This window comes from Castellaniella sp., from assembly GCF_034674885.1.
Classification (GTDB): domain Bacteria; phylum Pseudomonadota; class Gammaproteobacteria; order Burkholderiales; family Burkholderiaceae_B; genus Castellaniella.
Genome location: NZ_JAUCDS010000003.1, coordinates 112,248 through 166,739, shown reverse-complemented (window position 1 = coordinate 166,739; position 54,492 = coordinate 112,248). Strand labels below are relative to the sequence as shown.

The following is a 54,492-nucleotide window of genomic DNA, read 5'->3' as shown; positions in this document are numbered from 1 at the left end:
ATCCTGGGTGACGGCGTCAGCGTCGGCCCCTACAGCATCATCGGCGAACATGTCAGCATCGGCGCCGGCACGCGGGTCGGGCCGCATTGCGTGATCGACGGACACACCACCATCGGGCCGGACAACCATTTCTATCGCTTCTGCTCGATAGGCGGCATTCCACAGGACAAGAAGTACCAGGGTGAACCCACGACGCTGGAAATCGGCGCCGGGAACACGTTCCGCGAATACGTGACGGTCAATATCGGCACTGCGCAGGACGTGGGCGTCACCCGCCTGGGCAACGACAACTGGATCATGGCCTATGTGCACATCGCCCATGATTGCCAGTTGGGCAGCCACATCGTCATGGCCAACAGCGTGCAGTTGGCCGGGCACATCCATATCGACGACTGGGCGATCGTGGGCGGCCTGTCGGCCGTGCACCAGTTCGTGCGCATCGGGGCGCATGCCATGATCGGCGGCACCAGTTCCGTGCGCCAGGACGTGCCCCCCTACATGATCGGCGCGGGGGATTCCTTTCGTCCGATCGGAATCAATTCCGAGGGCCTCAGCCGCCGAGGCTTCACGCCCGCCGATGTGCAGGTGCTCAAGGAAGCCTACAAAGTCCTGTACCGCCGCAAACTCGATATCGAGCAAGCCGTCCAGGCCCTGGGGGACCTGCAAGCCGACCACCCTGCAGAAGCCCCTGCCGTGCAGGCTCTGATCGACTTTCTGCAGGCGTCCAGTCGGGGCATTGCGCGCCCATGAACGCGCCCAGCCAGCCCGGGCCTGCGGGCACGCGGGCGTGGGGCCACCGAGGCTGGTCATGACGACCAGCGGGATTCGCGCCACGATCGTCGCAGGCGAGCCATCCGGGGACCTGCTGGCTGCCCGCATGATCCAAGGGCTGCAAGCCCGTGATCCCGCCGCTGTGGCGGCTGGTATCGGCGGGCCGGCGATGGCCCGCGCGGGCTTTCAGGCATGGCATCCCATGGACGCATTGTCAGTTTTCGGCTATGTCGATGCGCTGCGCCAGGCCCCGCGCCTGATTCGCACCTGGCGCGATACGCGTCGCCGCATCCTGGACCAGCGCCCTGACGTGTTCGTCGGAGTCGACGCGCCCGATTTCAATCTGCGGCTGGAAGAAAAACTGCGTGCGGCCGGCATTCCCACCGTGCATTTCGTCGGACCCTCGATCTGGGCCTGGCGTTTCGAACGCATCCATCAGATCCGCCGCGCCGTGTCGCATATGCTGGTGCTGTTTCCCTTCGAAGTCGATCTCTATCGCGAACAGGGCGTGCCGGTTACCTATGTGGGGCATCCCCTGGCGGAATTGATTCCCAAATCACCTGACCGAGCAGCCGCCCGGACCGCGCTGAACCTGGCTCCGAACCGGCGCGTCCTGGCGCTGATGCCGGGCAGCCGGGAATCCGAACTGCGCCTGCTGGCGCCACGTTTTCTGCAGGCTGCGCAGATATTGCGCCGCGAGGACCCGGATCTTCAGATCATCGTGCCTGTGGTCAACGCGCAGCGGCGGGCCCAGTTCGAGGGCATTCTGGCGCAGTATCCGGTGCCGGGGTGCCAGGTGCTGGGGGCTTTGCCGTCGGCGCCCGGCGTTGTACCGCGCGCCGACGGGCTGGATTCAGCCGAATGGCCGATCGCCTGGCATGCGATGGAGGCCGCCGACGCCGTGCTGGTGGCCAGCGGCACCGCGACGCTGGAGGCCGCACTGTTCAAGCGGCCACTGGTCATTTCCTATGTCATCAGCCCCTGGATGCGGCGCATCATGGCCTGGAAGTCCGGCCAGGACGCGCCCACCCTGCCCTGGGTAGGACTGCCCAACATCCTGGAACGGGAATTCGTCGTGCCCGAATTGTTGCAGGAGGCCGCCACGCCGCACGCCCTGGCGGAGCAGACCTGGATCGCCCTGAGCGATCAGGATCACGGCCGGCGGGTGGCGCAGCGCTTTGCCGTCTTGCACGACACCCTGGACCGCGACACCCCGGGACTGGCCGCCAATGCCATTTTGCAGGTCTGCCATGGCCGCGCAGCCTGATCTGTTCGGTTCGGCACAGGCCTCCTCGGACTGGATCGCCGGCGTGGACGAGGCGGGCAGGGGGCCATTGGCCGGCCCGGTGTTCGCCGCTGCCGTCATCCTGGACCCCTTGCACCCCATCGAGGGGCTGGCGGATTCGAAGAAGCTCAGCGCCCGTCGCCGCGAAGTCCTGGCCGCGCAGATCCGCGAACGGGCCCTGGCCTGGGCCGTCACCCAGGCCGACGTCGATACCATCGACCACCTGAACATTCTGCAGGCCACGCTGCAGGCCATGCGCCAGGCCTGCGAGGCGTTGTCGCGCCCACCGCAGCTGATCCTGGTGGACGGCAACCGCCTGCCGCGCGGCCTGCCATGTCCTGCGCGCGCCGTGGTCGGCGGCGATGCGCTGGAACCCGCCATTTCAGCTGCCTCGATCCTGGCCAAGACAGCCCGCGATGCCTGCTGCCTGGATCTGCATGCCCAGTATCCGCACTACGCCTTCGATCAGCACAAGGGCTATGGCACGGCCCTGCATCTGGAACGCTTGGCACAATTCGGCCCCTGTCCGGCGCACCGGCGCAGCTTCGCCCCCGTTCGTCGTCTTCTGCAGGATGTCCAGACATGAGCCACACAGCGCCCGTGAGGCACATCGCCTCGCGCGATAATCCGGATTACCGGCTCTGGCTGCGCCTGGCCCAGGGCCGACCGGGCCATCGAGAGAGCCGGGTGATCCTGGAAGGAGAGCACCTGTGCCGCGCCTGGCTGGAACACAACGGCGCGCCGCAGGCCCTGATTGTCAGCGAGGCCATTCAGGCGCAGTCCCCGGGCTGGATCAAGCCACTGTGGCAGGATTGCGAATCCACGCGCCGCATCGTGCTTGAAGATCACCTCGCGCGCATGCTGTCCCAGGTGGAAAATGGCCCCGCAGTGTTCTTCCTGGTCGAACCGCCCGGGGCCGCTCTGCCGAACCAGATCACCGAGGGGTGCCTGTGGCTGGATCGGGTCCAGGACCCTGGCAATCTGGGCACCTTGCTGCGCACGGCGGCGGCGGCCGGCCTGGAGGCCGCCTTCCTGTCTGCGGGCTGCGCAGCCGCCTGGTCGCCCAAGGTCCTGCGCAGCGGGCAGGGCGCCCATTTCGCCCTGCGCGTGCACGAACACGTGGATTTGCAGGCCTTGCGCGCGCGCCTGCAGATTCCCCTGGCCGCCACGACCCTGGAACGGGCTGGTTCCTTGTATCAACAGGATTTGCGCCAACCCTGCGCCTGGTTGTTCGGCAACGAGGGGCGCGGCGTGGCAGCGGATCTGCTGGCAGTAGCCGATTGGCGCGTGCATATCCCGCAGTCGACGGGGGTCGAATCCCTGAATGTCGCAGCCGCAGCGGCCATCTGTCTGTTCGAACAGCGACGGCAGCAGGCTGGCTGACGCCGCCTTTTCTGCACGCCAGCATGGTTGTGGCCCCCGCCGGACCGATCGGATCAGTAGGTGGTGCGGTCCAGCCCGACCTCGTCGAGGATCTTGGTCGAGATCTCTTCGATGGAACGTGTTGTGGTGGACAGCCACGGAATGTTTTCCATGCGCATCAGGCGTTCGGCGTCCGCGATTTCCTGGCGGCACTGCTTCAGGGATGCATAGGTGCTGTTGGGCCGGCGTTCGTTGCGCACTTCGGCCAGGCGCTCGGGCTGGATCGACAGGCCGAACAGTTTGCGCCGGAAAGGCAGCAGCGTGGCAGGCAGGGCGCCCCGGTCGAAGTCTTCCGGAATCAGGGGGTAGTTGGCCGCCTTGACCGCGTACTGCATGGCCAGGTACAGGCTGGTGGGCGTCTTGCCGCAGCGCGACACCCCCACCAGGATGACGTCGGCCTGTTCCAGCCCCTGGATGTATTGGCCGTCGTCATGGGCCAGACTGAAATTGATGGCCTCGATGCGGTTGTTGTATTGTTTGGACAGCCCGTTGGTGTGTGATCGACCCACCGAGCGGCTGGACTTTACCCCCAGCACGCCTTCGAGGTGCTGCACGAAAGCGCCGAACAGGTCCAGGAAGATGCAGGGGGATTCGCGGATGCGATCCGCGATTTCCGGGTCGACCAGGGTGCTGAATACCAGGGGCGCAGGCCCGCCCTGTTCCGCCTTCTGGGTGATGCGCCGCACGGCGGCGTCGGCCTTTTCGACCGAGTCGATGAAAGGCAGGCGCACCGCCTGGAAGGCGATTTCCTCGAATTGCGACAGGACCGCATGGCTGAAGGTCTCAGCGGTAATCCCGGTGCTGTCCGAGACGATGAACACGGGGCGTTCGATGACGGGATCAATCATGGATTTTGAACCACCAAGCCTGAGAAACGGTACAATCCGCGAAGGTTACCAGTCACCCGATGCTCAGGCAAGGCTGGTTTGCCGGACGCATGCCGACCGCAGACGGCGCGGCGCCCCTTTCGGGCCGCTGCCGCGCGGTTCAATGGCCTGGGGCATCCCCCCGGGCGGCGTGCGTCCCGCAAACACGCTTTTTCTATCTCAAAGGTGACATCATGTCGTACGTTGTATCGTTCGAGCAGCTCCGCATGTCGGACGTGGACTCGGTAGGGGGTAAGAACGCTTCTCTCGGTGAAATGATCAGTCAGCTGGCCAGCGCCGGGGTCCGGGTGCCGGGCGGCTTTGCCACCACCGCAGACGCCTTTCGCGACTTCCTGAAATCCACCGGGCTGGACGCCCGCATCAAGGCCCGCCTGGACACCCTGAATGCCGACGACGTGCGCGAATTGGCCGCCGCCGGGGCGGAGATCCGCCAATGGGTGATCGACACGCCGTTTCCGGCCGATTTTGAACAGGCCATTCGCGGCGCCTTCGCCCAGCTGGATGCCGATGGCAAGGGTTCGTTTGCCGTACGTTCGTCCGCTACCGCCGAAGACCTGCCCGACGCATCCTTCGCCGGCCAGCAGGAAACCTACCTGAACGTCGTCGGCATCGACGACGTGCTGGAAAAGATCCGTCACGTGTTCGCGTCGCTGTACAACGACCGCGCGATCTCCTATCGCGTGCACAAAGGCTATGCGCACGCCGAAGTTGCCCTGTCGGCCGGCATCCAGCGCATGGTTCGCTCGGACAAGGGCAGCGCTGGCGTGATGTTCACGCTGGACACCGAATCCGGCTTCAAGGACGTCGTCTTCATCACCTCGTCCTACGGCCTGGGTGAAACCGTGGTCCAGGGCGCCGTCAACCCGGACGAGTTCTACGTCTTCAAGCCCACGCTGGAAGCCGGCCACTACCCGGTCATCAGCCGGCGCATCGGCTCCAAGCTCATCAAGATGGAATTCGACGAGCAGCGCGTTTCGGGTCATGCCGTGCGCACCGTGGAAGTTCCGGCCTCCGAACGCAACCGCTATTCCCTGACCGACGACGAGATCATCGAACTGGCGCGCTACGCGACCATCATCGAAAAGCATTACCAGCGTCCCATGGACATCGAATGGGGCCGCGACGGCATCGATGGCAAGCTCTACATCCTGCAGGCCCGCCCGGAAACCGTGAAGTCCCAGCAAGGCCATCACGACGTGCAGGAACGCTACCGCCTGAAGGCCACGGGCGAGGTGCTGGTGCGCGGCCGAGCCATCGGCCAGAAGATCGGTTCGGGCACTGTGCGGGTGGTCGCCGACGCCTCCGAAATGGACAAGGTCCGGGCCGGCGATATCCTGGTCACGGACATGACCGACCCGAACTGGGAACCGGTCATGAAACTGGCCTCGGCCATCGTCACCAACCGGGGCGGGCGCACCTGCCACGCCGCCATCATCGCGCGTGAACTGGGCATCCCGGCCGTCGTCGGCTGCGCCGACGCCACCGACGTGCTGGCCAATGGCCGCGAGGTCACGGTGTCCTGCGCCGAAGGCGACGAGGGCCATATCTACGACGGTTTGATCGAGACCGAAATCGAGGAAGTCCGCTGGGGAGAAATGCCCGACATCGGCCTGAAGGTCATGATGAACGTCGGCAATCCGCAACTGGCCTTCGATTTCTCGCAGATCCCCAACGGCGGCGTGGGGCTGGCCCGGCTGGAATTCATCATCAACAACAACATCAACGTTCACCCCAAGGCCATCCTGGACTACCCCAACGTCGACGGCGACCTGAAAAAGGCCGTGGAATCGGCCGCCCGGGGCTACGCCAGCCCGCGCGCCTTCTTCGTGGAGAAGCTCTCCGAAGGCATTGCCACCATCGGCGCGGCCTTCTATCCGAAACCCGTCATCGTGCGCCTGTCGGACTTCAAGTCCAATGAATATCGCAAGCTGGTGGGCGGTTCGCGCTACGAACCCGAGGAAGAGAACCCCATGCTGGGCTTCCGTGGGGCCTCGCGCTATATCTCGGAAGACTTCGCCGAGTGCTTCCGCATGGAATGCGAGGCTCTGAAGAAGGTTCGCGACGAGATGGGCCTGACCAACGTCGAAATCATGGTGCCCTTCGTGCGCACGCTCAGCCAGGCGCAGCGCGTGATCGACCTGCTGGCCTTGCACGGCCTGAAGCGCGGCGACAACGGTCTGCGTTTGATCATGATGTGCGAGGTCCCCACCAATGCCATCCTGGCCGACGAATTCCTGCAGTTCTTCGACGGCTTCTCGATCGGTTCCAACGACATGACCCAGCTGACCCTGGGCCTGGATCGCGATTCGGGCATGGAACTGCTGGCGGCGGATTTCGACGAACGCGATCCGGCCGTGCAGTTCATGCTGCGCCGCGCCATCCAGGCCTGCCTGAAGGCCGGCAAGTACGTCGGCATCTGCGGTCAGGGCCCCAGCGATCACCCCGACCTGGCCCAGTGGCTGCGTGACGAGGGTATCCTGTCCATGTCCCTGAACCCGGATACGGTGGTCGACACCTGGCAGCGGCTGGCCGACACGAAAGTCGCCGCCTGATCGTCTGATCGGCATGGGCGCCCCGGTGGTCTTCGGGGCGCCGGCCCGGAACCTCGGCCCTCATCGGTCGAGGTTTTTTCGTTTAGATTGTGGAGATCCATGCCATGTCGTTTCACGCACTGCTTTCTTCCCCGCTGGGCGAAATCCTGCTGACGGCGGATGCGCTGGGCCTGACAGGGCTGTATTTCACCGATCAGCGGGATTGCCCGCACCTGCCGGGCCTGGCGCCGGCGTCCGAGATCGTCTCTCAGCCCTCGGCGGGTATCGTGCGGGGCAGGGCGGCGCGCACGCTGAAAGCCGTCCGGGCGGGCGATGCGGCTGCTGGCGAACTGTTCCCTCTGGAGACGCCTGGTGTCGGGGGCGTGGATCACATGCAGCCGGCAGCGATGCGGCTGCTGCAGGACGACACGCCTGCCGGTGTTCTGAGCGTGCTGGAGCAGACCCGCAGGGAACTGGATGAATACTGGTGCGGCGAGCGCCAGGTGTTCGACGTGCCATTGGATCCTCAGGGCACGATTTTCCAGAAACGGGTCTGGCAGGCGTTGCTGGACGTGCCCTGCGGGGCGACTTTGTCATATGGCGAACTGGGCGAGCGCGCCGGGCTGGGGGCGGGCCACGGCCGCGCCGTCGGCACAGCCGTGGGCAGCAACCCCATCAGCATCATCATCCCCTGCCACCGCATCCTGGCGCGCAATGGCACCCTGAACGGCTATGGCGGCGGGCTCGGGCGCAAGGCGCGGTTGCTGGAGATCGAGGGATTCACGATCTGCGCCTGAACGTCCGTTCAGGCCAGCAATGGCACGTCCGCTTTGTTCATGCGCCGCAATTCGACTGCATCGGTTTCGGCATGTGTCTTGTCATTCGATGACAGCCGGAAGATGCGGACATTGTCGAGTGACGCCCGGGAGTTGGATTCCATTTTCCTGGCGAGTTGCGCCAGCCCTTCAGCCATCAGGGCATTGCTTTTCGTGATCTGATCCAGTTCTCGCAAAGCGATGCTGGCTTCCTGGATACCGGTGGCCTGCTCCTCGGTGGCCAGGTTGATGTCCTTCAGGATGCGGCCCTGGCGTTCCACGGATTGTGCGACTTCGCCCATGCGTGCCCGGGTCTGTTCCATTCCCTGGTTGCCTTGCCGGACCCGATCATGAGATTGTTCGATCAGATGCCGGATCTGTCGGGCCGCATCAGCCGTGCGTTGAGACAGGGTGCGGACTTCCGAAGCCACCACGGCAAAGCCCCGCCCGTGCTCCCCAGCCCGGGCGGCTTCAACAGCGGCGTTGAGCGCCAGGATGTTGGTCTGGAAGGCCACCGACTCGATCACTTGGACGAAGTCGCTGACGCTGCGCGAGGACTCGTCGATCTGTCGCATCGTCTCCGATAGGGTCTCGACCGCATCCTGGCTGCGTCGCACGGCGCCCGCGGTTTCATCCGCAAGACGAGTCCCGTCCTTTGTCATGTCGGAGGTCTGGCTGATCGTGCTGTCGATCTGTTCGATGGCGGCTGCTGATTTGGACAAGCCTTCGGCCTGCTGTTCGGCGCGCTGCAGCATTTCCTGGCTATGGTCGGCGACGACGTGGGCATCGTTCGACAGGAACTGCCTGACATCCCAGATGACCGTGCGTATCATCAGCGCCAATTGGTTGACCGGCAACATCAGGTCGCGTGCATCGCGAAAGCGATTCACGGCGATGAATTCCGAGAGATCCCCGCTGGCCAGATGGCGCGCAACTTCCGCTACGTGATCGACGGGCGCGGCAAAGAATCTCAGGATGCCTCGCCAGGCCAATGCCGTCGTCAGGACGCCGGCTGCCAGGATTCCCCACATGGGGAATCCAAGGGCTGCCGCCGCGCTGGGGCCGGCGGCAGCCAGCAGTCCCAGCAACAGGGCCTTTCCCTGGCGGCCGGGGTGCAGGCATCTGGATGGCGCATGAAGCAGACCGGAACGAACGGGGAGCCCGTCGCGCAGGCGCCAGGAGAGGCGGCCGCGTTCGGACTCTTTGCGCATGATCGAGAACAACCGTTGTGCCGCGTCGATCTCGTCGGCTGACGGCAACGTCCGCACGGACAGGTAGCCTACGATCCTGTCGCCATTGCGCATGGGCGTTGCGTTGGCACGCACCCAGTATGCATCGCCGTTCTTGCGGCGGTTCTTGATCACGGCACTCCAGAGTTTTCCCGCCTGGATGGTGGCCCAGAAATCCCTGAAGGCTTCTTCGGGCATATCCGGATGGCGCAGGATGTTGTGCGCCTGGCCCAAGAGTTCTTCTTTCGGATAACCGCTGACACTGACGAAGTCGTCGTTGCAGTACGTGATCCTGCCTTTGAGGTCCGTGATGGAGATCAGGGTCAGTTGAGGAGGGTAATCATGGATTTTCTGTGTGACCGGCAGGTTCTTGCGCATATGTCCTCCCCCAGAGTGGCGATCGTTTTCGGTTTCCCTGAAAGCAGGGGCCATGGCCCATTGCTTTTTGAATGCAAATTTTTGTTTCAAAATTATGCTGTTTACGCTTCAAGTGGAATGCCGACAGTCATTGCCCAATGAGGGGGCAGTTCGCCGTATTGGCCGTATCTGCTTGGGGAAAAATGAAACGGCCCCGGATCAAGCATCGATCCGGGGCCGTATTTCTGCCGGGCGCCTATGACAGGCTACTCCTTGCGTGTATCGTGCTTCATCAGGCGTTCTTTTTCGCGCGCCCAGTCCTTGTCGCGCTGGGTGTCGCGTTTGTCGTGCAGCTTTTTACCGCGTCCCAGGCCGAAGTCCAGCTTGATGCGCCCGCCCTTGTAATGCAGGTTCAGCGGTACCAGGGCGTAGCCGCGCTGTTCGACCTTGCCGATCAGCTTGCTGATCTCCTGTGCATGCAGCAGCAATTTGCGCGTGCGGGTAGCGTTGGGGTGGATGTGGGTGGATGCGGTCGGCAGGGGGCTGACATGCATGCCCAGGATCCACAGGGCGCCATCGCGCACGATGACGTAGGCCTCTTTCAGCTGGACGTGGCCGGCGCGGATCGCCTTGACCTCCCAGCCTTCCAGGACCAGGCCGGCCTCGAAGCGCTCCTCGATGAAGTAATCATGGGTGGCTTTGCGGTTTTCTACAATACTCATGGATAAGGCATGCGCTGATAAAATCCTCCAATTCTATCCTAACCACCTTGTTTTGCTGATGCCCTCGATTCAACGCTCTGTCCTCGTCCCTTTCAGCTGCGCCCAGATGTTCGATCTGGTGGCCGATGTCGCGCGTTACCCGGAATTCATGCCGTGGTGTGGCGGGGCCACCGTGCAGTGGCAGAACGAACAGGGCATGCAGGCCACGGTGCAGATCCATTTCGCCGGCATCCGCCAGAGCTTCACCACGCGTAATGACCACCATTACCCCAGCAAGATCGTCTTTCACCTGGTGGATGGGCCATTTTCCAATCTGACCGGACACTGGGCTTTCCAGCCCCTGGGCGAGGACGGCTGCAAGGTGCTCTACACCATGGAATACACATTTTCCAGTCGCGCGCTGTCGGCGGTGGTCGGGCCGGTGTTCAATCGCATCGCCACCAGCTTCATCGATTCCTTCACCCAGCGTGCACACGCGGTCTACGGAGCCTGAGATGCGCGTGTCCGTTGCCTTTGCCGCAGCCACACGCCTGTGGCGCCAGGCACTGGATGTCCCGGAAGGCACCACGGTGGCGCAGGTCGTCGCCCTCAGTGGCTTTGCGAGAGAATTCCCGGAATTCACCGATTCGCCCTTGATCATGGCCGTCTACGGCGAACGCTGCGACCCGCAGCGTGTGCTGCGCGGGGGTGATCGCGTGGAACTCTGCCGGCCCCTGGTGTTCGATCCCCTGGAGTCCCGCCGCCGCAGGGCTGCCCATCGGCGAAGCGGGGGAAAGCGGCCCGAGTAGGTCGGGGGAGGCTTGGCCTGCGCAAACCCGTCAGGGCGCGCCGCACATTTCTTCGACTGGACTCTGGCCCGGGATCAGCGGCTTGCCGTACAGGCCGGTGTGTGCGTCTCCCCAGGCCTTCAGCGCCAGCAGGATCGGTTCCATGCTGCGTCCCAAGGACGACAGACGATAGTCCACCCTGGGCGGCACCTGAGCATAGACCGTCCGCTCGATCAGGCCGTCTTCCTCCAGTTCTCGCAGTTGCCGCGTCAGCATGCGGGGCGAGACATTGACGATCTGGCGGCGGAGTTCGCTGAAACGCAACGTCCCGCCCAGCAGGTGAAACAGCACGACGGATTTCCATTTGCCTTCGATGAGGCCGACGGCGGCTTCGACCGAGCATCCGGGGCTGCAGTCAAAGCGTGAATGTTTGGATTTGGCCACCGTAGTATCCTTTTTGTCACTATAGGCTGAATTTGTGCGTAGAGACAGAATTGCGAATGACGCTATTCTGCGAGCACATTCATTTTCAGACAAGCAGGAGTCTTCATGAAAGCCATCGGATACCGCCGGACCGGCCCCATCGACCAGCCGGACGCGCTCGTGGATATCGAGCTGGACCGCCCCGGCAGCCCCACAGGCCATGACCTGTTGGTGGAGATCGCGGCTGTGTCCGTCAACCCGGTGGACACCAAGATCCGCCAGCGCGTGGAGCCCGAGGGCGCCGACTGGAAGGTTCTGGGCTGGGACGCCTCCGGTCGCGTGCTGGCGGTCGGTCCCGAGGTCAGTCGCTTCAAGCCTGGGGACGAGGTGTTTTACGCGGGCGCCCTGACACGGCCGGGGACCAACAGCGAATTCCACCTGGTGGACGAGCGGATCGTCGGACACAAGCCGGCGACGCTGGACCATGCCCAGGCCGCCGCTTTGCCTCTGACGGCGCTGACGGCATGGGAAATGCTGTTCGACCGTCTGGACGTGCATCGGCCCGTGCCCGGAGCCGCGAATGCGGTGCTGATCATCGGCGGCGCGGGAGGCGTGGGGTCCATGGCCATCCAACTGCTCAAGACGCTGACCGACCTGACGGTCATCGCCACGACATCCCGTCCCGAAACGCGGGACTGGGTGCAGTCCCTGGGGGCCGACCATGTCGTGAACCACCGCCAGCCCCTGGCGGCGCAACTGAGCGCGCTGGGCCTGGACAATCCGGCTTTCGTCTTCTCGACGACTGCTACCGACCAGCATCTGGACGATGTGGTCGAACTCATCGCCCCGCAGGGGCGCTTCGGCCTGATCGATGATCCGGAGGTCCTGGACATTCGAGGATTCAAGCGCAAGTCCGTCTCGGTGCACTGGGAGTTCATGTTCACCCGTTCTCTATTCGGCACGACGGATATGGGCGAACAGGGCCGCGTCCTGGATGAGGTCGCCCGCCTGACGGATGCCGGTCGCATCCGCAGCACGCTCACGCGGCGCATGAGTCCCATCGACGCCGGCAATCTGAAGCAGGCGCATACTCTGCAGGAAAGTGGACGGGCGTGTGGAAAAACTGTCCTGGAAGGTTTCTGAGGACGCGCGTCCGGACGCCGGACCCGGAACCCGGTCCGGTGGATTGTCGCCCGATTGACAGCCGCCTCGGCCCGGCTGATTTAAGGTGGGCCTGTCCAAACAGATGCTGGCGCCAAGTGCTACAGTAAGTCTGCGACGCAGCGGTCGGCCTTGACCAGGCCGGGCCGCGCCGGATGGCGCCACCCGCGCTCTACGGCGGCGACCACCCTAGATCCGGAGACATGCACCATGGATTTTCGCCTCACCGAAGAACAACAGGCTTTTGCACAGGCCGCCCGTGAATTCGCCCAGGGGGAATTAGCCCCGCATGCGGCCCAGTGGGACGAAGAATGCATATTTCCGCGCGAAGCCTTCGCCAAAGCCGGCGAACTTGGGTTTTGCGCCATGTATGCGCCGGAATCCATCGGCGGGCTGGGGCTGCCCCGGCTGGACGCCACCCTGGTGTTCGAGGAAATGGCGGCGGTGGACCCTTCCACCACGGCCTTCATCACCATTCACAACATGGCGACCTGGATGGTCGGCAGTTGGGCGCAGCCCGCCGTGCGCGATCACTGGGGGCCGCTGCTGGCCAGCGGCCAGATGCTCGCATCCTATTGTCTGACCGAGCCTGGCGCGGGTTCCGATGCCGCTTCGCTGGTCACCAGCGCCCGGCGCGACGGCGATCATTACGTGTTGAACGGCGCCAAGGCCTTCATTTCCGGGGCAGGCGACACCGACGTCCTGGTTGTCATGGCCCGCACGGGCGGTGAAGGCGCGCGTGGCATCTCTGCCCTGGTGGTGCCGGCCGATACCGCCGGCATCACGTACGGGCGCAAGGAAAACAAGATGGGCTGGAACAGCCAGTCTACCCGGCCCATCACTTTCGAAGACGTCCGTGTGCCGGTAGAAAACCGCCTGGGCGAGGAAGGCGAGGGCTTTCGTTTCGCCATGAAGGGCCTGGATGGCGGCCGCATCAACATTGCCAGCTGCTCGGTGGGCGCCGCACAGGGGGCCTACGAGGCAGCCCGGCGCTACATGGGGGAACGGCGGCAGTTCGGCAAGGCCCTGGCCGACTTCCAGGCGCTGCAGTTCAAACTCGCCGATCTGCTGGCCAATGTAGTGGCTTCGCGCCAGATGGTGCGGCTGGCCGCCAGCAAGCTGGACGAAGGCGATCCGCAGGCCAGCGCCTACTGCGCCATGGCCAAGCGTTTCGCCACGGACCTGTGCTTCCAGTCCTGCCTGGACGCGCAGCAGATCCATGGCGGCTACGGTTACTTGAAGGATTACCCCCTGGAACGGTTGGTGCGCGACACCCGCGTGCACCAGATCCTGGAGGGCACCAATGAAATCATGCGCGTCATCGTGGCGCGCCATATCCTGACCCAAGAGGCCGACCTGCGATGAGCGCTCCCGATTCCGCTGCGGCGGTTCCCGAATCCCAGCCCGACCCCGTTCTTTTCCAGGAAGTGGCTGGCCGCAATGGCCGGCGCATCGGCCTGGCGACCCTGAACAGCCCGCAGACACTCAATGGCCTGTCACTGGCCATGAGCCGTCTGCTCGACGACCGCCTGCAGGATTGGGCCGAAGACGACCGGATCGCTGCTGTGGTATTGCGCGGCGCGGGGGACAAGGCCTTTTGCGCGGGCGGCGATCTGCATGCGCTGTACCAGAGCATGCTGGACAGCCCGCCGTCCGACGCCTGGGCCAATGTCCATGCCCGCAGCTTCTTTGAAACCGAATACCGGCTGGACTACCAGATTCACCGCTACGCAAAACCGGTTCTGTGCTGGGGCAGCGGTATCGTCATGGGTGGTGGCGTGGGGCTGATGCTGGGGGCCAGTCACCGTCTGGTCACGGAAACCACGCGTTTTGCCATGCCGGAGATCACCATCGGTCTGTACCCCGATGTGGCGGGTACCTGGATGCTCAGCCGCCTGCCGCGCGGCATCGGTGAATTCCTGGCGCTGACCGGCGCACAGCTGGGGGCGTCGGACTGCCTGCATTACGGCCTGGCCGATCGCGCCGTCGCGGCTGATGGCTTTGACACCCTGGTCGATGCGCTGGCTGCAGTGGACTGGTCCGGTACGACAGCCCAGCATGCGGCACAGATCGATGGGGTGCTCGACGCCATGACGCTGGATGTGCCTGAACCCGGCCCCCTGCAGCGCCATTCGGATGCAATCCGCCAGGCATGCAATCGCAGCGATCTGCAGCAGATCGCTGCTGCCATCGCAGCCTGGAAGCGCCATGCCGACCCCTGGCTGGTGCGTGCGGCCACGAATTTCCTGGCGGGTTCGCCGGGTTCGGCGCGGCTTAGCCACACCTTGCTGGGTCGCGCGCGCCATCAATCCCTGGCGGATACCTTCCGCATGGAATACATCGCCTCACTGCACTGCTGCTCCGAACCGGATTTCCGCGAAGGCATCCGCGCCCTGTTGATCGACAAGGACAAGGCCCCGCGCTGGCGCCCCGCCTCCCTGGAACAGGCGACGGCGGACTGGGTGAGACGCTTTCTGGCGCAGCCCTGGCCGGCGGGGCAGGCGCATCCGCTGGCCGATCTCAGAGGCTGAGGTTTTCATCAAACACCCACAATAATTTCAAGGAGACACGCAATGAGCAGCACGATTGGTTTCATCGGCCTGGGCCATATGGGCGGCCCCATGGCGCAGAACTTGCTGAAGGCCGGCCACAGCCTGAAGGTCTTCGACCTGGTGCCTGCCGCGCTGCAGGCCGCCACCCAGGCGGGGGCTACAGCGGTTGCGACGGCGGCCGAGGCAGTGACCGGCGTCGACCTGGTGGTTACCATGCTGCCGGCCAGCCGCCATGTCGAAGGCCTGTACCTGGGAGACAACGGTCTGTTGAAGTCGATTGCCAAGGGCACCCTGGTGCTGGAATGCAGCACGATCGCTCCGGAATCCGCTCGCAAGGTCTCGGCGGCGGCGGCCGAACGCGGCATCCGCATGCTGGATGCGCCGGTATCGGGCGGCACCGGCGGGGCCGTGGCGGGGACTCTGACCTTCATCGTCGGCGGCACCAACGCCGACCTGGACTCGGCCATGCCTTACCTGCAGGCCATGGGCAAGAACATTTTCCACGCCGGTGATGCAGGAGCAGGGCAGGTGGCCAAGATCTGCAACAACATGCTGCTGGGCATCCAGATGGCCGGTACGGCCGAGGCCCTGGCCCTGGGAGTGGCCAATGGCCTGGATCCCAGGACCCTGTCGGATATCATCGCAAAAAGCTCGGGGCGCAACTGGGCGACGGAACTCTACAACCCCTGGCCTGGCGTCATGGATCACGCGCCGGCTTCGCATGACTATGCTGGCGGCTTCGGCGTCGACCTGATGCTCAAGGACCTGGGGCTGGCCGCCGAGGCGTCCATGCAGTCGCGCGCCACGACGCCCCTGGGCGAACTGGCTCGCAACCTGTATGCCTTGCACAGCACGCAGGGCCACGGGAAACTGGACTTTTCCAGCATCCTGAAGCTCTACCACCAGCCGCGCTGAACACCGCCCCGTCCGGGGCTCGATCAGGCGGTCTCGGACGGCACCCGCATGGTCAGCACGGCGCCTTCGGGTGTGCCCACGGCATAGCGCATGGCTGGCCAGTCCGACAGGGTGATTTCCGCCGCCAGGTGCAACTGGCCCTGGTGCAGGGCCGATTCGATCACGCGCCCCACCGGCCGGCTTCCCGCCTGTGCCGCAGGATATAGATCGGTTGCCGGCGGCGGGGGCGGGACATCCGCCGCCCAGGCCGCGATCCCGTGCGCCAGGCGGCGCTTGACTGTTCCCCGGTAGTGGCTGCGGGCTACGACTTCCTGGCCCGGGTAGCAGCCCTTGGCGAAGTCGATGGTGCCGTTCAGGTCCATGTCCAGGGACGCTGGCAGGAACAGATCCTGGGATGCCGTTTGGATCCAGGGCCAGCCGCCCGCCAGCCGCAGGGCTGCCCAGGCGCCGGCCTGGCTGGCGTCGGCGGCATCCGTCTCGCCCAGGCGCCAGGCGGCGGGCCGGTCTGCCCGGGACATCGGGGCCACCACCCAGTCTATGCCTTCGATCACGGCCCGAGACCAGGCCGGCGCCTCGTGCAGGGCGGCCGGCACGACGCCGGCCCCCCAGGCGCCGCAGAGCTGTGCGGTTTCGTCCAGGCTGATCGTGACTCGGGCGCGCAGCACGAACATGCGCAAACGCCGGATCAGGCTGTCGGCCAGGTCGCGCGCCACCATCCAGACGACGCAGTCGTCCTGCGTGCGCCAGAGTACGCCGTTGGCCAGCAGGCGGCCCTGGGCCGTGCAATAGGCGGCCGGCGCGGCCCGATCCTGGCCCAGGCCTGTGACGGCATGCGTCAGTTGCCCGTGCAGGAATGACAGGGCATCGGGTCCTTCGACACGTACCAGGACGCAGTCGGGCAGGGGCACAAGCCCGTCTACAGCAAAATTTTCCATGATGAATCCTACAGTCTCCAGATCGGGCGAACCTGCGTCCATGATAGCGCGGGCATGTCATCCCCCCAGGGTCCGGGCCAGCAACAGGATGCCGATGGCGATCAGGCCCAGATGGACCCAACGCAAAAAGGCGGGGCCCTTCATGCGACGGTTGACGACGCGCCCCAGGACACAGGCCAGGATGGCGGGTGGTACAGCCCAGAGATAATAGTGCGTGACGGTGTTGTTCCACAGGCCGGTCAGGGCGTATCCGGCCAGGGTCAGGATGCTGGCCGGTAGAAAATAGCCTTGCAACGTGGCCCGGAAATGCTGGGGCGACCAGCGGCGCAGAGCGCCGTAGATCACCAGAGGCGGCCCGCTCATGCCGTAGGCGCCCCCCAGGGCGCCCGCCAGGAAGCCGAAACCCCAGGCGTACCGATCATCTTTCAATTCGGCCTGGACGCCGCGCGACAGGCAATAGCCGGAAAACAGAATGATGACGCCCGCCAGCAGTGTCGTGACGATCGCGCTGTCCACCGCCGTCAGCATCCACAGCCCCAGCGGCGTGCCGAGCACGGTGGCCGCGAACAGTTTGCCCGCGCTGGCGAGATGAACCTGGCGCCAGTCCTGCGCGATGATGAGCGCTGCGATCGTGATGGACATCAGCACGACTACCGGCGCGGCTTCTTCGATGGGGATGATGAAAGCCAGCAGCGGCACAGCGATCAGCGCTTCGCCGAAACCGAAGGCAGAGCGGATGAAAGTCGCGACAAACAGGATTGCCATGACTGTGAGCAGGTGCGGGTCCATATCCACTCGATGTGATTGAAACGTCAGTTGCTGGACAGGATGAGGCCCAGTTCGTCCGCCGCCTGGCGCATGAAGTGCGTCTTTTCCATCAGGTCCTTCAGGGATGCCTGGGCGGTCGGCGCATGGCAGGCCAGGGCGGCGATCATCTTGTTGTCCGGGTCCCGGATCGGGACGGCGACCGCCACCATGCCGACGATGAATTCCTCGTCGTCGATGCCGACGGCCTGATCCCGGATCGACCCGAGCGCCGATGCCAGCGCCTCGGGTCGGGTGAGAGTCTTGGGCGTCATGGGGCTCAGTTCCAGCCTGCCCAGCAGTGCCTTCTGTTCGGCCGGCCGCATGAAGGCCAGGAACAGCTTGCCGCTGGCGGTGCAGTGCAAGGGGACGTGGGAGCCGATGTCCATGTGCAATTGCAAGCGCAGATGCCCCGGGCTTTCGACGCGAGCCAGGTATTGAACGGTATCGCCCGACAGCATGTTCATGTTGCAGGTTTCGCCGGTGATCTGAACCAGCCGGGTGAGCACCGCGCGGCAGGTTCGCAGCAACTGGGGGGTGCGCAGGATGGACAGGCCCAGTTCGTGGGCCTTGGGGCCGGTGACGTAGCCTGAGCGGCCAGGCAGGCGGATCACGTAGGAGGCGTGTTCCATGGCGTTGAGCGTGCGCATCAGGCTGGATTTGGGCAAACCCGTGCGCTGCGCCAGTTGCGTCAGGCTTTGCGGATGGGTGGCAGCAGCCAGTTTTTCCAGGATCCGCAGAGTGCGCAGGGACCGGTCGACAAACTCGTTCATGGCGAAAGGGCTCGGTGAGTCAGCGGCAACTGAAACCATAATGGCACATTCTGTGCCACCCGTGGAATTCATAGTATTAACCCCGTAGTGGTGTGCGGGCGGGTCCGGTCACACTGGGCCGAAATCGGACAGGATCGCCGCCAGGTACACGCGAAGGAGTCATCGTTCTATGAACCAGGCCGTAGATTACATCATCGTGGGCGCCGGCTCCGCTGGGTGCGTCCTGGCCAATCGGCTGAGTGACGGCGGGCGCTACAGCGTATGCCTGCTGGAGGCCGGCCCGCCGGACACCAATCTCTGGATTCACATCCCCATCGGCTACGGCAGGACGATGTTCAACAAGGACGTGAACTGGGGTTTCTACACAGATCCCGAGCCCAACATGCTGGGGCGCAGGATCTACTGGCCACGCGGCAAGACGCTGGGCGGCAGCAGCTCGATCAACGGCCTGATCTACATCCGGGGCCAGAAGCAGGACTACGATCACTGGGTCGAACAGGGCAATCCAGGCTGGAGCTGGGACGAGTGCCTGCCGTACTTTCGCAAACTCGAGAACAACGATCTGGGGCCGAGCCCCACGCATGGCACGGCAGGTCCACTGTATGCGTCCTCCATCCGGGCCAGGCATGAACTGGTCGAGGCGTTCATCCGCTCGGCCGAGGTCAATGGCGTCCCCAGGGTGCAGGATTTCAATACCGGGATGCAGGAAGGCGTCGGCTATTACCAGCTCACCACGCACGGCGGATGGCGCTGTTCTTCGGCCGTCGCCTACCTGAAGCCCGCGCGCCGCCGGTCCAACCTGAGGATCATCACGCGCGCGCAGGCGACCCGGATCGTTTTCCAGGACCGGCGCGCCACGGCCGTCGAATACCGCGTCGGCGGCCAGCAGCAGACCTTGACGGCCAACAAAGAGATCATCGTCTGCGCCGGCGCCTTGCTCTCGCCTCAATTGTTGCAGCTCTCGGGCATCGGCCCGGCTGGCCTGCTGCAAGACCATGGCATCCCGGTGGTCCGGGATCTGCCCGGTGTCGGCGAGAACCTGCAGGATCACCTGCAGCTGCGCCTGATCTACGAAGTCACGAAGCCCATCACCAATAACGATCAATTGCGCAGCATCTGGGGGCGGGCCAGGATGGGGCTGCAGTGGCTGCTGTTTCGCAGCGGCCCCTTGGCCATCGGCATCAACCAGGGGGCCTTGTTCTGCCGGGCATTGCCTGAATCGGACCGTCCCGACGTTCAATTCCACCTGGGCACGCTGTCGGCCGATCTGGCCGGAGCGCAGGTCCATGATTTTTCCGGCTGCACCTATTCCGTCTGCCAGCTGCGCCCCGAATCGCGCGGCCGGGTACGAATCCAGTCGCCCGATCCGTTCCAGCCACCGTCCATGCAGCCCAACTACCTGGATGCCGAGCTCGACCGGCGCACGGCGATTGCTGCGGTACGGCTGGCGCGCCGCATTGCCGACACGCAGCCCATGAAAGATCTGATGAAGCGCGAGTACCGGCCAGGCCTGGAAGCCCACAGCGACGATGAAATCCTGCACTTCTGCCGCGAACACGGCGCCACGATCTTCCACCCGACCGGAACCGCCAGAATGGGCGTTCGCGGCGACTCGATGGCCGTCGTCGACCACCACATGAAGGTTCATGGCGTCGATGGCCTGCGCGTGGTGGACGGCTCCGTCATGCCGACCCTGGTATCGGGCAACACGAACGTCCCCATCATCATGATGGCCGAACGCGCCTCGGAATTCATCCTGGCCGATGCGGCCCGGCCTCCCGTTTTGCAAGAAGTTCAGCTTTGAACCCAAGGAGCTCCCTATGGACAAGGATAGAGAACCGTCTCCCGGACTGCGCAGGCTGCTGGCTGTGCTGGAGTATCCGTCGCTGCTGGTCGGCAAGCTGGCCGCCTGGCTGATCCTGCCGCTGACCGGTGCGCTGGTCTACGAAGTGACGTCGCGCTACATCTTCAACAAGCCGACCATCTGGGCCTATGACATGACCTATATGCTCTCCAGCGCGGTGTTCATGCTGGGGGCGGCATATGCGCTGCAAAAGGGCAGTCATGTCCGGGCGGATTTCCTGCTTGCCCTGCTCAAGCCGCGCTGGCAGGCCATGATGGATGCGCTGATGTACGTCGTGCTGTATTTCCCGGCCATGGCCCTGTTCTTCATGGTCAGCCTGCAGTTCGCCAGCCGGTCCTGGGCGCAGCACGAGCTCTACCCGCAAAGTCCGTGGATGCCGCCGATCTATCCGCTCAAGGCCGTGATTCCGATCACGGTCTTTCTGCTGCTGCTGCAAGGCGTGGCTGAACTGATCAAGGCCTGCTGGGTCATTCGGCACAACACCCCCTTCCGGAACAAGGAATCCCAATCATGAGCGATCCCGTCCTCGGCCTCGTATCCCTGCTGGTCGCCGTAGTGGGTGTGCTCACCGGCTTCCCGATGGCGTTCGTGTTCATCTTCGTGGCCTTGCTGTTCGGCTTCATGGCCATCGGTCAGCAGGTCTTCAACCTGCTGACCTACCAGTTCTTTTCCCTGATGACCAGCGTCGAGCTGGCCGCCATCCCGCTGTTTCTGTTCATGGGCTACATCCTGGACCAGTCCGGCCTGATGGATCGCATGTTTCGCGCCTTGCAGATCATGCTGGGAAAATACAAGGGCTCGCTCTACGTCATTGTCCTGGCGACCGCCACGCTGTTTGCGGCGGCCACCGGCATCGTCGGCGCGTCAGTGACGGTTCTGGGCGTCATGGCCGCCCCCATGCTGATCCGCAGCAATTACGACACCCGCCTGTCCGCTGGGGTGATTGCCGCAGGGGGGACCCTGGGGATCCTGATTCCCCCGAGCGTCATGCTGATCGTCATGGGGCCTTTGGTCGGGATTCCCGTATCCACCCTGTTTGCCGCCGCCGTGATTCCTGGCCTGATGCTCTCGGGCACGTACCTCATCTATACCATCATCCGCTGCCAGCTCAATCCCAAGCTGGGCCCGCCGATTCCCTACGAGGGCCCGCCGCTGACGTTCCTCGACAAGATGCGCGAGCTGTTCGTCGGCGTCATTCCCATCACGGTCGTCATTCTTTCCACGCTGGGGCTCATCGTCGGCGGGGTGACCACGCCGACCGACGCGGCGGCCACGGGCGCGTTCGCCTCGCTGGCGCTGACCCTCGTCTATCGGCGCATGAGCTGGCGAGCCCTGGGCATCTCCGTCATCAGGACGATGGAAGTCAGCGCCTTCATCATGTTCCTGATCGGTGCGGCCAATTTCTTCGGCGCGGTCTTTGCGCGCCTGGGCAGCGGACAGCTGATCACCGAAATTCTGACGTCCTTGCCGGTCTCGCCGCTGATCATGCTGCTGCTGATGCTGTTCCTGATCTTTCTGCTGGGCGGCCCGCTGGAATGGATCCCGATCGTCCTGGTGGTCGTGCCCATCCTGTTGCCCGTCGCTCACAGCCTGGACTTCGACATCCTCTGGTTCAGCATCCTGGTCGCCGTGACCCTGCAGACTTCCTGGCTGACGCCGCCGCTGGCCTTGTCCTCATATTTCCTCAAGGGCGTCGTCCCGCAGTGGAGCATGAAGGACATCTACCTGGGCATGATCCAGTTCGTCGGCCTGCAGGTGCTGGTCGTCCTGGTGCTCATCAAATTCCCGATTCTGGTGCATTGGTTGCCGCAGGTCACGGGACTCGCGGATTGATAGACCCATTCTTACGGAGGGGGGCCATGGCGTGATCGAGCTTGTCAAATCTGTTTGACTCAAGGAGACCATCATGATTCGTGTTTTTAAAGCCAAACTCGCTGGCATACTATGCATTTCGGCCGGTTTGCTGATGAGCGCGCCCGCCGTGACTCAGGCGGCCGATCAACAAATCTACAAATTTTCCATCCAGACGGCAGTTCCGAACGCCAGCCTGTACTTCAAGCTGCTGGAACAGTTCTCCAAGCAGGTGGACCTGATGTCTGGCGGCCGGCTGAAGGTCGAGGTGCTGGCAGCCGGCGCCGTCGTGGGACCGTTCGAGATCCTGGATGCAGTCAGCAATGACGTGGTCAAGGCGGGCTATGTCTGGCCCAATTATTTCTCCGGCAAGAATTCCGCGTTCGTGCTGTTTTCGAATGCGCCGGCCAGCACGGGCCTGGACCAGGCCAGCATGGTCGCCTGGTACTACAAGGGGGGCGGCGAGCAGCTTTACAAGGAACTCCTGGAAGACGTGATGCACTACAACGTCAAGGCGTTCCTGATGCAACCCATGGGTCCCGACCCCCTGGGATGGTTCAAGAAGCCGATCAAGGACGTCAATGAATTCAAGAGCTTCAAATACCGCTCTCCTCCGGGCATCCCCGGGGAAACGTATCAGGCCATGGGCATCGCGGCCGTGGGTGTGCCGGGCGGGGACATCGTGCCCTCGGCGCAACGCGGCGTGATCGATGCGGCTGAATGGATCGGGCCGGCCGACGACCGCAATCTGGGCCTGCAGAAAATCTGGAAATACTATTATCTGCAGGGGCTGCACCAGCAGACCGACATCGGACAGATCTTCATCAACGGCGATTACTGGAAATCGCTGCCTGACGACCTGAAGGAAATCATCCGGATCGCGGCCAAGGCGAACATCGCCGACACCCTGGATGCCAACATCTACGACAACTCCGTTGCCCTGCACGAGTTCATGGACAAGGAAGGCGTGAAGGTGCTGGATACGCCTGCCGATTACTACACGCGCTTCATCGAAGAAGAACGCAAGGTCACTGCGAAATATGCGGCGGCCAACCCGTTCTTCAAGAAAGTCCTGGATTCCCAGAGCAATTTCGCCCAGATGGTTTTCCCCTACCGGTCGCGCATCCTCACGCTGTACGACAGCATGGTGAAGACCGCCAACGAGCAGCGGAAGTAGCCTGCAGGGCGTCAGGCCAGTACGAAGGGGCGGCCGGTGACTGGCGTGGTGGCAACCGCCATGTCCTGTTCGGCCATGATGCCGGCTTCCCAGGCCAGCCGCCCCGCCTCGATCGCCCACTTGAAGGCCTGCGCCATGCGCACCGGGTCCAGTGCGCGTGAGACGGCCGAATTCAGCAGCACGGCATCGAAGCCCAGTTCCATGGCCTGGACGGCATCCATGGGTGAACCGATGCCGGCGTCGACGATCAAGGGCGTGTCGGGCAGGCGTTCACGCAGGGTACGCAGGGCCGACAGGTGAATCAGGCCCTGGCCGGAGCCGATGGGCGCCGCCCAGGGCATCAGGACCGGACAGCCTGCATCCAGCAGGCGCTGGCAGACGATCAAATCGTCCGTGCAATAGGGAAAGACCTGGAAGCCGTCGCGTGTCAGGGTATCGGCGGCAGCGACCAGTTCGAAGACGTCGGGCTGCAGCGTGTGTTCGTCCCCGATGACTTCCAGTTTGATCCAGGACGTCTCGAAGACTTCCCGCGCCATGTGCGCCAGGGACACGGCCTCGGCCGCCGTGCGGCAGCCGGCGGTGTTGGGCAGCAGATGGCAGCCCAGTTCCCGGATCATGGAAAAGAAAGTGCGCCCGCTGTCGGCTCCGGTTGCCGCCTGGCGCTTGAGGCTGACCGTGATGACCTGGGTGCCGGAGGCGCGCACGGCGTCTTCCATGGCCTGGGGGGACGGGTAGGCGGCCGTCCCGAGGAAAAAACGACTCTCGAGCGTAGCGCCCGCAATGGTCCAGTTCATGGATTCAGCCTCCTACGATGGGTGCGAACGTGGTGATGTGATCCCCGGCGGACAGCGGTGTGCTTTCCCTCTGGGCACGGGCGATGTGCCTGCCGTTCAGGGCGGTGGCGATCGATGTGGGCGGCGCGTCGCCGGGATCCGGGGCCAGCAGCGCCACGGCCTGCTGCAGGTTGCTGCCTTCGGGCACACAGCGCGGCTCGTCATTGAAGTGAATGGGGATCGTGTTCATGCTGCAGGGGCTCCTGGGGGAGAAAAGGGGATGTCGGCCTGACGCAGGGCGCGTGCGACCATGGCGGGGGCGATCATCCAGCCGTGACGGAACAGCCCGTTGATGCGGGTCAGCCCCGCAGCCTGTTCGATCCGGGGCAGATTGTCGCGCAGTGCCGGTCGAAGATTGGTGTCGGCCATGACCAGGCGCGCTTCGGCCAGGCCGGGCAGCACGCTGTGCGCGGCCGCCAGCAGCTCGACCGTGCTGCGCAGCGACACCGGAGACCGGTCCTCGCTTTCGATTTCGCTGGCGCCGATGATGAAATGATGATCGTGTCGCGGCACGATGTAGACGCGGTGGCGCGGATGCAGCAGGCGCACCGGCCGGCTCAGTCGCACATCCGGCGCGCGCATCAGGAAGATTTCGCCACGCACGCCGCGCACGTCCGCACAGCCGGCGGCTGGGCCGCTGGCAGGCCGCTGGCCCAGACCACGCACGTCGAACACATGATCGAATGTGTGGCGTTTGCCGCCAGCCGCAAGGAAACCCTCGCCGATATCGTCCACCGGCTGGCCCCAATGCCAGTCCACCCCCTGGGCGCCTGCGTGCAGGGCCGGCATGAGCTGCAAAGGATTGATGGCGCCCTCGTGCGGCAGGAACCAGGCCAGAGAAGGACCGTGGATGTCCGGTTCCAGCCGGCTCAGATCATGTGCGGACAGCTGTTGCGGGCGGTGCTCTTCGGGCGCCTTGCGCTCGATCAGATCCACCAGGCGATGCGCGGCACCTCCGTCGCCCCGATGGGCCAGCAGCAGGCTGCCCTGGCAGTCGAAGTCCGGGGCGTCGGGTAGCGCCGCCACGATCTCGGCCCACAGGGAGATCGAGTCCAGGCCATCCTGGAAAACTCCCAGGTCGGCGCATTCCAGTTCCGCCGACGGCGAGAGCATGCCTGCCGCCGTCCATCCGGCGGCCCCTCTGGCCAGCGGGCCGTCGGCCGGGTCATAGACGGCCACACGATGGCCGGCGCGACTCAGTTGCCAGGCCAGCAGCCGGCCAAGCACGCCTGCGCCTGCGATTCCGATATGCATCATTGATCTAGCCAAAAATATTAAAATCGGTACAATAAGTTCCTGTTATTGAAATATAAAGCGTGAAATCCCATGAGTCCAGTTGAACTTGCCCCGATGCCCAGCAAACTGGACGGCGATACGCCGGCCATCCGTTTGTTTGCTCTCCTGGAAGTGATTGCAGAAAAGGACCAGTATTTCTCGCTGCAAAGCCTGGTCGAAGAACTGGGGCTTCCCAAGCCTACGCTGCACCGCATGCTGCAGCAGCTCGATAGCGCCGGCATGATCCAGCGCGATGGAGACGGGCGTCATTACAGCACTGCTGCGCGCCTGCGGCGGATCGCGGAAAACCTGCTGTTGAACAACACCATGCATGGCGCCCGGCGCAACGTGCTGCGCACGCTGGTGGCCGAAGTAGGCGAGAGCTGCAACATCACCAGCTGCGCCGGCAGCGAGGTCTTGTATCTGGACCGGGTGGAAACGCCGGCGCCACTGCGCTTCTATCTGCATCCGGGGTCGCGGGTGCCGGTGCATTGCTCGGCCAGCGGGAAGCTGTTTCTGGCGCAGATGACACCTTCCCAGCGCAGACGCCTGCTGGTGCCCGGCACTCTGGAAAAATACACGGACATGACGATTACCGACCCGCAGGCCCTGGAAGCCGAACTGCAGCGGGCGGTGGCCGACGGCTATGCCATGGACAACGAGGAATTCCTGCCCGGCCTGACTTGCATCGCCGTGCGGGTGCCGGTGCTGTCCGGGAAATCCAATCTGGCCGTCGCCATCCAGGCGCCGACGCTCAGGTTCCAGGGCAAGCGCATCAGCGACAGCCTGCCGGCCTTGCGCCGCGCGGCGGATGCGCTGGCGGACATCGAGGCGCGCAGCTATCCCGAACGCGCCGAGCCTGCTGCGCGCCAAGAGAAGGTGTCATGAAACGCCTGGTGGACACGGACCTGGCCACCCGACAGGTGCCGGTGCGCGAGTGTTTCGGCCTGGACAGCGACCTGGAGGTCATGGGGTTCGCCGAGCCCAGCGATCACGTGCCCGAAGTCGACCCGAACTATCGCTTCGACCCGGATACGACGCTGGCCATCCTGGCGGGGTTTTCCTGCAACCGCCGGGTGCTGATCCAGGGCATGCACGGCACGGGCAAGTCCACCCATATCGAACAAGTGGCTGCCCGCTTGAACTGGCCCTGCATCCGGGTCAATCTGGACGGCCACGTCAGTCGCCTGGACCTGGTCGGGCGCGATGCCATCGTGCTGCGCGATGGCCAGCAGATCACCGAATTCAAGGAAGGCATCCTGCCATGGGCGCTGCAGCGGCCCATGGCGCTGGTGCTGGATGAATACGATGCGGGCCGGCCCGAGGTCATGTTCGTGCTGCAGCGCATCCTCGAACGCGACGGACATTTCACGCTGCTGGACCAGAACCGGGTCATCGCACCGCATTCGGGCTTTCGCCTGTTCGCCACCGCCAACAGTGTGGGGCTGGGGGACACCAGCGGCCTGTACTACGGCGTCCAGCGTCTGAATCATGCGCAACTGGACCGGTGGAACATCGTCGCGGCCCTGAACTACCTGAGCCCGGAGGCCGAGGCCGGGATCGTGGCTGCGCAGGTGCCGACGCTGGACACCCCCGAAGGACGCCGCCTGATCGCCGCCATGGTCGAGGTCGCCGCCCTGACACGGGCAGGTTTCCAAAGTGGAGACCTGTCCACGCTGATGTCGCCACGCACCCTGATTTCCTGGGCCGAGAATCTGCAGATTTTTCGTTCAACCGCCAGGGCCTTCCGCTATGCCTTCCTGAACAAGTGCGATGCCTCGGAGCAGGCCATCGTGGCGGAATACTATCAGCGCTGTTTCGACGAGGAACTGGCGGCCACGCCTGGCACACCAGCCCCGCATGGCGGCGCCTGATTCACGCGACTGGGTTCGTCGCCACGCGCTGGAAGCCCGCGCTGCCGCTGCGGTCCGGGCCTTGGCCCGCGAGCCCAGGGTGCATTTCGAGGGCGGCCGGCCCTGGAATGGCGATCGGCCCCTGCCCGACGGGGCGCCTCATCTGCAAACACAGCCGGGGCTGGACGATCCGCCGGCCTATCGGGCGCTGGCCGATGCGCTGGCCCAGCGCCTGCTGTGCTCCGACGCGAAGCTGCACAGGGAACACAGCCCGGATCAGGACCCGGTCGCCGGGCTGATCTTCGAATGGCTGGAACAATGGCGCGTCGAGGCATTGGCCCCAGAATGCTGGCCGGGCATGCGGACCAATTTGCGCCAGCGTTTTGAGCGCTGGCTGTTTCTGTTCGAGGGCGCGGGCCTGCTCGAAACCCGCACCGGCCAGCATCTGCTCTGCCTGGCGCTGGTGGCCAGAAGCCGCTTGTTCGACGAGCCCATCCCAGAGCGCCTGGAAGACCTGACCGAATCCGCCCGCTATCGCATGGGGCCCCTGCTGGCCAGTCCCCTGGCCCGACTGCGCCGACTGCACGCGGATCAGGCTGCCTATGCGCCCGTGGCGGCGAACCTGGCAATGGCGCTGGCGCGATGGTTCCAGGATCTGATCGGGCGGGACAAGCAGCGACCTGCAAAGCGACACCTGGATTTCTCTGTGGCGTTGTTGCCATCGGATGGGGACGAGGACGAGACGGGCGGCCAGGCCTCGGGGGATCTGACGGCTGCGCTGACGGTCGACACCGGGTACGCCGTCTGGACCCGGCGCCATGATCGTGTCCTGCATGCCGCCGGACTGGTGCGTCCGGCCCTGCTGCAGGAATACCGCCATCGCCTGGACCAGGAACTGGCCCGTCTGCCCTGGTCCTTGTCCCGGTTGGCGCAGACCCTGCAACGCGCCCTGTTCAGGCCGCAGCCCGAGGGTCGCCTGTTCGCCCAGGAGGACGGCCTGATCGACGGCAGCCGCCTGGCGCAGTTGATCAGTTCGCCCGGGGACCAACGGGTCTTCTTTCGCGATCGGGACGTGCCCGTGGCGCAGGCCAGGATTTCCCTGCTTCTGGATTGCTCTGGATCCATGCGGCATCATGGCCTGCAGCTGGCCTTGCTGATGGACCTGTTGGGGCGGGTTTTCGAGCGCGCCGGCGTGCCTTTCGAGCTGCTGGGCTTTACTACAGGCGCCTGGAACGGTGGTCGCCCGGCCCGAGAATGGCAGGCGGCCGGCCGGCGGCCTGTGCCGCCCGGGCGCCTGAACGAAGTGCAGCACCTGATCTTCTGGTCGCGCGACATGGCGCGCCAGCAGGGGCGCCTGGGCCTGACGGCCGTCATGAAACCTGATCTGTTTCGTGAGGGTATCGATGGCGAAGCCGTGCAGTGGGCCTGTGACCGTCTGCTGGAACAGCCGGACAGCCGCCGCAAGATCCTGTGGGTGGTGTCTGACGGTGGCCCGATGGATAGCGCCAGCATTCTGGCCAACCCGCCTGGATTCCTGGACGCCCATCTGCGCCGGATCGTGCGTCACTACACGCTCGAGCGCGGCATCGAGATCCTGGCCATCGGTGTGAACCAGGACCTGAGCAGCTATTACCCGCATTCCATCGGCCTCGATCTGGAAGCCGGGGTGAACATGCAGACGCTGCTGTCCCTGATCCGCACCCTGGCGCGGGGCAGGGCAGGCACTGCTGGACCATCTGGTGCCACAGAAACGTAGTCACTGGCCCTAGACCAGATTCGGGCGTTCTCCTACTGTATGAGCATCAACGATGCGGCAGCGTCCAGCGGGCCGGCACGAATCAGACAGGAGACTATCCCCATGACCCAGGACCAATTGCTATCCACCCTCGAGGCTTTCGGTGAAGCCTGGAACCGTCACGACATCGATGCGCTGATGTCCGCCATGCACGCGGATTGCGTCTTCGAAGGCGTGGCGGGTCCCGAGGTCTGTGGCGCGCGGCACGAGGGCCCGGTCGCGGTGCGCAAGGCGTTCGAATCGGCCTGGCAGACCATCCCCGATGCAGCCTGGCGCAATGCGCGCTGCTGGGTGTCGGGTGATCGCGGCGTCATGGAGTCCACGTTTACCGGGACGGCGGCCGACGGTTCCAGGATCGAAGCCAATATGGTGGACCTGCTGATCTTCAAGGACGGCAAGATCCTGCTCAAGAACGCGTTTCGTAAACAGCGCCCCAATCTGCCTGCACAAGCCTGAACCGCTCGCGCTGGGCCTTTATTGTCCGGAGACATCATGGCTACTTTGACTTCTGCTTCATCGGATGGCGCGCTCGAGCGATCGTCAGCCGCCGCACCGCGCGCCACCAGTTCCTACGATCCGCGCTACGATCCCCTGGTGTCGCCCTCAGGGCGCAACCAACAGTACGCCCCCACGTACTGGGTGGGCACAGCAGGAGACCCGCCGCCCGATGACGGCCCGATCACCCAGGACATCGATGCGGATGTCGTCATCATCGGTTCGGGCTTCACCGGCCTGGTGACGGCCCTGAACCTGGCCGAAGAGCACGGCGTCATCCCGATCATCCTGGAAGCCAATCGCGAATCCTGGGGCTGCACCAGCCGCAACGGCGGCCAGGGGCAGAACGCGTCCGGTCGCCTGTATCGCACTCAATGGATCGAACGCTGGGGGCTGGATACGGCCAAGCGCCTGGATCGTGAAATCCACGAGGGCTTCGAGTACTGGAAAAGCCTGGTAGAGCGCTTCCCATGCGACGCCCAGCCCGGCGGTCACCTGTATACGGCGCATCGCCCGAAGAAACTGGCGTTCCTGGAAAATCTGTGCCGCGTCATGCGCGAGCAGTTCGGCTATGACACCCGGATGCTGAGTCGCGAAGAACTGTGGGAACGCTATGCCATGGACCGCGAGGCTGCCGGCGCGCTGCACGAACCCGATGGCGTCGGCATCCATCCGCTGAAGCTGGCCTTCGGCTACCTGCGCCGCCTGCGGGAACTGGGGGTGAAGATCTATACCGGCAGCCCGGTCCACGGCTGGGAAACCGTCAATGGCGTGCATCATCTGCGTACGCCGGGCGGCGTCGTGCGGGCGCGCCGGGTGGCGGTGGCGACCGGTGGCTACACGCCTCAGGGTCTGCACCCGCTGCTCAGCAACAAAATCATGCCGATCCTGTCGAATTCGATGGTGACGCGCCCGCTGACACAGCAGGAACGGGATGCGGCCGGGCTGAAAAGCACGACCTTCATCACGGATACGCGCACCTTGCGCTTCTACTATCGCCTGCTGCCCGATGGTTCGATGCAGATCGGCAGCCGCAGCGCGCTGAAGGGCGCCGATGCGGAGAACCCGAAGCACCTGGACCTGCTCAAGCAGGGCCTGGCGCGCAAGTTTCCAGCGCTGAAGGACGTGCCGATCGCGTATTCCTGGTGGGGCTGGGTGGACGTGAGTCATGACATGATGCCGCGCATCACCCAGCCCGATCCTGCCCAGCAGATCTACTATGCCATCGGCTACGGCGGCAACGGCGTGTCGTTCTCGGCCCAGGCCGGTCGGCGACTGGCCGAGCGCGTCGTCGGCAAGAACGGCCCGCAGTGGGATCTCCCGATCTATAACTCGCCCTTGCAGGGCCACCCCTTCGCGCCCTTCCGCCGATTGGGGCAGGCAATGCTCTACAGGTATTACTACCTGCGAGACGAGGTCCTCTGACCGGCCAGCGAAAGGCGCTCGAACGCGCCTTGGCGCGAAAGAAAAAGGACTGCCCGAGGCAGTCCTTTTTCTTTGCAGCGACCCATGCCGCGCGCTATCGACCTGGCTCCTACGATAGCTGGTCGGTGGCCCTACGCGACGTGCCTGGAATCCAATAGACTAGTTCATAAATTTCGATTATTGAAATAAAAACAATAAAAAAATGATGCTTTAGGAGACAATCATGTCGGGAACGACAGCGGGTCGAGTCACCCTTGAAAAAACCTTCAAACCTCACTGGGTCTGGGCCATCGCCTTTGGCTCGGCCATCGGCTGGGGCAGTTTTGTGCTGCCGGTGGAATGGATGAATACCGCAGGCCCCATGGGGGTCATCATCGGGCTGTGGATCGGCGCCTTGATACTCAGCCTGGTCGGCCTGAGCACCGGCTTTCTGGTGAAGGCCTATCCGATCACCGGGGGTGCGTTCACCTACGCCTACCTGGCGTTCGGGCGCAAGCATGCCTTTCTATGCGGCTGGTTTCTGATCCTGGGCTATGCCGCCATTGTGGCGCTCAATGCCTCGGCCTTCGCCCTGATGATCAAATTCCTGGTGCCGGACATCGTCAGGACGGGCCTGCTCTACAACATCGCTGGCTGGGATGTGTATCTCGTGGAAGTGCTGATCGCCAGCGCCGTGCTGGTCCTGTTCGCCTGGCTCAATGTCCGGGGCGCGGATGCCACGGCGCAGACGCAGTTCTATTTCTGTGTGCTGCTGATCGTCGCCGCGACCGGTGTCACGGCTGCGATGTCGGCCTCTCCGGCAACGTCTTTCGGCAATCTGATGCCGCTCTACAAGCCGGGCTTGCCGTCCTGGTCTGCAATTGCCGCCATTGTCGCCATTTCACCCTGGGCCTACGTCGGCTTCGACACGGTGCCCCAGGCAGCCGAGGAGTTCAATTTCTCACCTGCGAAAGCGACCTGCCTGATCCTGGCGGCGCTGGCCGTGGCTGCAGCCCATTACTCCATCATGATCGTCGCGACGGGCCTGGCCATGCCATGGATGGAGCTGGTGGATCGCCAGGCCCTGTGGGGCACCGGGTTGGCCGTCCAGAATATCCTGGGCACCGCAGGCCTGACTGCGCTGGTGGTGGCCTTGTGCATGGGGATCTTCACAGGCCTGATCGGCTTCTACATCTCGTGCAGCCGGCTGATGTTTGCCATGGGCCGCGCCAAGGCGCTGCCGGCGGTGTTCTGCCGTCTCCATGGCCGACACGGCACGCCATGCGCCAGCATCGTGTTCATCTGCGCCATCTGCCTGCTGGCGCCCTGGTTCGGTCGTTCGGTCCTGCTATGGGTCGTGGACATGTCGGCAGTGGGGATTTCGATTGCCTTCATCTACTATTGCGCCGTTGCCTATCGGCTGTTCAAGTGGTCGGCTGCGCAGCGGGCGCCTGCCTTCTGCAAGGAAGTCGCCCCCGGCAAGAAACTGGTCGCGTTGGCAGGGATGATCTGCAGCATCGGCCTGCTGGGCCTGTTGCTGGTGCCGGGTTCGCCTGCCTTCCTGGAGACGCCCGCCTGGATTGCCCTGGGATGCTGGGCGCTGCTGGGATTGGGGTTCTACCTGGTGCTGGCGCGGGAATATTGCAGCACACCCAAGGCGGAGATGGATCGCCTGATTCTCGGGAGCAGCGCCAGCTGAGCACTGCGAACGGTAACATCCCCCTTCGGCTCCTTTTCCGGCGTTCCAGTTAAACTGGCGTCCATGAAAAAGCTACTGCGACTGTTCATCTGGCTGCTGATCGCTGGTCTGGTCCTGATCGGCGCGGGGATCGGCGGCGCGGCCTGGTGGGGCTGGCAGCGGCCGGTGCCCATGCCGACGCCGGTCGTGGACTACATCATCGACACGGGCAGCACCCCGCGCCAGATCGCCCAGGCCATGCAGGCGGCCGGCATCGATATCGAACCCCATGCCTTCGTCTGGCTGGCGCGGCTCAGCGGCCGCGACAAACTGCTCAAGGCGGGCGCCTACGAGGCCCGCGCCGGGGATACGCCCTGGCTGCTGCTTGAACGCATGGCCAATGGCGACATGACCCAGGCGCGCCTGACGTTTCCCGAAGGCTGGACCTTCGCCCAGATGCGCGCCGCGCTGGATGCAGACCCGCAGGTGCGGCACGACACTCGGGGCATGGACGATGCCGCCATTGCCCGCAAGCTCGGGCTGGACGAGACTTCACTGGAAGGCCTGTTCTATCCCGATACCTATGTGTTCGCCCCGGGAGCCTCCGATCTGGACATCCTGCGCCGCGCCGCCCAGGCTGGCCGCCAGACGCTGGATCGCCTGTGGGCCCAGCGCGACCGCAGCTTGCCGCTGGAAACTCCCTATCAGGCGCTGATCCTGGCCTCCATCGTGGAAAAGGAAACCGGCCACGGCAGCGATCGGGCCCGCATCGCGGGGGTGTTCATCAATCGTCTGCGCATCGGCATGCCGCTGCAGACCGACCCTACCGTGATCTACGGCATGGGCGACCGCTACCAGGGCCGTCTGCGCAAGAAAGACCTGGAGCAGGACACTCCCTGGAACACCTATACTCGTCCTGGTCTGCCCCCCACACCGATCGCCAATCCCGGCAAGGCAGCCCTGATGGCTGCCACCCACCCGGAACGACACGATTTCCTGTACTTCGTCTCCAGGGGAGACGGCACCAGCGAATTTTCCAAGAACCTGTCGGCGCACAACCAGGCCGTCGGCAAATACATCCTCAAGCGGAATTGATCTCATGACGCTGCGCGGCTGCTTCATCACCCTGGAAGGCCTGGACGGGGCCGGCAAGAGCACGCACGCGAACTGGATGGCCGGCTGGCTGCGCGAAGCGGGCATCGACCTGCTGGAGACCCGCGAGCCCGGCGGTACGCCGCTGGGCGAACAGTTGCGCGAACTCGTGCTGCACCAGGCCATGGACCTGCGTACTGAAACCCTGCTGATGTTCGCCGCCCGCAACGAGCACTGGAACACCCGCATCCGGCCAGCGCTGGAGCGCGGCCAGTGGGTGCTGTGCGACCGCTATACGGATGCCTCGTTCGCCTATCAGGGCGGCGGGCGCGAGTTGGGGGCGCCCGCCATCCGCGTGCTGGAGGACTGGGTGCAGCAGGGGCAGGGCCCGGATTGCACTTTTCTGTTCGACGTGCCCCTGGAAACGGCGCGCGCGCGCCTGCAGCAGGGCAGGGCAGCGGCCGACCGCTTCGAGCAGGAAGGCGCCGCGTTCTTCGAACGTACCCGCCAGGCCTATCACGCCAGAGTGGCTGATGACCCGGCGCGGTTTCGCCTGATCGATGCCCGCCGCAGCATTCCGGATATTCGCGAACACCTGGCATCGGCCTTGCGCGATTTGCTGAAAACGCACGGTGGCGACGCCGCGCAGAGCGCAACGCGGGGCGGCGCATGACTGGGTTCGATTTCTTGCCCTGGCAGCAGGCGCTGGCTCGAGACTGGCTGGCGGATCGTGATCGTTTCGCGCATGCCTGGCTGGTCCATGGCCTGCCGGGCATCGGCCAGCGGACGTTCGCAGCGGCAGGCGCCGCCAGCCTGCTGTGCGAGTCTCCCCAATCCGGCCTGGCCTGTGGACAATGCCAGGCCTGCCGCTGGGTGCGGGCCGGGAACCACCCGGATTTGCGGCGCATCCGTCCGGATGCCGTGGCCGCCCTGGAGGGCGCCGCAGCAGAGGATGGCGACGAGTCGGGCACCAAAAAACAGCCCTCGCGAGATATCCGCATCGAGCAGATCCGCAGCTTGTTGCCCTGGTTCAACACCGCCACGCATCGCGGCGGCTGGCGGGTGGCGCTGCTGTATCCCGCCGAATCGCTGAATACCATCGCAGCCAATGCGCTGCTGAAGATTCTGGAAGAACCGCCAGCGCATACCGTCTTCCTGCTGGTGGCGCATGCGCCTGACCGGCTGCTGCCCACGCTGGTGTCCCGCTGCCGGCGCCTGCCTTTGCCGGTCCCGGATACCGAACAGGCTCTGGCCTGGCTGCAGCAGCATGACGTCGATCATGCCGCATCGCGCCTGGCAGCGGCCGGTGGCGCGCCGTTGCTGGCCCTGGATCAAGCCCGAGAGCCGGCCACGCCGGCCTGGCTCGAGCTGTTTCTGGATCTGGCGATCCGAGGCGGGGCCTCTGCTTCCCTGGCCGATGCCCTGATCGCTCTGGAGCCTGCCGTCTGGCTGGATGGCTTTCAGCGCCTCTGGCTGGACCTGAGCCTGGCCACGCACGATCTGCCCGCGCGCTATTATCCTGAACAGGAAGCCGGCATTCTGCGAATCGCCCGCACCCTGGATGCCGGATCCCTGGCCCAGGCCGGCCAGTGGCTGCAGGAACAGCGCCGCCTGGCCCAGCATCCCCTGAATCCCAAACTGCTGGGCGACCACGCCGCCCAGCGCCTGTTGCATGCCGTGCGGCCCGTTGCAGGCCGTCCATCCTGATGCCGCTGATCTGATATGTACGTCGATTCCCACTGCCATCTGAATTTCCCCGATCTGAAGGCCCAGTTGCCCGACATCCTGACCCGCATGGAGGCAAATGCAGTCGGGCACGCGCTTGTGGTCAGCGTCAACCTGCACGACTGGCCGGGGCTGATGGCGATCGTGGAATCCCATCCCCACCTGCATGCCTCGGTCGGCGTGCATCCGGACAACGACGCCGAGGACGCCGACGCCACCGAGCCCACGCTGGACGATCTGCTCTCCCGGGCAGCCCACCCCAAGGTCGTGGCCATCGGTGAAACCGGCCTGGACTATTACCGGTTGCAGGAACCCCTGGATTGGCAGCGGGACCGTTTTCGCCTCCATATCCAGGCCTCTCGTCAGACGGGGTTGCCGCTGATCATCCATACCCGCTCGGCGGCCGAGGACACGATCCGCCTGATGCGCGAAGAGCAGGCCGATCGCGGCGTGATGCACTGCTTCACGGAATCCTGGGATGTGGCGCAGGCTGCCATGAACCTGGGTTTCTACATCTCCTTTTCCGGCATCGTGACCTTCAAGAATGCGGTTTCCCTGCAGGATGTGGCGCGCAAGGTGCCGTTGGATCGCATGCTGATCGAAACCGATTCTCCCTACCTGGCGCCGGTGCCGTATCGGGGCAAGATGAACGACCCGTCCAAGGTCGTGCACGTCGCCGAGAAAATTGCGGAATTGCGCGGCCTGCCGGTGTCGGTCATCGAGCAGGTCACGGCGGATAATTACTTCACGCTGTTCGACAAAATCAAGCAGTAGAGCCCAATGGGCCGGGACACGCCTGGAGGCATGCCCCTCGGGCGGCCGGCAGGCCGGTGCCGCGCCCATCGATAGTTTCCGACGGAGGTTTCCGCCATGTGGTCCGATTGCACAACCCCTTTTTCAAGAATGCCCGTTCCCGCTGGACGGCGCTGGCCCGCCCGGAAGGTCTCGGGGCTGTGGCTGGCGGCGCTGCTGCTGGGTAGTCTGCTGTGGGTCGCCGCCGCTCAGGCCCAGCGCGCGCCGACGGCGGACTGGTGGTCTGCCATCCGCCGCGACGATGTGTCCGCAATCCAGGGCATGCTGCTGCGTGGAACGGACCCCAACGCCGTCAATGCCCTGGGCAATCCGGCCTTGACCCAGGCAGCCCGCGACCAATCCTGGCGCGTCTTTGACGTGCTGCGGATCGCGCCGGGCGTGAAGGTCGATCAGCCCAATGCCCATGACGAAACCGCCCTGATGTACTTGTGCATCCTGGGGCAGAACGAACGGGCCGCCGGGCTGATCCAGGCTGGCGCCCAGGTCAACCGCCTGGGCTGGACACCTCTGCACTACGCGGCGTCCAAGGGGCAGGTCGAGACGGCACGCCTGCTGATCGACTGGGGGGCCATCGTCAACGCGCCCGGGCCGGACGGCACCACGCCGCTGATGATGGCTGCGCTGTCAGGCAAGCCCGCCATGGCGCAGCTGCTCCTGTCGCACGGCGCCGATCCGACCATGTTCAATACGGCCCGAGAAACGGCGGCTGACTGGGCGCTCAAGCGCAACCACACAGCGCTGGCCGCGCAGCTGACTGCCGTGGCGCAGCGGGTGGAACAGCGCCGCCGGCAGGGCCAGGACGCCGCCCCGCGAGACGCGCAGGCGGTGCCCGTTTCGCCCGGTGCCGCAGCGCAGGATGCGGCACCCGATTCCGCGCCATCCGCTGCCGCGCCAGCCCAACCCAGGCAGCCGGCAGCCAAGGACGATCCGTCTTCTTTTTCCCGCTATTTCGACCTCGGGCGTTTCGAGGACACCGCGCCGGGCCGTTAGTTCAGGAACACCCGTGCGTGGCGCGGCCGGGCGATGAAGCGCCGGTGGCCCTGCGCGCGGATCCGGTCGAATTCCTGACTGGGCATGACGACCTCGATGATCTCCTGCGTGTCTTCGCGCCGCAGTTCAAGCTGCGCCAAAGGCCCGAAGGCGTGGGCTCGCTGCAGATCGACCAGCAATCCCTGGGACACGGGGGGCTGGCCGGCGGGCGGCCAAGGCTCGATCTGGATGTCGTGGGGCCGGACGTAGGCGGTGCCCGGCGCATCGGCTGCGTCGTCCAGCCCTGGCATTTCCAACGCCGCGCCGCCGGTGTGCAGCCGGCCGTCGCGCACGCGCCCCTGGAACAGGTTCACATGGCCCAGGAAGCCATAGACGAAGGCCGTTTCCGGATGGTCGTAGACGGTCTGCGGGGCGCCCGTCTGTTCGACCCGGCCTTTGTTCATGATGACGACCTCGTCGGCGACTTCCAGGGCTTCTTCCTGATCGTGGGTGACGAACAGGCTGGTCATGTGCAGTTCGTCGTGCAGGCGGCGCAGCCAGCGGCGCAGTTCCTTGCGGACCTTGGCGTCCAGAGCGCCGAAGGGCTCGTCGAGCAGCAGCACGCGCGGCTCTACCGCCAGGGCCCGGGCCAGGGCGATGCGCTGACGCTGTCCGCCTGACAGGGCGGCGGGCCGGCGATCGGCCAGCCAGGCCAACTGCACCAGTTCCAGCAGTCCCATGACCTTGTCCCGGATCTGCTGTTCGCTGAGCCGCTGCCGGCGCGGCTTGACCCGCAGGCCGAAGGCCACGTTCTCGAACACCGTCATGTGCTTGAACAGGGCATAGTGCTGGAAGACGAAACCGACCTGGCGCTGGCGCACGTGCGTGTGCGAGGCGTCCTGGCCTTCCAGCAGGACCTGGCCCCGGTCCGGGTGCTCCAGCCCGGCGATGATGCGCAGCAGCGTAGTCTTGCCGCAACCCGAAGGTCCCAGCAAGGCGGTCAGACGCCCATCGGGAAACGCCAGGGAGACGTCGTCCAGGGCTGTGAATGCGCCGAATTGCTTGTGGATGTGACGGACTTCGATGCTCATGAGGAAAACTCCGATGCGACTCGGGCTGCCTGGGCGCGCAGCCGCCATTGGGCCAGGGATTGCAGGGCCAGCGTCACCATGGCCAGCAGCGCCAGCAGGGATGCCACGGAAAAGGCGGCGGCAAAGTTGTATTCGTTATAGAGAATTTCGACATGCAGCGGCAGCGTATTGGTCAGGCCCCGGATATGGCCCGAGACGACAGACACCGCACCAAATTCACCCATGGCGCGCGCATTGCACAGGATCACGCCGTAGAACAGCCCCCAGCGGATGTTGGGCAGCGTGACGTGCCAGAACATTTGCCAACCCGATGCGCCCAGCACGATGGCCGCTTCTTCTTCGTCGCTGCCCTGGGTCTGCATCAGGGGAATCAATTCTCGCGCCACGAAAGGCACGGTGACGAACACGGTGGCCAGCACAATGCCAGGCACGGCAAACAGGATCTGGATGTCGTGCGCCTGCAGCCAGGGACCGAACCAGCCCTGGGCGCCGAACAGCAGGACATAGATCAGTCCGGCAATGACCGGGGATACCGAAAAGGGCAGGTCGATCAAGGTGATGAGCAACTGCTTGCCCCGGAATTCGAAACGGGTGACGGCCCAGGCCGCACAGACCCCGAATACCAGGTTCAGGGGGACGGCGATGCCCGCCGCCGTCAGCGTCAGGCGGATGGCGGCCCGCGCGTCCGGATCGGCGATCGCGGCCACGCAGGCAGCCCAACCCTTGGCCAGGGCTTCGTGGAAGACTGCCGCCAGCGGGATGAACAGGAACAGGGTCAGGAAGGCGCAGGCGACGCTCATCAGGGCGCCACGCACCAACCGGCCTTCGGTGGCCGGCCGGGCAGGGGCGCCGAGATCGAGGGGAGTGATGGCAAGGGTGCTCATGGTGGGTAGGCGTCCTGTCGGTATCAGGTGGAATGCCGCCGCACCCAGGCCTGCAGCAGATTGATGGCCAGCAGCAGGACGAAAGAGATGCTCAGCATCACCAGGGCGATGGCGGTGGCCCCGGCATAGTCGTACTGTTCCAATTTGGTGAGGATCAGCAGCGGTGCGATTTCGGACACCATGGGCATGTTGCCGGCGATGAAGATGACGGACCCGTATTCCCCGGCCGCGCGGGCGAAGGCCAGGGCAAAGCCCGTCAGCAGGGCCGGCAGGATGGTCGGGAAGACGACGCGGGCGAACACCTGCCAGCGCGAGGCGCCCAGGCTGCTGGCTGCTTCCTCGTATTCGGCAGCCATGTCTTCCAGCACAGGCTGGACCGTGCGCACGACGAAGGGCAGTCCGATGAAGATCAGTGCGACCACGACGCCCAGCGGCTTGAAGGCCACCTGGATGCCCAGGGGCGCCAGCAGCCCGCCCAGCCAGCCATTGGGGGCGTAGAGCGCAGTCAGGGCGATGCCGGCCACGGCCGTCGGCAGGGCGAAGGGCAGGTCCACCAGCGCATCGATCAGGCGTTTGCCGGGAAAGCGGTAGCGCACCAGCACCCAGGCGACGATGCCGCCGAACACCACGTTGACGGCCGCTGCCAGCAGAGCCCCGCCGAAGCTGAGCCGGTACGAGGCCAGCACCCTGGGCGCGGTGACGGCTTGCCAGAAGGCCTCAGCCCCCAGCGTCGAGGCGCTGAGCAGGATGGCCGACAGGGGCAGCAGCACGATCAGGCCCAGGTAGCTCAGGGTCAGGCCCAAGGTCAGGTTGCGGCCGGGCAGGACGGGTCGGACACCCGGGGCGCGCAATGCGAGAGTGCTGGACATGATTTCAGCGCGCGCCGGGTTGGTAGATCTGGTCGAAGATGCCGCCGTCGGCGAAATGCGTCTTCTGCGCCTGGGCCCAGTTCGGCGCTACGTCAGTGAGGGTGAACAGCGCAATCGGGGGAAACTGCTGCGCGTGGCGGTCCGCGACGGCCTTCAGCGTGGGCCGGTAGTGGTTTCGGGCTGCGATCTCCTGGCCGGCCTCGGAATACAGGTAATCGAGATAGGCCTGGGCGACCGCGCGCGTGCCGCGCGCATCCACGACCTTGTCCACCACCGCCACGGGCGGTTCGGCGAGGATGCTGACCGAAGGCACGACGATGTCCACCTTGTCCGGCCCCAGTTCCTGAATGGCGAGGAAGGCCTCGTTTTCCCAGGCAAGCAGCACGTCGCCGATGCCGCGCTCGACAAAGGTCGTGGTTGCCCCGCGCGCGCCCGAATCCAGCACGGGTACGTGCCTGTACAGCTTGCCCACGAATTCGCGCGCCTTCTCTTCGTTGCCGCCCGGCTGGCGCAAGGCGTACCCCCAGGCTGCCAGGTAGTTCCAGCGCGCGCCGCCGGAGGTCTTGGGATTGGGCGTGATGACCTGCACACCGGGCCTGATCAGATCGGGCCAGTCGTGGATGCCCTTGGGATTGCCCTTGCGCACCAGAAATACGATGGTGGACGTGTAGGGGGCGCTGTTCAAGGGCAGCTGCTGCTGCCAGTCGGTCCGGATGGCGCTGCGCGCGGCGATGGCGTCGATGTCCGGGGCCAGGGCCAGGGTCACCACATCGGCCTGCAGGCCGTCGATGACCGAGCGTGCCTGTTTGCCGGATCCGCCATGCGATTGGCGGATCGTCACCTGGTCGCCGGTCTTGTCCTGCCAGTAGCGCGCGAATGCCTGGTTGTAGGCCTGGTAGAGTTCGCGCGTGGGATCGTAGGAGACGTTCAGCAGCGTGAGGCTGGCTGCATGGGTCATGCCCGCCAGGCCCAGGGTGGCCGCCAGGGACAGCAGCAATCGGAATCGCATGGGAGGACGCCTCGTCATCGGGTGAATCGAGACATCAGCTTAAAGAGTTCTTCTCCGGGACTGAACGAATCGTTTCGTCAAACGATATGAGGGGCGCGCATAATGCGGTGCCGCTATATGCGTATGTCTTGCAGGGGCGTGCCCTGCAAGACAGTGTTTCAGGAGCGGGGCGGCAGGAAGGCCGGGCGCAGGATGCCCTGCAGTTGCGGGTAGGGGATCAGCAGTTCGGGCTGCCCCCAGGCGTAAGGGGCGATTTCATACGGCTGGTATTTGACGACGATGCCCTGGTCCGTCAGGCCGACGTTATCGCTGGAGACAAACGGCCACATGCGGGCGAAATTGTCCGTGCTCTGGATGTCGCCACGGTGTTCCTGCAACCAGCGGTCGTGGGCCTTTTTCAGCACCTCGTCGAAGGCGGGGCGGGCTCCGGGTGCCAGCAGATTGTCGATGGTCAGCGCCTTTTCGGCCTGGTTGTCCCAGTTCAGGAACTGCGATCCAGACATGCCATGTGCCATGCCCGTGCGGTACTGGCCAACGTTCAGTTCGACGACCGTCAGACGGCTGTTTCTGTAGCGGGTGCGGGCTGTGAGATCCGTTTCATCACGCGGGCCGGCCGTCGTCCAGAAATAATCCCGGTAGCTGCCGATCGTATCGTAGGGGGCGGGTCGCTGGGCGTCGAGCCAGGTCATGGCGGCCAGGGCATGGTCCACCAGTTTGGTCAGGCGGGGGTGTCCGGGGAAGCTCAGGGAATCCACAACCAGTTTCGGGCATTCGCCCGAGCAGCCCGGGCGTTGTTCGGTCGATTTCACGGGTTGGGCGAACAGGCCGTTCTGTTGTGTCTGCTGATCCAGCTGTGCCGGTATCAGTGACAGATTGTCCTGCGGGCCGCTGGCGCAGGCGGCCAGCGCCAACGTGCCTGCCAGGATTATCCAGCGGGATCGGGTGCACAGGGAAGGCTTCATCGGCATGGTGTCGTCCATCGGAAAACGGTCGGGGCCGCACCCCGGCGAAAACGGCTTGAATTCGGTGATAATGTGGCCAGATCTTGCGCGAGGCCGCAAGCACAGAATCTACCATACGCATCAGGACAAGAGGCCGGGATGTTCGATTTCATGTATGACCTGCAGGATAGCTTGCTCTTCATTGTGTGTGTCCTCATCGTCGGTTTGACCTCGCTTGCAGCCGTCCTGATCATGGCGGGGATGCGCAGGGTCTGGCCAAACCGCCAGAAGTCCAGCATGACCAGCACCATGCTGTCCGGCATCCTGCTGCCCACCGGCCTGGTGATTGCCTTTGTCGCGGCCGACGTCTGGCAGCAGGAAACCAAGGGCCGCACGGCCGTCGAACAGGAAGCCATTGCAGTGGCTGACGTCTTGCGCACGGCCAAGCACCTGCCCGCTGAACTCAGAGAGCAGGTCACTGGCCTGACCAGCGATTACATCCGTGAAATCGTCGAGGAAGAATGGCGGTTGATGGCGCGCGGGGACTCCAGCAGCAAGGCCGAAAACCTGCTGGACGTGCTGGAACAGACCTCGGTCCACATCGACATCCAGGCCCGGAACGCCGGCGCGGCCCGGGTCGGCATGGAGCAGGCCGCCCGGGACCTGCGCCGTTATGTCCAGCAGGTGGAATCGGCCCGCAATCAGCGTTTGCTGGTGGCCAATTCTCGGGTCAGCACGAACAAATGGTTCGCTGTGCTGGTGCTGTTGTTCGTGGCGGCCTGTGTCATCTACGAATTGCACGCTACCCAGCGTCGTCCGCTGGCCTTGGCCCTGGCTCTGTTTTCCTTGAGTTTTGGCGCCACTCTGTACCTGATCGCGTCGTACGACCGCCCGTTTACCGGAGCCACCATCATCGCCCCCGAATCCATGACCCTGATGCAGATGCGGGCCTGACGAACCCGCGCCGCTGGCAAGCGGCGGGGTAGGTGCTGGTGGCGCCTGCGCGGTTCACGCGTCCTGATGCTGTGCCTGGACGGCAGTCACTGCAATGACCTGATAGATGTCGTCTTCCGAACATCCGCGAGACAGGTCGTTGGCTGGCTTGTTCAGGCCCTGCAGCAACGGCCCCAGTGCCGTGACCCCCCCCAGACGCTCACTGAGCTTGTAGCCGATGTTGCCGGCTGCCAGGTTGGGGAAGATAAGCACGTTCGCCTGGCCGGCCACGGACGCGCCGGGCCATTTTCGAGAGGCGACTTCGGGCACGATAGCCGTGTCGAGCTGCATTTCGCCTTCCACGGCAAGATCGGGAGCCTGCGCGCGCACCAGTTCGGTGGCGTGCCGGACCTTGTCGACTTCTGCATGGTGGGCGCTGCCCTGGGTGGAAAACGACAGCATGGCCACGCGCGGCTCGACGCCCAGGAGAGTGCGGGCGCTATGGGCGGATGCCAGGGCGATTTCCGCGAGTTCTTCGGCCGAAGGCTCGATCACCAGGCCGCAGTCGGAAAAAACCATGGCCTGGGCATGGGTGGGGAAGGGCGCGTCACGCATCATGATGAAGAAACTGGACACCGTGTGCACGCCCGGGCGTTTTCCCAGGACCTGCAGGGCGGTGCGCACGACGTTCGCCGTCGTATGCACCGCGCCGGACACAGCGCCGTCCGCATGACCTTCCCTGACCATCAGGTGTGCGAAGGTCAGGGGATCCAGAACGGCGTCGCGCGCCTGCTCCGGCGTCATGCCGCGATGCCTGCGCAGGCTGAGCAGGGTGTCGGCAAAGGCATCCAGCCAGCCGCAGGTCTGCGGATCGATGCACTGCACCGCGCCGCCCGCCCGGGCCGGGTCGGCGCCCAGCAGCAGGATGTGCGCAATGCCGTCTTCGGCTGCCCGCCGGGCAGCCTGCAGCACCCGGGAATCGTCTCCCTCGCACAGGACGATCCGCATGGGGTGGTGGCGCGCGGCGTCCAGCAGATCGTCCAGTGTTTTCATGGGGCGGCTCCCGGGACGGCGATCAGGTGTAGTCGCGATACTTTTCCAGCAGGCGAACCGGCTTGGACAAGGCGTCACGACGGAACGGATCGCCCAGTTCGCGGGTGCACATGATCTCGATCACCGTGGTCTTGCCGTCGTTCATCTGCGCATCGATGGCTTTCTTCAGCATCGGGCCCACGTCTTCCAGGCGGTCGACGACGATGCCTTCGGCCCCCATGGCACGGGCGATCTCTGCGAAGCTGGGGTTGTCCAGCTCGCCGGCCACGAAACGACGGTTGTAGAAGTCCACCTGGTTCTTCTTTTCCGCACCCCACTGGCGATTGTGGAAGACTACGGCTGTCACGGGAATATTGTGACGCACGCAGGTCAGGATTTCCGACATGCTCATGCCCCAGGCACCGTCGCCTGCGTAGGAAATCGCCGGGCGATGCGGAGCTGCGACCTTGGCGCCAATGATCGTGGGGAAGGCGTAACCGCAATTGCCCCAGCTCATGGCGGCGAAGAAGCTGCGCGGTTTTTCAAAGCGCAGATAGCTGTTGGCGACCGAGTTGATGTTGCCGATGTCGGTGGACACCATGACGTCCTCGGGCATGGCCTTTTCCAGCTCGCGCAGCACCTGGCGCGGGTGCAGGTAGGAACCCCCGGAGAAGGGTTTCTCGCCCTCGGCTTCTGCAATCATGTCCAGGCTGAACGGATCCTTCTCGTTGGCCCAGCTGTCCAGTTCCTTTTCCCAGGCGTCCTTTTCGGCCTGGATGCGCGTTGCCCGTTCCGCCTTGGTGGCATCGCACGCCAGCGTCATGGTGCTCAGGCGACGGGTCAGGTCCTCGGCCGCAGCCTTGGCGTCGCCGCAGATGCCGACGGTGATCTTCTTGACCAGGCCCAGCATCTTGCTGTCCGCGTCGATCTGGATGATCTTGGCTTCCTTGGGCCAGTAGTCCATGCCGTGCTGGGGCAGGGTGCCGAAAGGCCCGAGTCGCGTGCCCAGAGCCAGCACCACGTCGGCGTCCTGGATCAGCTTCATGGCGGCCTTTGAGCCCTGGTAGCCCAACGGGCCGCACCACAGCGGATGGCTGGCGGGGAAGGAGTCGTTGTGCAGGTAGCTGTTGACGACCGGTGCGCCCAGGCGCTCTGCCAGGGCCTTGCAGGCGTCCACGCCGTCGGCCATGACCACGCCGCCGCCCGAGATGATCACGGGGAAGCGGGCTTCGGACAGCAGCTTGGCGGCTTCGGACAGCGAACGTTCGCCGCCGGGGCCGCGATCCAGTTCCTGGGGCTTGGGGATTTCAGCCTTGATCTGGCCGTAGAAGTAATCACGCGGGATGTTGAGCTGCGTCGGGCCCATTTCCGATTTGGCTCGGTCGAAGCAGCGCGCCGTGTATTCCGCCATGCGGGCGGGGTGGGTGACGTGGCCCTGGTATTTGGTGAATTCCTGGAACATCGGCAATTGCTTGGCTTCCTGGAAGCCACCCAGGCCGATGCCGGTGGTGCCGGCCTCCGGCGTCACGATGACCACCGGCGTGTGCGCCCAGTAGGCGGCGGCGATCGAGGTCACGCAGTTGCTGATGCCGGGGCCGTTCTGGCCGATCACGACGCCGTGACGGCCGCTGACGCGGGCATAGCCGTCGGCCATGTGGCCGGCGCCCTGTTCGTGAACCACCGGGATCAGCTTGATGCCGGCGGGGGCGAAGATGTCCATGGCATCCATGAAGGCGGAGCCCATGATGCCGAAAATTTCGGTGACGCCGTTGGCCACCATGGTTTCGACGAATGCTTCGGACGGTGTCATGGCCTGCAGGCCCTGAACGGCCTGGCGCGTGTCTGTCGTCATTGTGTTGTCTCCTGGTATGCGAGTGCGAAAGAGGGGCGGTAAGTCTCTGTGTTTCGGATATCGAGATAAATGATCTCGTTATTTCGTAATTCAGATTCTACTGATAGTTTTTTAAAAGTCAAACCGAATTTCTGAAACCGGAACGTAGTGTTTCATGTACAAGAAGCAGCACAGGTTTTGGCACGATGATCTGGCGCAACTGAAACGTCTCGTCTGGACCTAGCCTGGGCCGCCTTCCTCTTCTACCGTATGGTTGCCGGACCAGGGATCGCCCGTGGCGCAGCCCGAAGCACACACAGGAGACACACGGACATGACTCAGAAAGACTTGCAAAGCATCATCGAAGCCTTCGGCGATGCGTGGAATCGACATGACATCGAAGCCCTGATGTCGTTCATGCACGAAGACTGTGTCTTCGAAGGCGTGGCCGGGCCTCTGGCCTGCGGCGCCCGGCACGAAGGGCCGGCAGCAGTGCGCAAGGCCTTCGAGGCCGCCTGGCAGATCATCCCCGACGCGGCCTGGCGCAATGCGCGCTGCTGGGCCAGCGGCAACAACGGCGTCATGGAGTCGACCTTCACCGGCACCACGAGCGATGGTTCGCGCATCGAAGCCAATATGGTGGACCTGCTGGTCTTCAAGGACGGCAAGATCATCCTGAAGAATGCCTTTCGCAAGCAGCGCCCTCACTTGCCCGGCTGAGCCGGGGCTCTTTACTTCATCGTCCTCAGGACATCCGCCAGCGCGCGGATGCCCTCGGGAATGGCGTCCTTGTCGATGGATGAGAAGCCCAGGCGGATATGGCTGCGGTCGCTGGAATGCAGATGATGGTGGAAGACATGACCGGGCTCGATGACGATGCCCGCATCCAGCGCGGCCAGTGCCAGGCGTTCGGTGTCGACGTCGTCGGGCCCCTGGACCCACCAGGAAGACCCGCCATGGATGGGCTTGCCGTGGAATTGCGGCAGGTATTCGCGCACGGCGGCCTGCAGCACCTGGGCGCGTTCGGCATAGACCAGCGACAGGCGCCGCAGCAGGGCGTGATAATGGCCCAACGAGATGAACAGGGCGAAGGCCCGCTGCAGATAGGCGGGTGGATGGCGCAGCATCAGTCTGCGCAAGGCGCGTAATTCCACCACCAGTTCGCGGGGGGCCACGATGTAGCCCAGTCGCAGGCCCGGAGCGAAGCTTTTGGACAGACTGCCTATGTACAGTACCCGACCGTGCTTGTCCAGGCTCTTGAGGGCCGGCGAATGGTGGCCGTCGTAGCTGTTTTCGGTCTCGTAGTCGTCTTCGATCAGGATGGTGTCGGTGCGCCGGGCCAATTCCAGCAGGGCAACGCGGCGTTCCATGGACAGGGTCGCGTTGGTCGGGCATTGGTGGCTGGGCGTGACGAACAGATAGTCGCAGTGCTGCAGGATGGGCGACAGGCACAGGCCGTCGTCGTCGACAGGCAGCGGCACCAGGCGTTCCGTGCGGTGGGCGAAGATATTGCGCGCATCGGGGTAGCCAGGGTCCTCGATGCCAACCACCGTGTGGCTGTGGATCAGCAGATTGGCAACCAGGTACAGTGCGTGCTGCGCACCCACGGTGACGACGATTTCATCGGATTCTGCCCAGATGCCCCGGCGCGGCAGCACCTGATTGCGGATCGCCTCGATCAGCGTCTGGTCATCGTGAGTGATCAGGTCTGGCGCCCAGACACGGATATCCAGCACGGACAGCGCCCGCATGCAGCATTCGCGCCATTCCGCCGTGGGGAACTGCTTGGCGTCGAATTGCGCGTAGATGAAGGGATAGCGCATGCTTTGCCAGTTGGATGGCTTGACGATGTTGCGCTGGCGGGATGGATGAAAGACCAGACGCCGGTCCCAGTCTGCCTGGTTGCTCACGGGGGTATCGGCGGGGAGGGCGGGCGGCTGCAGCTGGGTCGCCGGCAGGTCTTTGGCGATGAAGTGGCCGCTGCGCTCACGGGATTCCAGGTAGCCCTCGACCACCAGCTGCTGGTAGGCGAAGACCACGGTGTTGCGCGCCACACCCAGGGCGCGGCCCAGTTCCCGGCTTGAAGGCACCGGAGCGCCAGGCGGCAAGTGTCCGCCCAGGATGGCGGACACCAGCATCTGACGGATGCGGCCCTGCAGGCTGAGGTTGTAGTCGTTGACGCGTTCGAACAGTGCCGACCATTGAACCGAACTGACAGGGCCGATCTCTGACATGCGTGCGAACCTTTTGGCTTTTTAGATTTTTCCTTTCCAGGGGATCATAACGCGCTCGAGATAGCGCAGCAGCAAGTCGAACGCCAGGGCGAAGAAACCGATCACGATGATCCCCATGATGACCGTATCGCTGGCCAGATACTGGGCGGCATTGAGCACCATGAAGCCCAGGCCGCGCGCGGAGGCTACCATTTCGGCCGCCACCAGCGTGGTCCAGCCCACGCCGATGCCGATGCGCATGCCGGTGAAGATTTCAGGCATGGCGGCCTTCAGGATCACGTGATAGATGATCTGTGCGCGGCTGCCGCCCATGGCGTAGGCTGCGTGGATCTGCTCGATCGACACGGACTTGACCCCGGCGCGCGCGGCAATCGCCATGGGCGCGAAGATGGCCAGGAAGATCAGGAAGATCTTGGGGAACTCGCCGATACCGAACCAGATGATCACCAAGGGCAGATAGGCCAGCGGAGGCAGGGGGCGGTAGAACTCGATGATCGGATCGAAGAGCCCGCGCATCACCCGGTTCACTCCCATCAGGATCCCGATGGGAACCGCTGTGACCAGCGCCAGGACGAAGGCGCCCATGACACGTCCCAGGCTGGCCATCGTATGCTGGGCCAACGTGGAATTGGCAACGCCGATGGTCACGGCCTCGATGAATTTGTCGTAGACGGCGATCGGCGATGGCAGGAAGATCGGCTTGATCCATCCCATGCCGGTGACCAGGAACCAGAGCGCGATCAGGAACAGCGCGGTCATCGTGCTGATGTGGCTGCTGTAGCCTGCACCAGGCGCCCCGTAGACCTTGCCGGGTTGGGCCGAGCGCCGCTTTTTCGTTCTGGATGGGGACATGATGGGGCTCCGTTGAGTGAGCTTCAAGACGGTTTCAGGCATGTTGGTACTCCACCGGCTCACCCGCCTCGCGTTCGTCGCCGTAAATGATGTCCAGCACAGTTTCGCGCATCTTGATGAAGTCCGGGCTGGACTTGATCGCCCGCGCGTTCCGGGTTTCCAGGAAACGCCGGTTGAAATCCAGTTCGTATGTATTGGTGATCCGCCCGGGGCGTGGCGACATCACGACGAGTTTGGACCCCAGGAACAAGGCTTCTTCCACGCTGTGCGTGATGAAGAAGAACATCTTGTGCGTATGTTCCCAGACATCCAGCAGCAATTCCTGGATGGTTTCGCGCGACAGCGCGTCCAGCGCCGCCATGGGTTCGTCCATCAGCAGCATGGCCGGATTGCAGGTCAGGGCGCGGGCGATGCCCACGCGCTGTTGCATGCCGCCTGACAGCTGATAGATCATGTGTTTATGGAAATCCGCCAGGCCGACCAGTTCCAGGTTGCGCGCGGCGACCTCGTGGCGCTTTGCCTTGGACACGCCTTGCAGCTTGAGCCCGAATTCGGTGTTGTCGATGACGTTCAGCCACGGCAGCAGCGCGTGCTTCTGGAAGACGACGCCGCGATCCGGACCGGGCCCCAGGACGGGCTGGCCATTCAGCAGGATCTCGCCCTCGGTGGGTGTCAGGAAGCCGGCAAGCACGCTCAGGAGAGTGGTCTTGCCGCATCCGGACGCCCCCAGGGCGACGACGAAATCACCCGGGGCGATTTCCAGATTGACGTTCTTCAAGGCAGTGACGGCGCCACCGAACCGCTGAGACGGATAGGTGACACTGGCGTTGCGGATACTGAGATTGCCCATCGGCGCGGTCATGGTGATGTCTCCTTCTGTACTGCCCGGAAGCCGCCGCCGGGCATGGCGGCGCTTCCGGATGGGGGCAGGTGTGTGTCCGCCCCCATGGGTGTGATCAGGCCGCCTCTGCGTGCGGCCCTCCGGTCACTGGCCGGCCTTTGCGGCGGCTTCGGCGTAGCTGGCGTTCACGAACGGTGCATAGTCGCCCAGGGGAGCGTTGATCTGGCGCTGCGCCTTCAGGAACGCGGCGCTGGCGGTCAGAGCCTTGACGGCGCCGGAATCCTTGCCGCCGCCCAGCCACATGGCGGAGGACTGTTCCTTGGCATCCGGGAAGAGCAGCAGGTTCATCGCGCTGGCGATATCGGCCGGTGTTCCGCCGATCATCTTGACGATCCCCTTGATCTCGGGCGAATCTGCCGTCAGGGAGCCCTTGCGAGCGTCAAAACCCTGGTAGGCCTTGGCCAGGACTTGGGTGAATGCGGCCATGAACTTCGGGTTCTTGGCGGCCCAGTCCTTGTCAGCCACGATGCCATCGAACGTCGGTACGCTCTGTTTGCCGATTTCCTCGGAATCAGCGATCTTGTGGCCGGTCTTCTCGATTTCGGTCAGTGCAGGCGGCCAGACGTAGGCAGCATCGATGTCGCCACGCTGCCAGGCAGCCACGATCTGGGGCGGCTGCATGTTCAGGATCTGCACGTCGCCGGCCTTGATCCGCCAGATGTCGTTCATCGCCACCAGCAGGTGGAAGTGGGACGTCGAGACGAAGGGCACACCGACTTTCTTGCCCACCAGATCCTTTGGTTTTTCGATGCCTGACCCGTTGCGGGCGATCAGGGCCTCGGATTTGCCGATGTTGTCCAGGATCCAGAAGAGTTCCATGTTGACGCCGCGCGTGACGGCGGCCGTGATGCCGGTCGAGCCCAGGACCCCGATGGGCACGTCGCGGGATGCAAAGGCGCTGGAAATGTCACCAGCCGAGCTGAACTGGCGCCAGTCGATCTCGTAGCCGGCTTCGTTCAGGGCCTTGTCGAAACTGCCGTCGGCGATGGCGCTGACGAAAGGTCCGACGATCTGTTGATAGCCGACAACCACTTTGGTGGCTGCCAGCGCGCTGCCGCTCATGCCCAGCGCACCCGCCAGGATACTGAGTGCTGCCAGTTTGCGGATAGGGCGAAACAATGGGTTCACAGTCGTCTCCTTGATTTTTCGAAGGGCAGGGCGCCGGCAGGTGGCTTGTTCCGGCATTCCGTGCGTTCATTCATGGTGCCCATAGTTGCCCAGGGAGACTAGGTCCAGATGCAGTGAAGTTTTAGGGCCAGCATGCTGTTCGAAAAAGACCTGGATGGCTTGAGAGCCGCATGTCTATTGCTTGAGCCATCAAGCGATTCGACTGGGCCAGACGGGCTTAAGGGTAAATGCTGATGCCCTGTACGACCGCCTGGCCTGGGTCCAGATCGGGATCAGGAGGCCCGGTGCAGGCGTGTGCCGACCAGGCTTTGCGCAACCGGCATGATTTCGATGATGTTGATGTTGACCCGCGCAGGCTGGCTGGCGGCCCAGACAACCGCTTCGGCGATGTCTTCCGGCTGCAGGGCCTCGACATTTTCGTACACGGCGGCAGCGCGGGCTTGATCGCCGTGCAGGCGCACCTGGGAAAATTCCGTCCCGCCGACCAGGCCAGGCTCGATGTTGGTGACGCGAATCCGCGTGCCGTGCAGGTCGGCCCGCAATCCCAGGCTGAGCTGCTTGACGAAGGCCTTGGTGGCGCCGTAGACGTTGCCACCCGGGTAGGCGTAATTCCCCGCGACGGAACCGATGTTGACCACGTGGCCCCGGTCGCGCGCCACCATGCCCGGCAGGAAGCGGTGAACCATGCGGCTCAGGCCCATGACGTTGGTCTGGATCATGGATTCCCAATCCTGCACGTCGGCCTGCTGGGCGGGTTTGACCCCCAGCGCCAGCCCGGCATTGTTGACGAGCAGATCCAGCCCGTCAGGGAATTCCTTGTCGACCTGGAGCGCTGCGCGTTCTATGCCGGCTGGAGATGTGACGTCCAGTTCCAGAGGGTGGAAGCCGGCACCCAGTTCGCGCTGCACGTTCTGCAGTCGGTCCTTTCTGCGGGCCGCTCCGATGACCGTCCAGCCGTCGCGGCACAGGGCGGTGGCGATGGCTCGCCCAAATCCGGCGGAGGCGCCGGTGACCAAAGCCAGACGATGAGTGGATGCGGACATGGGGTCTCCCTGATTCCAAAGCCAGTAGAGACGATACCATTAACGCCGATCAGGGTTGTACCGAAGGCGCGCCGGCCGGAAACGCCCGTGATTTGTGCGTGACCGGCAGGCCCCGCCCCTTGATCAGGATGTTCCAGTAGAACCAGGGCAGGAAGGATCGCTTCAGCCACCAGTAGAAGCGTCGCGGCACGCGCGGATCCAGCGGCAGGCTGGGCGTGATCGTGCCGCCATAGGTGAATTCGGCCAGCAGCACCCTGCCGCGCGACGTGGTCAGGGGGCAGGCGGCGTAGCCGTCGTAGGACTCCACGTTGCCCGCGCCGCGCAGGGCGCCCAGCAGATTGCTGGCCAGCACCGGCGCCTGGCTCTTGATGGCGGCGGCAGTCTTGCTGTTGGGGGTCGACGTGCAGTCCCCCAGGCCGAAGACATTCGGATAACGGGGGTGGCGCAGGGTGTGCTTGTCGACTTCCAGCCAGCCGCTGGCATCCGCCAGGGGGCTTTGGCGAATGAAGTCCGGGGCGCTTTGCGGCGGCACCACGTGCAGGATGTCGTAGGGCACTTCTTCGCGCACGACCTGGCCATCCACCACGGACTCGAAAATGGCGATCCGGTCGTGACCGCGTACCTGCACCAGCGTCTGGCCGTAGTGCGGCTCGGCGCCATAGGATGCCATGACCTTGTCCAGGGCCTGGGCGTAGAACGGGATGCCGAACACCGATGCGCCCCCCGAACGGAACTGCAGGCTGGCTGGCCGGATGCCCTGGCGACGGAAGTGGTCGGCCGCCAGGTACAGCGCCTTTTGCGGGGCGCCAGGGCATTTCACCGCGCCAGCCGGCTGGGTGAAGATGGCGTTTCCGCCCCGGAATCCGTTCACCAGTTCCCAGGTATAGGGCGCCAGGTCGTAGCGGTAGTTGCTGGTGACGCCGTCCTTGCCCAGAGATTCGGCCAAGCCTTCGATGGCGTTCCAGTTGAGCTGGATGCCCGCCGCCACGACCAGATAGTCGTAGGCCACTCGGCTGCCGTCGTCCAGTTCTACCTGGCGCTCGTCGGGCAGCAGACGAGATACGCGCTGCGCGATGTGGCGTACGCCGTCCGGCAGGCAGTCGTGCAGGTTGCGGCGCGTGTCCTCCGCCCGATAGGCGCCACCGCCCACCAGGGTCCAGGCAGGCTGGTAGTCATGGTGGCTGGACGGTTCGATGACGGCGATGTCCAGATCGGCCTGGTTGCGGCGCAGGCGGGCTGCAACGGCAGCCCCGCCGGTGCCGGCGCCCACGATGACGACGGTGTGTTGGCGAATGGACGGCGGGGTAGTGCTCATGGAGGGCCTCGAATGGGTCGGTGACGACGCCGGGCAGGCGCCACGGCAGTCAATGACGCCATTCTAGGCAGGGGGACCGGTGAAACAGAACGACGAATGGGCTATGTCCATATCACCGATCCTGACGAAAAATGGGATACTGGCGCGTTACGGACGTATCCCACCGCATCATGAAATCGCTGAATCCCGCCGACTCCGTCGAAACCCTGTCTGTCTTCATTCAAGGCAAGGTGCAGGGTGTCGGATTTCGAGCCGCCGCCGTGCGCCAGGCACATGGCCTGAAACTGGGCGGCTGGGTCCGCAACCTGCCCGACGGCCGCGTTGAGGCACTGCTGCAAGGACCCCATGGCGCCGTGGACCGGATGTTGTCCTGGTTGCTGCAGGGGCCGCCCGCCGCCCGTGTGACGGGGGTGCAGCACGAGGAAGTCCGCACTGAACGTCACTACGACCGCTTCGAACAGATCTGATTCTGTCCGGGCCAGGAACCAATCGATTCTGCCAGCGTCCAAGCAGGCACTCTTCACCACACGGAATCATGCGCATGAAATCATCTGTACTGGCCGGATTGCTGGCCGCCGGCACCCTGGGCCTGAGCCTGAACGCCATGGCGGGCGAAGCCATCACCGTCTACCAGGACCCGAACTGCGGCTGTTGTCACGGCTGGGCCGAACACATGCGCACCGAAGGCTTTGACGTACGTGAAGTGCCTTCGTCCGATATGGCGGCCGTGAAGTCCCGCCTGGGCGTACCCGTGGAATTGGCATCCTGCCATACGGCCCGGATCGAATCCAGCGGCCAGATCGTGGAAGGCCACGTCCCGGCAACTGCCGTGCGCAAGCTGCTGGCCGATCGGTCCGTGCCCGGGGTGGCGGCCCCCGGCATGCCCTTGAATGCACCTGGAATGGGCGCGCTGGACGGCAATCTGATTACTGTCGATTTCCAGGGCCAGCCATTTTCCAGAGACTGAAAAGTCCTGGCCGGCACCTGGTCCGTCAAGGCTGTGAATGCGCCGGTGATCCGAGCCGGAGGCTAGCGTCCAGGTGCAGCAGGGCGCGCGTCCGCTGCCGGTGCGCTGCGATCCTGCGGCCTGGCCGCGTCGGGCTCTGGTTTCTCGATCAGCAGTTCCACCCGCCGGTTGCGAGCGCGGCCGTCGGCGTCCTGATTGTCGGCGAGCGGCCGGGTATCGGCGTAGCCGACGGCCTTCAGGTGCGCCTTGCCAATGCCATTGGCCTGGAAATAACGGACTACGCTGCCGG

The 54,492-nt window shown here is 64.5% G+C and carries 55 protein-coding genes (2 of these 55 running past the window's edge); 31 read left to right on the top strand and 24 right to left on the bottom strand.

The annotated features are described in order from the left end of the window. The 4 genes in view from lpxA to VDP74_RS03880 are tightly spaced (at most 58 nt apart) and all read left to right on the top strand, a layout consistent with a single transcriptional unit that may run on beyond the window. A protein-coding gene (gene lpxA / locus VDP74_RS03895) for an acyl-ACP--UDP-N-acetylglucosamine O-acyltransferase (protein ID WP_322998312.1) crosses the window boundary here: on the top strand, positions 1–750 show its 3' portion. 48 nt of this gene lie to the left of the window's left edge; the window shows 750 of its 798 coding nt (coding positions 49–798); its start codon lies off the left edge, out of view; it ends in the stop codon at positions 748–750. A 58-nt stretch (positions 751–808) separates the two neighbouring features. Beyond that, positions 809–2,038 (top strand): lipid-A-disaccharide synthase, encoded by a 1,230-nt coding sequence (lpxB, locus tag VDP74_RS03890; RefSeq protein WP_322998311.1) that lies wholly within the window; start codon positions 809–811, stop codon positions 2,036–2,038. Next, positions 2,022–2,642 carry a ribonuclease HII gene (rnhB, locus tag VDP74_RS03885; protein ID WP_322998310.1) on the top strand — a complete coding sequence of 207 codons (621 nt, stop codon included), beginning with the start codon at positions 2,022–2,024 and terminating at the stop codon, positions 2,640–2,642. Before lpxB ends, rnhB begins: the two co-directional genes overlap by 17 nt. Before the next feature lie 14 nt (positions 2,643–2,656). After that, positions 2,657–3,439 (top strand): RNA methyltransferase, encoded by a 783-nt coding sequence (locus VDP74_RS03880; RefSeq protein WP_322998321.1) that lies wholly within the window; start codon positions 2,657–2,659, stop codon positions 3,437–3,439. A 53-nt stretch (positions 3,440–3,492) separates the two neighbouring features. On the opposite strand, the gene VDP74_RS03875 is transcribed toward VDP74_RS03880, so the two are convergent. Further along, positions 3,493–4,326 (bottom strand): pyruvate, water dikinase regulatory protein, encoded by an 834-nt coding sequence (locus VDP74_RS03875; RefSeq protein WP_322998309.1) that lies wholly within the window; start codon positions 4,324–4,326, stop codon positions 3,493–3,495. Between the two features lie 212 nt (positions 4,327–4,538). Here VDP74_RS03875 and ppsA point away from each other — a divergent pair, with 212 nt between their 5' ends. Further along, complete coding sequence (ppsA, locus tag VDP74_RS03870; protein WP_322998308.1) at positions 4,539–6,917, top strand: phosphoenolpyruvate synthase; 2,379 nt, start codon at positions 4,539–4,541, stop codon at positions 6,915–6,917. Positions 6,918–7,021: 104 nt separating this feature from the next. After that, on the top strand, positions 7,022–7,693 hold the full coding sequence (locus tag VDP74_RS03865) for a methylated-DNA--[protein]-cysteine S-methyltransferase (RefSeq protein ID WP_322998307.1): 672 nt from the start codon (positions 7,022–7,024) through the stop codon (positions 7,691–7,693). An 8-nt stretch (positions 7,694–7,701) separates the two neighbouring features. Here VDP74_RS03865 and VDP74_RS03860 read toward each other — a convergent pair whose 3' ends face one another. Together VDP74_RS03860 and smpB are read right to left on the bottom strand one after the other, a co-directional pair. Further along, on the bottom strand, positions 7,702–9,318 hold the full coding sequence (locus tag VDP74_RS03860) for a methyl-accepting chemotaxis protein (protein ID WP_322998306.1): 1,617 nt from the start codon (positions 9,316–9,318) through the stop codon (positions 7,702–7,704). Positions 9,319–9,563: 245 nt separating this feature from the next. After that, complete coding sequence (gene smpB / locus VDP74_RS03855) at positions 9,564–10,019, bottom strand: SsrA-binding protein SmpB (RefSeq protein WP_322998305.1); 456 nt, start codon at positions 10,017–10,019, stop codon at positions 9,564–9,566. Between the two features lie 58 nt (positions 10,020–10,077). On the opposite strand from smpB, the gene VDP74_RS03850 reads away from it, so the two are divergent. After that, positions 10,078–10,512 (top strand): type II toxin-antitoxin system RatA family toxin, encoded by a 435-nt coding sequence (locus tag VDP74_RS03850; RefSeq protein WP_322998304.1) that lies wholly within the window; start codon positions 10,078–10,080, stop codon positions 10,510–10,512. Between the two features lies 1 nt (position 10,513). Further along, positions 10,514–10,807: an RnfH family protein gene (locus VDP74_RS03845; RefSeq protein WP_322998303.1), complete on the top strand. Its 294-nt coding sequence runs from the start codon at positions 10,514–10,516 to the stop codon at positions 10,805–10,807. Positions 10,808–10,837: 30 nt separating this feature from the next. Here the strand turns inward: VDP74_RS03845 and VDP74_RS03840 are convergent, their stop codons facing one another. After that, positions 10,838–11,230, bottom strand: coding sequence for a helix-turn-helix domain-containing protein (locus VDP74_RS03840; RefSeq protein WP_322998302.1), 393 nt, complete (start codon positions 11,228–11,230; stop codon positions 10,838–10,840). Positions 11,231–11,335: 105 nt separating this feature from the next. Between VDP74_RS03840 and VDP74_RS03835 the strand changes: the two genes are divergently transcribed. The 4 genes from VDP74_RS03835 (at position 11,336) to mmsB (ending at position 15,837) form a co-directional block, all read left to right on the top strand. After that, positions 11,336–12,352: a zinc-binding alcohol dehydrogenase family protein gene (locus VDP74_RS03835; RefSeq protein ID WP_322998301.1), complete on the top strand. Its 1,017-nt coding sequence runs from the start codon at positions 11,336–11,338 to the stop codon at positions 12,350–12,352. A 228-nt stretch (positions 12,353–12,580) separates the two neighbouring features. Then, the gene (locus VDP74_RS03830) at positions 12,581–13,735 is read left to right on the top strand and encodes an acyl-CoA dehydrogenase family protein (protein WP_322998300.1); all 1,155 of its coding nucleotides are present in this window, start codon (positions 12,581–12,583) and stop codon (positions 13,733–13,735) included. Continuing rightward, positions 13,732–14,901: an enoyl-CoA hydratase/isomerase family protein gene (locus VDP74_RS03825; RefSeq protein ID WP_322998299.1), complete on the top strand. Its 1,170-nt coding sequence runs from the start codon at positions 13,732–13,734 to the stop codon at positions 14,899–14,901. The genes VDP74_RS03830 and VDP74_RS03825 overlap by 4 nt, the downstream gene beginning before the upstream one ends. 42 nt (positions 14,902–14,943) lie before the next feature. Then, the gene (gene mmsB, locus VDP74_RS03820) at positions 14,944–15,837 is read left to right on the top strand and encodes a 3-hydroxyisobutyrate dehydrogenase (protein WP_322998298.1); all 894 of its coding nucleotides are present in this window, start codon (positions 14,944–14,946) and stop codon (positions 15,835–15,837) included. A gap of 23 nt (positions 15,838–15,860) precedes the next feature. Here mmsB and VDP74_RS03815 read toward each other — a convergent pair whose 3' ends face one another. The 3 genes from VDP74_RS03815 to VDP74_RS03805 are packed head-to-tail and all read right to left on the bottom strand — an operon-like array spanning position 15,861 to position 18,349. After that, positions 15,861–16,772 (bottom strand): folate-binding protein, encoded by a 912-nt coding sequence (locus VDP74_RS03815; protein ID WP_322998297.1) that lies wholly within the window; start codon positions 16,770–16,772, stop codon positions 15,861–15,863. A 57-nt stretch (positions 16,773–16,829) separates the two neighbouring features. Continuing rightward, on the bottom strand, positions 16,830–17,537 hold the full coding sequence (locus VDP74_RS03810; RefSeq protein WP_322998296.1) for a sulfite exporter TauE/SafE family protein: 708 nt from the start codon (positions 17,535–17,537) through the stop codon (positions 16,830–16,832). 47 nt (positions 17,538–17,584) lie between these two features. Then, positions 17,585–18,349, bottom strand: a complete 765-nt coding sequence (locus tag VDP74_RS03805) for an IclR family transcriptional regulator (RefSeq protein ID WP_322998295.1) — start codon at positions 18,347–18,349, stop codon at positions 17,585–17,587. 169 nt (positions 18,350–18,518) lie between these two features. On the opposite strand from VDP74_RS03805, the gene VDP74_RS03800 reads away from it, so the two are divergent. The 4 genes from VDP74_RS03800 (at position 18,519) to VDP74_RS03785 (ending at position 23,241) form a co-directional block, all read left to right on the top strand. Continuing rightward, positions 18,519–20,153: a choline dehydrogenase gene (locus tag VDP74_RS03800; RefSeq protein WP_322998294.1), complete on the top strand. Its 1,635-nt coding sequence runs from the start codon at positions 18,519–18,521 to the stop codon at positions 20,151–20,153. A 16-nt stretch (positions 20,154–20,169) separates the two neighbouring features. Further along, positions 20,170–20,727: a TRAP transporter small permease subunit gene (locus VDP74_RS03795; protein ID WP_322998293.1), complete on the top strand. Its 558-nt coding sequence runs from the start codon at positions 20,170–20,172 to the stop codon at positions 20,725–20,727. Further along, positions 20,724–22,046 carry a TRAP transporter large permease gene (locus VDP74_RS03790; RefSeq protein ID WP_322998292.1) on the top strand — a complete coding sequence of 441 codons (1,323 nt, stop codon included), beginning with the start codon at positions 20,724–20,726 and terminating at the stop codon, positions 22,044–22,046. Before VDP74_RS03795 ends, VDP74_RS03790 begins: the two co-directional genes overlap by 4 nt. 133 nt (positions 22,047–22,179) lie before the next feature. Next, the gene (locus VDP74_RS03785; protein WP_322998291.1) at positions 22,180–23,241 is read left to right on the top strand and encodes a TRAP transporter substrate-binding protein; all 1,062 of its coding nucleotides are present in this window, start codon (positions 22,180–22,182) and stop codon (positions 23,239–23,241) included. Positions 23,242–23,252: 11 nt separating this feature from the next. Here the strand turns inward: VDP74_RS03785 and VDP74_RS03780 are convergent, their stop codons facing one another. The 3 genes from VDP74_RS03780 to VDP74_RS03770 are packed head-to-tail and all read right to left on the bottom strand — an operon-like array spanning position 23,253 to position 25,328. After that, positions 23,253–24,035 carry a thiazole synthase gene (locus VDP74_RS03780; protein ID WP_322998290.1) on the bottom strand — a complete coding sequence of 261 codons (783 nt, stop codon included), beginning with the start codon at positions 24,033–24,035 and terminating at the stop codon, positions 23,253–23,255. 4 nt (positions 24,036–24,039) lie between these two features. Further along, the gene (thiS, locus tag VDP74_RS03775; protein ID WP_322998289.1) at positions 24,040–24,264 is read right to left on the bottom strand and encodes a sulfur carrier protein ThiS; all 225 of its coding nucleotides are present in this window, start codon (positions 24,262–24,264) and stop codon (positions 24,040–24,042) included. Continuing rightward, a complete protein-coding gene (locus tag VDP74_RS03770) occupies positions 24,261–25,328 on the bottom strand; it encodes an FAD-dependent oxidoreductase (protein WP_322998320.1) in 1,068 nt (355 codons plus the stop codon). The genes thiS and VDP74_RS03770 overlap by 4 nt, the downstream gene beginning before the upstream one ends. 72 nt (positions 25,329–25,400) lie before the next feature. On the opposite strand from VDP74_RS03770, the gene VDP74_RS03765 reads away from it, so the two are divergent. From VDP74_RS03765 to VDP74_RS03715, 11 genes are all read left to right on the top strand, one after another. Then, on the top strand, positions 25,401–26,237 hold the full coding sequence (locus tag VDP74_RS03765; RefSeq protein ID WP_322998288.1) for an IclR family transcriptional regulator: 837 nt from the start codon (positions 25,401–25,403) through the stop codon (positions 26,235–26,237). Further along, positions 26,234–27,223: a MoxR family ATPase gene (locus VDP74_RS03760; protein WP_322998287.1), complete on the top strand. Its 990-nt coding sequence runs from the start codon at positions 26,234–26,236 to the stop codon at positions 27,221–27,223. Before VDP74_RS03765 ends, VDP74_RS03760 begins: the two co-directional genes overlap by 4 nt. Beyond that, positions 27,210–28,958, top strand: coding sequence for a cobaltochelatase CobT-related protein (locus VDP74_RS03755; RefSeq protein WP_322998286.1), 1,749 nt, complete (start codon positions 27,210–27,212; stop codon positions 28,956–28,958). Before VDP74_RS03760 ends, VDP74_RS03755 begins: the two co-directional genes overlap by 14 nt. A gap of 102 nt (positions 28,959–29,060) precedes the next feature. After that, positions 29,061–29,453: a nuclear transport factor 2 family protein gene (locus tag VDP74_RS03750; protein WP_322998285.1), complete on the top strand. Its 393-nt coding sequence runs from the start codon at positions 29,061–29,063 to the stop codon at positions 29,451–29,453. A 36-nt stretch (positions 29,454–29,489) separates the two neighbouring features. After that, positions 29,490–30,917, top strand: coding sequence for an FAD-dependent oxidoreductase (locus VDP74_RS03745; RefSeq protein WP_322998284.1), 1,428 nt, complete (start codon positions 29,490–29,492; stop codon positions 30,915–30,917). 223 nt (positions 30,918–31,140) lie between these two features. Beyond that, positions 31,141–32,595 carry an APC family permease gene (locus VDP74_RS03740; protein WP_322998283.1) on the top strand — a complete coding sequence of 485 codons (1,455 nt, stop codon included), beginning with the start codon at positions 31,141–31,143 and terminating at the stop codon, positions 32,593–32,595. Between the two features lie 63 nt (positions 32,596–32,658). Continuing rightward, the gene (gene mltG / locus VDP74_RS03735; RefSeq protein ID WP_322998282.1) at positions 32,659–33,669 is read left to right on the top strand and encodes an endolytic transglycosylase MltG; all 1,011 of its coding nucleotides are present in this window, start codon (positions 32,659–32,661) and stop codon (positions 33,667–33,669) included. Between the two features lie 4 nt (positions 33,670–33,673). After that, on the top strand, positions 33,674–34,339 hold the full coding sequence (tmk, locus tag VDP74_RS03730) for a dTMP kinase (RefSeq protein WP_322998281.1): 666 nt from the start codon (positions 33,674–33,676) through the stop codon (positions 34,337–34,339). Further along, a complete protein-coding gene (gene holB, locus VDP74_RS03725; RefSeq protein WP_322998280.1) occupies positions 34,336–35,373 on the top strand; it encodes a DNA polymerase III subunit delta' in 1,038 nt (345 codons plus the stop codon). Before tmk ends, holB begins: the two co-directional genes overlap by 4 nt. 15 nt (positions 35,374–35,388) lie before the next feature. Beyond that, positions 35,389–36,165: a TatD family hydrolase gene (locus VDP74_RS03720; protein ID WP_322998279.1), complete on the top strand. Its 777-nt coding sequence runs from the start codon at positions 35,389–35,391 to the stop codon at positions 36,163–36,165. A gap of 129 nt (positions 36,166–36,294) precedes the next feature. Continuing rightward, entirely contained in the window at positions 36,295–37,194 is a 900-nt protein-coding gene (locus tag VDP74_RS03715; protein WP_322998278.1) for an ankyrin repeat domain-containing protein, read from the top strand. Here the strand turns inward: VDP74_RS03715 and VDP74_RS03710 are convergent. The 5 genes from VDP74_RS03710 to VDP74_RS03690 form a co-directional block, all read right to left on the bottom strand. After that, on the bottom strand, positions 37,191–38,264 hold the full coding sequence (locus VDP74_RS03710; RefSeq protein WP_322998277.1) for a sulfate ABC transporter ATP-binding protein: 1,074 nt from the start codon (positions 38,262–38,264) through the stop codon (positions 37,191–37,193). The two genes, VDP74_RS03715 and VDP74_RS03710, sit on opposite strands and share 4 nt — an antisense overlap. Continuing rightward, on the bottom strand, positions 38,261–39,148 hold the full coding sequence (cysW, locus tag VDP74_RS03705; RefSeq protein WP_322998276.1) for a sulfate ABC transporter permease subunit CysW: 888 nt from the start codon (positions 39,146–39,148) through the stop codon (positions 38,261–38,263). Before cysW ends, VDP74_RS03710 begins: the two co-directional genes overlap by 4 nt. A 23-nt stretch (positions 39,149–39,171) precedes the next feature. Next, positions 39,172–40,017 carry a sulfate ABC transporter permease subunit CysT gene (gene cysT / locus VDP74_RS03700; RefSeq protein WP_322998275.1) on the bottom strand — a complete coding sequence of 282 codons (846 nt, stop codon included), beginning with the start codon at positions 40,015–40,017 and terminating at the stop codon, positions 39,172–39,174. A gap of 4 nt (positions 40,018–40,021) precedes the next feature. Beyond that, positions 40,022–41,026, bottom strand: coding sequence for a sulfate ABC transporter substrate-binding protein (locus VDP74_RS03695; protein ID WP_322998274.1), 1,005 nt, complete (start codon positions 41,024–41,026; stop codon positions 40,022–40,024). Between the two features lie 158 nt (positions 41,027–41,184). Next, positions 41,185–41,994 carry an RsiV family protein gene (locus VDP74_RS03690; protein ID WP_322998273.1) on the bottom strand — a complete coding sequence of 270 codons (810 nt, stop codon included), beginning with the start codon at positions 41,992–41,994 and terminating at the stop codon, positions 41,185–41,187. A 270-nt stretch (positions 41,995–42,264) separates the two neighbouring features. Here VDP74_RS03690 and VDP74_RS03685 point away from each other — a divergent pair, with 270 nt between their 5' ends. Continuing rightward, positions 42,265–42,921 (top strand): hypothetical protein, encoded by a 657-nt coding sequence (locus tag VDP74_RS03685; protein ID WP_322998272.1) that lies wholly within the window; start codon positions 42,265–42,267, stop codon positions 42,919–42,921. Between the two features lie 54 nt (positions 42,922–42,975). On the opposite strand, the gene pta is transcribed toward VDP74_RS03685, so the two are convergent. Then, the gene (gene pta, locus VDP74_RS03680; RefSeq protein WP_322998271.1) at positions 42,976–43,953 is read right to left on the bottom strand and encodes a phosphate acetyltransferase; all 978 of its coding nucleotides are present in this window, start codon (positions 43,951–43,953) and stop codon (positions 42,976–42,978) included. A 22-nt stretch (positions 43,954–43,975) separates the two neighbouring features. Beyond that, positions 43,976–45,784: a sulfoacetaldehyde acetyltransferase gene (xsc, locus tag VDP74_RS03675; protein WP_322998270.1), complete on the bottom strand. Its 1,809-nt coding sequence runs from the start codon at positions 45,782–45,784 to the stop codon at positions 43,976–43,978. 312 nt (positions 45,785–46,096) lie between these two features. Here xsc and VDP74_RS03670 point away from each other — a divergent pair, with 312 nt between their 5' ends. Beyond that, positions 46,097–46,483: a nuclear transport factor 2 family protein gene (locus tag VDP74_RS03670; protein ID WP_322998269.1), complete on the top strand. Its 387-nt coding sequence runs from the start codon at positions 46,097–46,099 to the stop codon at positions 46,481–46,483. Between the two features lie 11 nt (positions 46,484–46,494). Here the strand turns inward: VDP74_RS03670 and VDP74_RS03665 are convergent, their stop codons facing one another. From VDP74_RS03665 to VDP74_RS03640, 6 genes are all read right to left on the bottom strand, one after another. Then, a complete protein-coding gene (locus tag VDP74_RS03665; RefSeq protein WP_322998268.1) occupies positions 46,495–47,997 on the bottom strand; it encodes a PLP-dependent aminotransferase family protein in 1,503 nt (500 codons plus the stop codon). A gap of 21 nt (positions 47,998–48,018) precedes the next feature. Beyond that, entirely contained in the window at positions 48,019–48,849 is an 831-nt protein-coding gene (locus VDP74_RS03660; protein WP_322998267.1) for an ABC transporter permease subunit, read from the bottom strand. Between the two features lie 34 nt (positions 48,850–48,883). After that, on the bottom strand, positions 48,884–49,699 hold the full coding sequence (locus tag VDP74_RS03655) for a taurine ABC transporter ATP-binding protein (protein ID WP_322998319.1): 816 nt from the start codon (positions 49,697–49,699) through the stop codon (positions 48,884–48,886). A 135-nt stretch (positions 49,700–49,834) separates the two neighbouring features. Beyond that, complete coding sequence (tauA, locus tag VDP74_RS03650; RefSeq protein ID WP_322998266.1) at positions 49,835–50,878, bottom strand: taurine ABC transporter substrate-binding protein; 1,044 nt, start codon at positions 50,876–50,878, stop codon at positions 49,835–49,837. Positions 50,879–51,150: 272 nt separating this feature from the next. Continuing rightward, entirely contained in the window at positions 51,151–51,921 is a 771-nt protein-coding gene (locus VDP74_RS03645) for an SDR family NAD(P)-dependent oxidoreductase (RefSeq protein WP_322998265.1), read from the bottom strand. Positions 51,922–51,970: 49 nt separating this feature from the next. After that, the gene (locus VDP74_RS03640; protein ID WP_322998264.1) at positions 51,971–53,236 is read right to left on the bottom strand and encodes an FAD/NAD(P)-binding oxidoreductase; all 1,266 of its coding nucleotides are present in this window, start codon (positions 53,234–53,236) and stop codon (positions 51,971–51,973) included. A 170-nt stretch (positions 53,237–53,406) separates the two neighbouring features. Here VDP74_RS03640 and VDP74_RS03635 point away from each other — a divergent pair, with 170 nt between their 5' ends. Further along, positions 53,407–53,703 carry an acylphosphatase gene (locus VDP74_RS03635; RefSeq protein WP_322998263.1) on the top strand — a complete coding sequence of 99 codons (297 nt, stop codon included), beginning with the start codon at positions 53,407–53,409 and terminating at the stop codon, positions 53,701–53,703. Positions 53,704–53,777: 74 nt separating this feature from the next. Next, positions 53,778–54,203: a DUF411 domain-containing protein gene (locus VDP74_RS03630; RefSeq protein WP_416232921.1), complete on the top strand. Its 426-nt coding sequence runs from the start codon at positions 53,778–53,780 to the stop codon at positions 54,201–54,203. 62 nt (positions 54,204–54,265) lie between these two features. Here the strand turns inward: VDP74_RS03630 and VDP74_RS03625 are convergent, their stop codons facing one another. After that, positions 54,266–54,492 carry the final stretch of an OmpA family protein gene (locus tag VDP74_RS03625; protein WP_322998262.1) on the bottom strand. 1,126 nt of this gene lie beyond the right edge of the window, so 227 of the gene's 1,353 nt are visible here — the last part of the coding sequence; its start codon lies beyond the right edge, outside the window; its stop codon occupies positions 54,266–54,268.

What these genes read in the sequence shown, in the direction of transcription:
- lpxB (WP_322998311.1), top strand. Translation starts at nt 809, where the DNA reads ATGACGACCAGCGGGATTCGCGCCACGATCGTCGCAGGCGAGCCATCC.
- rnhB (WP_322998310.1), top strand. Translation starts at nt 2,022, where the DNA reads ATGGCCGCGCAGCCTGATCTGTTCGGTTCGGCACAGGCCTCCTCGGAC.
- VDP74_RS03875 (WP_322998309.1), bottom strand. Translation starts at nt 4,326, where the DNA reads ATGATTGATCCCGTCATCGAACGCCCCGTGTTCATCGTCTCGGACAGC.
- ppsA (WP_322998308.1), top strand. Translation starts at nt 4,539, where the DNA reads ATGTCGTACGTTGTATCGTTCGAGCAGCTCCGCATGTCGGACGTGGAC.
- VDP74_RS03865 (WP_322998307.1), top strand. Translation starts at nt 7,022, where the DNA reads ATGTCGTTTCACGCACTGCTTTCTTCCCCGCTGGGCGAAATCCTGCTG.
- VDP74_RS03860 (WP_322998306.1), bottom strand. Translation starts at nt 9,318, where the DNA reads ATGCGCAAGAACCTGCCGGTCACACAGAAAATCCATGATTACCCTCCT.
- smpB (WP_322998305.1), bottom strand. Translation starts at nt 10,019, where the DNA reads ATGAGTATTGTAGAAAACCGCAAAGCCACCCATGATTACTTCATCGAG.
- VDP74_RS03850 (WP_322998304.1), top strand. Translation starts at nt 10,078, where the DNA reads ATGCCCTCGATTCAACGCTCTGTCCTCGTCCCTTTCAGCTGCGCCCAG.
- VDP74_RS03845 (WP_322998303.1), top strand. Translation starts at nt 10,514, where the DNA reads ATGCGCGTGTCCGTTGCCTTTGCCGCAGCCACACGCCTGTGGCGCCAG.
- VDP74_RS03835 (WP_322998301.1), top strand. Translation starts at nt 11,336, where the DNA reads ATGAAAGCCATCGGATACCGCCGGACCGGCCCCATCGACCAGCCGGAC.
- VDP74_RS03830 (WP_322998300.1), top strand. Translation starts at nt 12,581, where the DNA reads ATGGATTTTCGCCTCACCGAAGAACAACAGGCTTTTGCACAGGCCGCC.
- VDP74_RS03825 (WP_322998299.1), top strand. Translation starts at nt 13,732, where the DNA reads ATGAGCGCTCCCGATTCCGCTGCGGCGGTTCCCGAATCCCAGCCCGAC.
- mmsB (WP_322998298.1), top strand. Translation starts at nt 14,944, where the DNA reads ATGAGCAGCACGATTGGTTTCATCGGCCTGGGCCATATGGGCGGCCCC.
- VDP74_RS03815 (WP_322998297.1), bottom strand. Translation starts at nt 16,772, where the DNA reads ATGGAAAATTTTGCTGTAGACGGGCTTGTGCCCCTGCCCGACTGCGTC.
- VDP74_RS03810 (WP_322998296.1), bottom strand. Translation starts at nt 17,537, where the DNA reads ATGGCAATCCTGTTTGTCGCGACTTTCATCCGCTCTGCCTTCGGTTTC.
- VDP74_RS03805 (WP_322998295.1), bottom strand. Translation starts at nt 18,349, where the DNA reads ATGAACGAGTTTGTCGACCGGTCCCTGCGCACTCTGCGGATCCTGGAA.
- VDP74_RS03800 (WP_322998294.1), top strand. Translation starts at nt 18,519, where the DNA reads ATGAACCAGGCCGTAGATTACATCATCGTGGGCGCCGGCTCCGCTGGG.
- VDP74_RS03795 (WP_322998293.1), top strand. Translation starts at nt 20,170, where the DNA reads ATGGACAAGGATAGAGAACCGTCTCCCGGACTGCGCAGGCTGCTGGCT.
- VDP74_RS03790 (WP_322998292.1), top strand. Translation starts at nt 20,724, where the DNA reads ATGAGCGATCCCGTCCTCGGCCTCGTATCCCTGCTGGTCGCCGTAGTG.
- VDP74_RS03785 (WP_322998291.1), top strand. Translation starts at nt 22,180, where the DNA reads ATGAGCGCGCCCGCCGTGACTCAGGCGGCCGATCAACAAATCTACAAA.
- VDP74_RS03780 (WP_322998290.1), bottom strand. Translation starts at nt 24,035, where the DNA reads ATGAACTGGACCATTGCGGGCGCTACGCTCGAGAGTCGTTTTTTCCTC.
- thiS (WP_322998289.1), bottom strand. Translation starts at nt 24,264, where the DNA reads ATGAACACGATCCCCATTCACTTCAATGACGAGCCGCGCTGTGTGCCC.
- VDP74_RS03770 (WP_322998320.1), bottom strand. Translation starts at nt 25,328, where the DNA reads ATGCATATCGGAATCGCAGGCGCAGGCGTGCTTGGCCGGCTGCTGGCC.
- VDP74_RS03765 (WP_322998288.1), top strand. Translation starts at nt 25,401, where the DNA reads ATGAGTCCAGTTGAACTTGCCCCGATGCCCAGCAAACTGGACGGCGAT.
- VDP74_RS03760 (WP_322998287.1), top strand. Translation starts at nt 26,234, where the DNA reads ATGAAACGCCTGGTGGACACGGACCTGGCCACCCGACAGGTGCCGGTG.
- VDP74_RS03755 (WP_322998286.1), top strand. Translation starts at nt 27,210, where the DNA reads ATGGCGGCGCCTGATTCACGCGACTGGGTTCGTCGCCACGCGCTGGAA.
- VDP74_RS03750 (WP_322998285.1), top strand. Translation starts at nt 29,061, where the DNA reads ATGACCCAGGACCAATTGCTATCCACCCTCGAGGCTTTCGGTGAAGCC.
- VDP74_RS03745 (WP_322998284.1), top strand. Translation starts at nt 29,490, where the DNA reads ATGGCTACTTTGACTTCTGCTTCATCGGATGGCGCGCTCGAGCGATCG.
- VDP74_RS03740 (WP_322998283.1), top strand. Translation starts at nt 31,141, where the DNA reads ATGTCGGGAACGACAGCGGGTCGAGTCACCCTTGAAAAAACCTTCAAA.
- mltG (WP_322998282.1), top strand. Translation starts at nt 32,659, where the DNA reads ATGAAAAAGCTACTGCGACTGTTCATCTGGCTGCTGATCGCTGGTCTG.
- tmk (WP_322998281.1), top strand. Translation starts at nt 33,674, where the DNA reads ATGACGCTGCGCGGCTGCTTCATCACCCTGGAAGGCCTGGACGGGGCC.
- holB (WP_322998280.1), top strand. Translation starts at nt 34,336, where the DNA reads ATGACTGGGTTCGATTTCTTGCCCTGGCAGCAGGCGCTGGCTCGAGAC.
- VDP74_RS03720 (WP_322998279.1), top strand. Translation starts at nt 35,389, where the DNA reads ATGTACGTCGATTCCCACTGCCATCTGAATTTCCCCGATCTGAAGGCC.
- VDP74_RS03715 (WP_322998278.1), top strand. Translation starts at nt 36,295, where the DNA reads ATGCCCGTTCCCGCTGGACGGCGCTGGCCCGCCCGGAAGGTCTCGGGG.
- VDP74_RS03710 (WP_322998277.1), bottom strand. Translation starts at nt 38,264, where the DNA reads ATGAGCATCGAAGTCCGTCACATCCACAAGCAATTCGGCGCATTCACA.
- cysW (WP_322998276.1), bottom strand. Translation starts at nt 39,148, where the DNA reads ATGAGCACCCTTGCCATCACTCCCCTCGATCTCGGCGCCCCTGCCCGG.
- cysT (WP_322998275.1), bottom strand. Translation starts at nt 40,017, where the DNA reads ATGTCCAGCACTCTCGCATTGCGCGCCCCGGGTGTCCGACCCGTCCTG.
- VDP74_RS03695 (WP_322998274.1), bottom strand. Translation starts at nt 41,026, where the DNA reads ATGCGATTCCGATTGCTGCTGTCCCTGGCGGCCACCCTGGGCCTGGCG.
- VDP74_RS03690 (WP_322998273.1), bottom strand. Translation starts at nt 41,994, where the DNA reads ATGCCGATGAAGCCTTCCCTGTGCACCCGATCCCGCTGGATAATCCTG.
- VDP74_RS03685 (WP_322998272.1), top strand. Translation starts at nt 42,265, where the DNA reads ATGACCAGCACCATGCTGTCCGGCATCCTGCTGCCCACCGGCCTGGTG.
- pta (WP_322998271.1), bottom strand. Translation starts at nt 43,953, where the DNA reads ATGAAAACACTGGACGATCTGCTGGACGCCGCGCGCCACCACCCCATG.
- xsc (WP_322998270.1), bottom strand. Translation starts at nt 45,784, where the DNA reads ATGACGACAGACACGCGCCAGGCCGTTCAGGGCCTGCAGGCCATGACA.
- VDP74_RS03670 (WP_322998269.1), top strand. Translation starts at nt 46,097, where the DNA reads ATGACTCAGAAAGACTTGCAAAGCATCATCGAAGCCTTCGGCGATGCG.
- VDP74_RS03665 (WP_322998268.1), bottom strand. Translation starts at nt 47,997, where the DNA reads ATGTCAGAGATCGGCCCTGTCAGTTCGGTTCAATGGTCGGCACTGTTC.
- VDP74_RS03660 (WP_322998267.1), bottom strand. Translation starts at nt 48,849, where the DNA reads ATGTCCCCATCCAGAACGAAAAAGCGGCGCTCGGCCCAACCCGGCAAG.
- VDP74_RS03655 (WP_322998319.1), bottom strand. Translation starts at nt 49,699, where the DNA reads ATGGGCAATCTCAGTATCCGCAACGCCAGTGTCACCTATCCGTCTCAG.
- VDP74_RS03645 (WP_322998265.1), bottom strand. Translation starts at nt 51,921, where the DNA reads ATGTCCGCATCCACTCATCGTCTGGCTTTGGTCACCGGCGCCTCCGCC.
- VDP74_RS03640 (WP_322998264.1), bottom strand. Translation starts at nt 53,236, where the DNA reads ATGAGCACTACCCCGCCGTCCATTCGCCAACACACCGTCGTCATCGTG.
- VDP74_RS03635 (WP_322998263.1), top strand. Translation starts at nt 53,407, where the DNA reads ATGAAATCGCTGAATCCCGCCGACTCCGTCGAAACCCTGTCTGTCTTC.
- VDP74_RS03630 (WP_416232921.1), top strand. Translation starts at nt 53,778, where the DNA reads ATGAAATCATCTGTACTGGCCGGATTGCTGGCCGCCGGCACCCTGGGC.